Origin of the sequence: Oricola indica, from assembly GCF_019966595.1 — a bacterium.
Classification (GTDB): domain Bacteria; phylum Pseudomonadota; class Alphaproteobacteria; order Rhizobiales; family Rhizobiaceae; genus Oricola; species Oricola indica.
Map to the genome: position 1 here is coordinate 337909 of NZ_JAINFJ010000004.1, position 55345 is coordinate 393253.

General features: G+C 62.3%; 60 protein-coding genes (2 of these 60 running past the window's edge). 35 read left to right on the forward strand and 25 right to left on the reverse strand.

Annotated elements, in window-relative coordinates:
• On the forward strand, window positions 1–1331 hold the 3' portion of the coding sequence (locus LC343_RS13270) for a thioredoxin domain-containing protein (RefSeq protein WP_223477617.1). 676 nt of this gene lie to the left of the window's left edge; 1331 of the gene's 2007 nt are visible here — the last part of the coding sequence; its start codon lies off the left edge, out of view; the stop codon is at window positions 1329–1331.
• A 27-nt stretch (window positions 1332–1358) separates the two neighbouring features.
• Here LC343_RS13270 and rho read toward each other — a convergent pair whose 3' ends face one another.
• From rho to hemE, 3 genes are all read right to left on the reverse strand, one after another.
• On the reverse strand, window positions 1359–2624 hold the full coding sequence (rho, locus tag LC343_RS13275; protein ID WP_223477618.1) for a transcription termination factor Rho: 1266 nt from the start codon (window positions 2622–2624) through the stop codon (window positions 1359–1361).
• A 136-nt stretch (window positions 2625–2760) separates the two neighbouring features.
• The gene (hemJ, locus tag LC343_RS13280) at window positions 2761–3297 is read right to left on the reverse strand and encodes a protoporphyrinogen oxidase HemJ (RefSeq protein ID WP_223477619.1); all 537 of its coding nucleotides are present in this window, start codon (window positions 3295–3297) and stop codon (window positions 2761–2763) included.
• Entirely contained in the window at window positions 3294–4322 is a 1029-nt protein-coding gene (hemE, locus tag LC343_RS13285) for a uroporphyrinogen decarboxylase (protein ID WP_223477620.1), read from the reverse strand. The genes hemJ and hemE overlap by 4 nt, the downstream gene beginning before the upstream one ends.
• A 463-nt stretch (window positions 4323–4785) precedes the next feature.
• Between hemE and LC343_RS13290 the strand changes: the two genes are divergently transcribed.
• The 4 genes from LC343_RS13290 (at window position 4786) to dnaQ (ending at window position 7613) form a co-directional block, all read left to right on the forward strand.
• Window positions 4786–5379, forward strand: a complete 594-nt coding sequence (locus LC343_RS13290) for a Maf-like protein (RefSeq protein ID WP_223477621.1) — start codon at window positions 4786–4788, stop codon at window positions 5377–5379.
• Window positions 5372–6217: a shikimate dehydrogenase gene (locus LC343_RS13295; protein WP_223477622.1), complete on the forward strand. Its 846-nt coding sequence runs from the start codon at window positions 5372–5374 to the stop codon at window positions 6215–6217. The genes LC343_RS13290 and LC343_RS13295 overlap by 8 nt, the downstream gene beginning before the upstream one ends.
• Window positions 6214–6828 (forward strand): dephospho-CoA kinase, encoded by a 615-nt coding sequence (coaE, locus tag LC343_RS13300; RefSeq protein ID WP_223477623.1) that lies wholly within the window; start codon window positions 6214–6216, stop codon window positions 6826–6828. Before LC343_RS13295 ends, coaE begins: the two co-directional genes overlap by 4 nt.
• A 77-nt stretch (window positions 6829–6905) precedes the next feature.
• Window positions 6906–7613: a DNA polymerase III subunit epsilon gene (dnaQ, locus tag LC343_RS13305; RefSeq protein ID WP_223477624.1), complete on the forward strand. Its 708-nt coding sequence runs from the start codon at window positions 6906–6908 to the stop codon at window positions 7611–7613.
• A gap of 50 nt (window positions 7614–7663) precedes the next feature.
• Here dnaQ and secB read toward each other — a convergent pair whose 3' ends face one another.
• Together secB and LC343_RS13315 are read right to left on the reverse strand one after the other, a co-directional pair.
• The gene (gene secB, locus LC343_RS13310) at window positions 7664–8176 is read right to left on the reverse strand and encodes a protein-export chaperone SecB (protein WP_223477625.1); all 513 of its coding nucleotides are present in this window, start codon (window positions 8174–8176) and stop codon (window positions 7664–7666) included.
• Window positions 8177–8285: 109 nt separating this feature from the next.
• Entirely contained in the window at window positions 8286–8765 is a 480-nt protein-coding gene (locus LC343_RS13315) for an FxsA family protein (RefSeq protein ID WP_223477626.1), read from the reverse strand.
• Between the two features lie 119 nt (window positions 8766–8884).
• Here LC343_RS13315 and LC343_RS13320 point away from each other — a divergent pair, with 119 nt between their 5' ends.
• The 4 genes from LC343_RS13320 to LC343_RS13335 are packed head-to-tail and all read left to right on the forward strand — an operon-like array spanning window position 8885 to window position 11687.
• The gene (locus tag LC343_RS13320) at window positions 8885–9595 is read left to right on the forward strand and encodes a Tim44/TimA family putative adaptor protein (RefSeq protein WP_223477627.1); all 711 of its coding nucleotides are present in this window, start codon (window positions 8885–8887) and stop codon (window positions 9593–9595) included.
• Window positions 9596–9607: 12 nt separating this feature from the next.
• The gene (gene mltA / locus LC343_RS13325; protein WP_223477628.1) at window positions 9608–10705 is read left to right on the forward strand and encodes a murein transglycosylase A; all 1098 of its coding nucleotides are present in this window, start codon (window positions 9608–9610) and stop codon (window positions 10703–10705) included.
• Window positions 10702–11313 carry a Smr/MutS family protein gene (locus tag LC343_RS13330; protein WP_223477629.1) on the forward strand — a complete coding sequence of 204 codons (612 nt, stop codon included), beginning with the start codon at window positions 10702–10704 and terminating at the stop codon, window positions 11311–11313. Before mltA ends, LC343_RS13330 begins: the two co-directional genes overlap by 4 nt.
• Window positions 11310–11687 carry a helix-turn-helix domain-containing protein gene (locus LC343_RS13335; protein ID WP_223477630.1) on the forward strand — a complete coding sequence of 126 codons (378 nt, stop codon included), beginning with the start codon at window positions 11310–11312 and terminating at the stop codon, window positions 11685–11687. Before LC343_RS13330 ends, LC343_RS13335 begins: the two co-directional genes overlap by 4 nt.
• A 9-nt stretch (window positions 11688–11696) precedes the next feature.
• Here LC343_RS13335 and LC343_RS13340 read toward each other — a convergent pair whose 3' ends face one another.
• From LC343_RS13340 to hslV, 5 genes are all read right to left on the reverse strand, one after another.
• Window positions 11697–12686 (reverse strand): DUF1402 family protein, encoded by a 990-nt coding sequence (locus LC343_RS13340; RefSeq protein WP_428982552.1) that lies wholly within the window; start codon window positions 12684–12686, stop codon window positions 11697–11699.
• A 70-nt stretch (window positions 12687–12756) separates the two neighbouring features.
• Window positions 12757–14070 (reverse strand): ATP-dependent protease ATPase subunit HslU, encoded by a 1314-nt coding sequence (hslU, locus tag LC343_RS13345; protein WP_223477631.1) that lies wholly within the window; start codon window positions 14068–14070, stop codon window positions 12757–12759.
• Window positions 14071–14076: 6 nt separating this feature from the next.
• On the reverse strand, window positions 14077–15228 hold the full coding sequence (locus LC343_RS13350; protein ID WP_223477632.1) for a hypothetical protein: 1152 nt from the start codon (window positions 15226–15228) through the stop codon (window positions 14077–14079).
• On the reverse strand, window positions 15225–15770 hold the full coding sequence (locus LC343_RS13355; RefSeq protein WP_223477633.1) for a GNAT family N-acetyltransferase: 546 nt from the start codon (window positions 15768–15770) through the stop codon (window positions 15225–15227). The genes LC343_RS13350 and LC343_RS13355 overlap by 4 nt, the downstream gene beginning before the upstream one ends.
• The gene (gene hslV / locus LC343_RS13360) at window positions 15760–16323 is read right to left on the reverse strand and encodes an ATP-dependent protease subunit HslV (protein WP_274384775.1); all 564 of its coding nucleotides are present in this window, start codon (window positions 16321–16323) and stop codon (window positions 15760–15762) included. The genes LC343_RS13355 and hslV overlap by 11 nt, the downstream gene beginning before the upstream one ends.
• Before the next feature lie 210 nt (window positions 16324–16533).
• Here hslV and hisB point away from each other — a divergent pair, with 210 nt between their 5' ends.
• From hisB to coaA, 8 genes are read left to right on the forward strand one after another with little or no spacing between them, the layout of a single operon-like run.
• Window positions 16534–17133, forward strand: coding sequence for an imidazoleglycerol-phosphate dehydratase HisB (hisB, locus tag LC343_RS13365; RefSeq protein WP_223477634.1), 600 nt, complete (start codon window positions 16534–16536; stop codon window positions 17131–17133).
• Between the two features lie 9 nt (window positions 17134–17142).
• Entirely contained in the window at window positions 17143–17619 is a 477-nt protein-coding gene (locus tag LC343_RS13370) for a DUF2628 domain-containing protein (protein ID WP_223477635.1), read from the forward strand.
• A gap of 5 nt (window positions 17620–17624) precedes the next feature.
• Window positions 17625–18275, forward strand: coding sequence for an imidazole glycerol phosphate synthase subunit HisH (gene hisH, locus LC343_RS13375; RefSeq protein WP_223477636.1), 651 nt, complete (start codon window positions 17625–17627; stop codon window positions 18273–18275).
• The gene (locus tag LC343_RS13380) at window positions 18276–18602 is read left to right on the forward strand and encodes a hypothetical protein (protein ID WP_223477637.1); all 327 of its coding nucleotides are present in this window, start codon (window positions 18276–18278) and stop codon (window positions 18600–18602) included. It begins immediately after the preceding gene.
• The gene (gene hisA / locus LC343_RS13385; RefSeq protein WP_223477638.1) at window positions 18599–19345 is read left to right on the forward strand and encodes a 1-(5-phosphoribosyl)-5-[(5-phosphoribosylamino)methylideneamino]imidazole-4-carboxamide isomerase; all 747 of its coding nucleotides are present in this window, start codon (window positions 18599–18601) and stop codon (window positions 19343–19345) included. Before LC343_RS13380 ends, hisA begins: the two co-directional genes overlap by 4 nt.
• Window positions 19342–20121, forward strand: a complete 780-nt coding sequence (hisF, locus tag LC343_RS13390; RefSeq protein ID WP_223477639.1) for an imidazole glycerol phosphate synthase subunit HisF — start codon at window positions 19342–19344, stop codon at window positions 20119–20121. Before hisA ends, hisF begins: the two co-directional genes overlap by 4 nt.
• A gap of 13 nt (window positions 20122–20134) precedes the next feature.
• On the forward strand, window positions 20135–20458 hold the full coding sequence (locus LC343_RS13395; RefSeq protein WP_223477640.1) for a phosphoribosyl-ATP diphosphatase: 324 nt from the start codon (window positions 20135–20137) through the stop codon (window positions 20456–20458).
• A 14-nt stretch (window positions 20459–20472) separates the two neighbouring features.
• On the forward strand, window positions 20473–21477 hold the full coding sequence (coaA, locus tag LC343_RS13400; RefSeq protein WP_223477641.1) for a type I pantothenate kinase: 1005 nt from the start codon (window positions 20473–20475) through the stop codon (window positions 21475–21477).
• Window positions 21478–21483: 6 nt separating this feature from the next.
• Here the strand turns inward: coaA and LC343_RS13405 are convergent, their stop codons facing one another.
• The 4 genes from LC343_RS13405 to LC343_RS13420 all read right to left on the reverse strand — a co-directional run bounded on the left by LC343_RS13405 (window position 21484) and on the right by LC343_RS13420 (window position 24868).
• Complete coding sequence (locus LC343_RS13405) at window positions 21484–22101, reverse strand: alpha-ketoglutarate-dependent dioxygenase AlkB family protein (protein WP_223477642.1); 618 nt, start codon at window positions 22099–22101, stop codon at window positions 21484–21486.
• 60 nt (window positions 22102–22161) lie between these two features.
• The gene (lysM, locus tag LC343_RS13410) at window positions 22162–22605 is read right to left on the reverse strand and encodes a peptidoglycan-binding protein LysM (RefSeq protein ID WP_223477643.1); all 444 of its coding nucleotides are present in this window, start codon (window positions 22603–22605) and stop codon (window positions 22162–22164) included.
• Between the two features lie 78 nt (window positions 22606–22683).
• Window positions 22684–23121 carry an alternative ribosome rescue aminoacyl-tRNA hydrolase ArfB gene (gene arfB / locus LC343_RS13415; protein ID WP_223477644.1) on the reverse strand — a complete coding sequence of 146 codons (438 nt, stop codon included), beginning with the start codon at window positions 23119–23121 and terminating at the stop codon, window positions 22684–22686.
• 136 nt (window positions 23122–23257) lie between these two features.
• Window positions 23258–24868 carry a phosphoenolpyruvate carboxykinase gene (locus LC343_RS13420; protein WP_223477645.1) on the reverse strand — a complete coding sequence of 537 codons (1611 nt, stop codon included), beginning with the start codon at window positions 24866–24868 and terminating at the stop codon, window positions 23258–23260.
• A 377-nt stretch (window positions 24869–25245) separates the two neighbouring features.
• On the opposite strand from LC343_RS13420, the gene LC343_RS13425 reads away from it, so the two are divergent.
• The 12 genes from LC343_RS13425 to trxA all read left to right on the forward strand — a co-directional run bounded on the left by LC343_RS13425 (window position 25246) and on the right by trxA (window position 42733).
• Window positions 25246–25950 (forward strand): response regulator transcription factor, encoded by a 705-nt coding sequence (locus LC343_RS13425; protein ID WP_223477646.1) that lies wholly within the window; start codon window positions 25246–25248, stop codon window positions 25948–25950.
• A gap of 34 nt (window positions 25951–25984) precedes the next feature.
• Entirely contained in the window at window positions 25985–27793 is a 1809-nt protein-coding gene (locus LC343_RS13430) for a sensor histidine kinase (RefSeq protein WP_223477647.1), read from the forward strand.
• Window positions 27790–28281, forward strand: coding sequence for an HPr kinase/phosphorylase (locus LC343_RS13435; protein WP_223477648.1), 492 nt, complete (start codon window positions 27790–27792; stop codon window positions 28279–28281). Before LC343_RS13430 ends, LC343_RS13435 begins: the two co-directional genes overlap by 4 nt.
• Before the next feature lie 156 nt (window positions 28282–28437).
• Complete coding sequence (locus LC343_RS13440) at window positions 28438–28839, forward strand: PTS sugar transporter subunit IIA (RefSeq protein WP_223477718.1); 402 nt, start codon at window positions 28438–28440, stop codon at window positions 28837–28839.
• Window positions 28840–28855: 16 nt separating this feature from the next.
• The gene (locus tag LC343_RS13445; RefSeq protein ID WP_223477649.1) at window positions 28856–29131 is read left to right on the forward strand and encodes an HPr family phosphocarrier protein; all 276 of its coding nucleotides are present in this window, start codon (window positions 28856–28858) and stop codon (window positions 29129–29131) included.
• Between the two features lie 96 nt (window positions 29132–29227).
• Entirely contained in the window at window positions 29228–30628 is a 1401-nt protein-coding gene (gene ahcY / locus LC343_RS13450; protein WP_223477650.1) for an adenosylhomocysteinase, read from the forward strand.
• A 213-nt stretch (window positions 30629–30841) separates the two neighbouring features.
• Window positions 30842–33346, forward strand: coding sequence for a PAS domain-containing sensor histidine kinase (locus LC343_RS13455; protein ID WP_223477651.1), 2505 nt, complete (start codon window positions 30842–30844; stop codon window positions 33344–33346).
• 36 nt (window positions 33347–33382) lie between these two features.
• Window positions 33383–34897: a tRNA (adenosine(37)-N6)-threonylcarbamoyltransferase complex ATPase subunit type 1 TsaE gene (gene tsaE, locus LC343_RS13460; protein ID WP_223477652.1), complete on the forward strand. Its 1515-nt coding sequence runs from the start codon at window positions 33383–33385 to the stop codon at window positions 34895–34897.
• 2 nt (window positions 34898–34899) lie between these two features.
• A complete protein-coding gene (locus tag LC343_RS13465; RefSeq protein WP_338018590.1) occupies window positions 34900–35634 on the forward strand; it encodes a nucleotidyltransferase family protein in 735 nt (244 codons plus the stop codon).
• Between the two features lie 60 nt (window positions 35635–35694).
• The gene (addB, locus tag LC343_RS13470) at window positions 35695–38826 is read left to right on the forward strand and encodes a double-strand break repair protein AddB (protein ID WP_223477654.1); all 3132 of its coding nucleotides are present in this window, start codon (window positions 35695–35697) and stop codon (window positions 38824–38826) included.
• Window positions 38819–42325, forward strand: coding sequence for a double-strand break repair helicase AddA (gene addA / locus LC343_RS13475; RefSeq protein ID WP_223477655.1), 3507 nt, complete (start codon window positions 38819–38821; stop codon window positions 42323–42325). Before addB ends, addA begins: the two co-directional genes overlap by 8 nt.
• 84 nt (window positions 42326–42409) lie before the next feature.
• Complete coding sequence (gene trxA / locus LC343_RS13480; protein ID WP_223477656.1) at window positions 42410–42733, forward strand: thioredoxin; 324 nt, start codon at window positions 42410–42412, stop codon at window positions 42731–42733.
• Between the two features lie 52 nt (window positions 42734–42785).
• On the opposite strand, the gene LC343_RS13485 is transcribed toward trxA, so the two are convergent.
• The 10 genes from LC343_RS13485 to LC343_RS13530 form a co-directional block, all read right to left on the reverse strand.
• Window positions 42786–44165 carry a bifunctional folylpolyglutamate synthase/dihydrofolate synthase gene (locus tag LC343_RS13485; RefSeq protein ID WP_238484281.1) on the reverse strand — a complete coding sequence of 460 codons (1380 nt, stop codon included), beginning with the start codon at window positions 44163–44165 and terminating at the stop codon, window positions 42786–42788.
• Window positions 44166–44190: 25 nt separating this feature from the next.
• On the reverse strand, window positions 44191–45138 hold the full coding sequence (accD, locus tag LC343_RS13490; protein WP_223477657.1) for an acetyl-CoA carboxylase, carboxyltransferase subunit beta: 948 nt from the start codon (window positions 45136–45138) through the stop codon (window positions 44191–44193).
• Window positions 45139–45180: 42 nt separating this feature from the next.
• Complete coding sequence (gene trpA, locus LC343_RS13495) at window positions 45181–46020, reverse strand: tryptophan synthase subunit alpha (RefSeq protein ID WP_223477658.1); 840 nt, start codon at window positions 46018–46020, stop codon at window positions 45181–45183.
• Complete coding sequence (gene arsC / locus LC343_RS13500) at window positions 46017–46442, reverse strand: arsenate reductase (glutaredoxin) (RefSeq protein WP_223477659.1); 426 nt, start codon at window positions 46440–46442, stop codon at window positions 46017–46019. Before arsC ends, trpA begins: the two co-directional genes overlap by 4 nt.
• Window positions 46439–46687, reverse strand: a complete 249-nt coding sequence (locus tag LC343_RS13505) for a hypothetical protein (protein ID WP_223477660.1) — start codon at window positions 46685–46687, stop codon at window positions 46439–46441. The genes arsC and LC343_RS13505 overlap by 4 nt, the downstream gene beginning before the upstream one ends.
• Window positions 46684–47904 (reverse strand): tryptophan synthase subunit beta, encoded by a 1221-nt coding sequence (gene trpB, locus LC343_RS13510; protein ID WP_223477661.1) that lies wholly within the window; start codon window positions 47902–47904, stop codon window positions 46684–46686. Before trpB ends, LC343_RS13505 begins: the two co-directional genes overlap by 4 nt.
• A gap of 4 nt (window positions 47905–47908) precedes the next feature.
• The gene (locus LC343_RS13515) at window positions 47909–48571 is read right to left on the reverse strand and encodes a phosphoribosylanthranilate isomerase (RefSeq protein WP_223477662.1); all 663 of its coding nucleotides are present in this window, start codon (window positions 48569–48571) and stop codon (window positions 47909–47911) included.
• Between the two features lie 94 nt (window positions 48572–48665).
• A complete protein-coding gene (locus LC343_RS13520) occupies window positions 48666–49430 on the reverse strand; it encodes a M48 family metallopeptidase (RefSeq protein ID WP_428982553.1) in 765 nt (254 codons plus the stop codon).
• A 120-nt stretch (window positions 49431–49550) separates the two neighbouring features.
• The gene (locus LC343_RS13525; RefSeq protein ID WP_223477664.1) at window positions 49551–50021 is read right to left on the reverse strand and encodes a DUF2852 domain-containing protein; all 471 of its coding nucleotides are present in this window, start codon (window positions 50019–50021) and stop codon (window positions 49551–49553) included.
• Window positions 50022–50260: 239 nt separating this feature from the next.
• Window positions 50261–51040: an alpha/beta hydrolase gene (locus tag LC343_RS13530; protein WP_223477665.1), complete on the reverse strand. Its 780-nt coding sequence runs from the start codon at window positions 51038–51040 to the stop codon at window positions 50261–50263.
• A 180-nt stretch (window positions 51041–51220) separates the two neighbouring features.
• Here LC343_RS13530 and infC point away from each other — a divergent pair, with 180 nt between their 5' ends.
• The gene (gene infC, locus LC343_RS13535) at window positions 51221–51757 is read left to right on the forward strand and encodes a translation initiation factor IF-3 (RefSeq protein WP_223477720.1); all 537 of its coding nucleotides are present in this window, start codon (window positions 51221–51223) and stop codon (window positions 51755–51757) included.
• A 57-nt stretch (window positions 51758–51814) separates the two neighbouring features.
• On the opposite strand, the gene LC343_RS13540 is transcribed toward infC, so the two are convergent.
• Window positions 51815–52441, reverse strand: coding sequence for a class I SAM-dependent DNA methyltransferase (locus LC343_RS13540; RefSeq protein ID WP_223477666.1), 627 nt, complete (start codon window positions 52439–52441; stop codon window positions 51815–51817).
• A 227-nt stretch (window positions 52442–52668) separates the two neighbouring features.
• Here LC343_RS13540 and rpmI point away from each other — a divergent pair, with 227 nt between their 5' ends.
• The 5 genes from rpmI to pheT form a co-directional block, all read left to right on the forward strand.
• Window positions 52669–52869: a 50S ribosomal protein L35 gene (gene rpmI / locus LC343_RS13545; protein ID WP_223477667.1), complete on the forward strand. Its 201-nt coding sequence runs from the start codon at window positions 52669–52671 to the stop codon at window positions 52867–52869.
• Window positions 52870–52900: 31 nt separating this feature from the next.
• Window positions 52901–53302, forward strand: a complete 402-nt coding sequence (gene rplT / locus LC343_RS13550) for a 50S ribosomal protein L20 (protein ID WP_223477668.1) — start codon at window positions 52901–52903, stop codon at window positions 53300–53302.
• 124 nt (window positions 53303–53426) lie between these two features.
• Window positions 53427–54515 (forward strand): phenylalanine--tRNA ligase subunit alpha, encoded by a 1089-nt coding sequence (pheS, locus tag LC343_RS13555; RefSeq protein ID WP_223477669.1) that lies wholly within the window; start codon window positions 53427–53429, stop codon window positions 54513–54515.
• The gene (locus LC343_RS13560; RefSeq protein WP_223477670.1) at window positions 54512–54664 is read left to right on the forward strand and encodes a hypothetical protein; all 153 of its coding nucleotides are present in this window, start codon (window positions 54512–54514) and stop codon (window positions 54662–54664) included. The genes pheS and LC343_RS13560 overlap by 4 nt, the downstream gene beginning before the upstream one ends.
• 3 nt (window positions 54665–54667) lie before the next feature.
• On the forward strand, window positions 54668–55345 hold the 5' portion of the coding sequence (gene pheT, locus LC343_RS13565; RefSeq protein ID WP_223477671.1) for a phenylalanine--tRNA ligase subunit beta. It continues 1731 nt past the right edge of the window; 678 of the gene's 2409 nt are visible here — the first part of the coding sequence; the start codon lies at window positions 54668–54670; its stop codon lies off the right edge, out of view.

Here is a 55345-nt window from a genome sequence, read left to right on the forward strand (position 1 = left end):
GCGACGAAGACGCTCGGGACCGGTTCATCGAGACGGTTACCGCCATCGCACTCGGCGGGATCTACGACCACCTCGGTGGCGGGCTCGCGCGCTATTCCGTCGACGGCCAATGGCTCGTGCCGCATTTCGAGAAGATGCTCTACGACAATACACATTTCATCCGCCACTGTATCTGGGCGCATTCGCAGACGCAGTCCGATTTGTTCCGGCTGCGAATCGAGGAAACCATTGGCTGGCTGCAACGGGAAATGACCATGCCCGGCGGCGGATTTGCCGCCAGCCTCGATGCCGACTCCGAGGGCGAGGAGGGCAAGTACTATGTATGGTCTCTGCCCCAGATCGAGGAGATCCTCGCCGGCTCAACCGAGGCTTTTGCGTCGGATTACGACGTCACGCGGCGCGGTAACTGGGAAGGAACCAATATCCTCAACCTCTCGACCCTCCGCGCCGATCCGGACGAAGCGGCGAAAGTAATCAATCGTCATTCGAAAAGCCGTGAAGCCCTGCTGGCCCACCGCGTCGGTCGCATTCCACCCGGGCAGGACGGGAAAATACTGGCGGACTGGAACGGTTACGCAATCCGGGCCATCGCCGAAGCGGCACGTTATTTCGGATCCGGATCCTGGACCGCACTAGCGACCGGGCATTTTAGAAAACTGATGGAAAGGATGTTGTCCGACACCCGGCTTTCCCATGTCTTTGATGGGGAGAAAGCGAGCGGGTTCGGTTTCGCGACCGACTATGCCGCCATGATCAGCGCAGCTCTCGCTTTGTATGAAACGACATCTGACACGGAATTTCCGGAAAAGGCGCTGAAGCTGGCCGATTTGCTGAAGCAGAATCATTTCGATTTCGAATCGAGTCGTGGATTCTGGATGCAGGAGCAGAACCGCTCCGATACCCCCATGCTGACCTGGAACGATCTCGATGAAGCCAATCCATCGGCGACGGCACAAATTTTGGAAGCGCTTTCACGATTGGCGCTTGCCACAGACGACATCCAACTGACCGGTTTGACCGACAAATTGATGGCACAGGCCGCGGGACGCATCATGCAAAGCCGGTTCGGCCAGGCAGGCTTTCTCAACGCGGCGGACACTGTGCACGCCTCGCGCAAGCTGGTCGTCGTCGGAGACAGCGCCGAGACCGACCCTCTATGGTCCTGGACGACGCGCCACCCCGACCCGCGCCGATTGGATGTGTTCCTTGCTGCAGTTACCGACAACCCGAAATTTCAGGACAAAGGCGCTTATCTCTGCGCTGAAATGAAATGTTCGCCGCCGGTCAAGACCGACGGCGAACTCGAAAGGCTTCTGAAAAGCGGGTTATGAATCCGGCTAACGAGCCGGATAATCCAATCAGGCGTTCATCGAATCGAAGAACTCTGCGTTGTTCTTGGTCTGCTTGAGCTTGTCGATGAGGAACTCGATCGCGTCCGTCGTGCCCATCGGCGCGAGGATGCGGCGCAGAACGAAGATCTTCTGCAGATCCTGACGCGGAATAAGCAGGTCTTCCTTGCGGGTACCCGACTTGAGCACGTCGATCGCCGGGAAGGTGCGCTTGTCGGCAACCTTGCGGTCGAGGACGATTTCCGAGTTACCCGTACCCTTGAACTCCTCGAAGATCACTTCGTCCATGCGGCTGCCGGTATCGATGAGCGCCGTCGCGATGATCGTTAGCGACCCGCCTTCCTCGATATTACGCGCCGCACCGAAGAAACGCTTCGGACGCTGCAGGGCGTTGGCGTCGACACCGCCGGTCAGCACCTTGCCCGAAGAGGGCACAACCGTGTTGTAGGCGCGACCGAGACGGGTGATCGAATCAAGCAGGATGACAACGTCGCGGCCATGCTCGACCAGGCGCTTGGCCTTTTCGATGACCATTTCCGCGACCTGGACGTGACGTGATGCTGGCTCGTCGAAGGTGGAGGATACGACCTCTCCCTTCACCGAACGCTGCATGTCGGTCACTTCTTCCGGGCGCTCGTCGATCAGAAGCACGATCAGGTAGCATTCCGGATGGTTGGCCGTGATCGAATGGGCGATGTTCTGGAGCAGAACGGTCTTACCGGTTCGCGGCGGCGCCACGATCAGGCCACGCTGGCCCTTGCCGAGCGGCGCCACCAGATCGATGACGCGCGCCGAATTGTCCTTCGTCGGCGCACCATCGATTTCCATGTTGAACCGCTCGTCCGGATAGAGCGGCGTCAGATTGTCGAAATGGCTCTTGTGACGGATCTTTTCCGGGTCTTCGAAATTGATCGTGTTGACCTTGAGAAGCGCGAAATAGCGTTCGCCTTCCTTCGGACCCCGGATCGGACCCTGAACCGTATCGCCGGTCTTCAGCGAGAAGCGGCGGATCTGCGATGGCGAGATGTAGATATCGTCCGGGCCCGGCAAGTAGTTCGCGCTGGCCGAACGCAGGAAGCCGAAACCGTCCTGCAGGATTTCGACGACACCGTCGCCGATGATTTCGACATCGTCCGCAGCCAGTTTCTTCAGGATCGCAAACATCAATTCCTGTTTGCGCATCGTGCTGGCATTCTCGACCTCGAGGCTCTCGGCGAATTCGACGAGATCCGTGGCGGACTTGTTCTGGAGGTCCTGTAGTTTCATTTGTTGCATGAAAACGTGCTTTGTTCTTGGAAGAAAAATGGAAGAAGGGAAGTCGGCCCGTAGAAAGGGGAGGGGAATCCCGGGGCGCGTTTACCTTCACATAAGCCGTAGCCAATTCGACTTCAAGTCACTTTTGACGAAGCAGTCAGGCGAAGGGTTTGACGATAACGAGCACGACGATGGCGATCATCAGCAGCGTCGGGGCTTCGTTCATCATGCGCCAGTAGCGCGGTTTCCGATCGTTGCGATCCTCGGCGAAGAGCCGCACCGCACGCGAGAAGACGCCGTGCACGGCCGACAATGCGAGAACGCAGGCCAGTTTGGCATGGAACCACCCATCCATCAGAAAGCCACCGGACCAAGCCAGCCACAATCCCACGGCCCAGGCGATGACCATCGCCGGATTCATGATCACCCGTAACAGCCGGCCTTCCATAACCTTGAAGGTTTCGCTCTGCTGCGAGCCCGGTTTTGTATCCGCGTGATAGACGAAAAGCCGGGGCAAATAGAGCATGCCGGCCATCCAGGCGATGATCGCGATGACATGGAGTGCCTTGATCCAGAGATAGAGCCCGTCCGGATCCAGCCAGAAGATCAGTGCCGCGAGCAGGCCGAAAACAACCAGCGCGATGACCGCGCGTTTCGCCGCTTTGCGGCCGCTCTGCGCGGAAATCTCGCTCATGCGTTGCCCCGTACGCGATCGACCAGATAGCCAACATCATCCGGGTCCGCTTGCGGCGTCACCCCATGACCGAGATTGAAAATCAACGGTCCATTGCCAAGTGCATCGAGAATACGGTCCACACCCTCACGGATCGCGTCCCGGCCCGCCACAAGCCGCAGCGGATCAAGATTGCCCTGAATCGGACCTTCTTTCTGAAGCTCCGCCGCAAACGAGAAAGGCACGGTCCAGTCCAGACCCAGCGCATCAACACCGGTTTTTTCCCGATAGCCCCGATAAAGGCTTCCGGCGCCCTTCGGAAATCCGATGATCTTCGCGTCCGGCCTTACCGCACGCACCTTCCCGACAATCCGCTTCATCGGCTGGACGCAGAAAGCATCGAAACAATCCTCGTCGAGGACGCCGGCCCAGCTATCGAAAACCTGGACGGCATCCGCGCCATTCTCGAATTGCTGCAAAAGATAGTCCGCAGACATATCCGCAAGAAGGTCGAGCAATCGCATCATCGAAGCCCGGTCGCGATAACCGAAGAGACGCGCCGGCGCCTGGTCCGGTGTCCCGTGCCCCGCGATCATGTAGGTAGCGACGGTCCAGGGCGCACCACAGAACCCCAGAAGCGTCGTTTCCTCCGGCAATTCCTGCCGCAAGCGCTTCACCGTTTCATAAATCGGCGCCAGATGATCATGCATGCCCGATGGATCGAGTTTCGCGATACCCTCCGCATCGATCGGATCCATCTGCGGTCCTTCGCCCTGCACGAAACGAACATTGCGTTTCAACGCATCGGGGAGAACCAGAATGTCCGAAAACAGGATCGATGCGTCAAAGGCATAACGCCGTATCGGCTGCAGGGTCACTTCCACGGCCAGATCCGGCGTGTAACAGAGATCCAGGAAGCCTTTCGCGGTCGCTCTCGTTTCCCTGTACTCCGGCAGATAACGACCGGCTTGTCGCATGATCCAAACAGGCGGAGGACTGAGCGTCTCTCCGTTCAGGACCTTCATGATCTTCCGCTCGACAGCCATTATCCCCGTTTCCTCGCTTACTTTCTTTTCCATAAAATATGTCAGCGAAGCTGATTGATGATTCTATGAGTCTGTGAATAGCAGGTATCGCCACTTATGCAGAAGTCGGGATCGACCGCCGCGACAATTCGGCCGCGGGAAACAAGGCCATATCTGCCTGTGAATCAATGTGGATAAATTTCCAATGTAAATTCAAATAGTTAGGTTGTATTGTCCGAAGCTGGCTGTGGATAGTTTCTGCAATTCGTGGCAAGGACGTATCATCCACACAATTCCCCACAGTGGACAGAATGCCGTCTGACGGTTGTGAATTGTGCATGAGCATCACTTTCGTTTCGAGCGGGACGGTCCGGTCATGTCGGAGCGCGAATTGTCCACAGTCTCTCCCGTGTGAGGTCGCGGCGGACCAACTTGCAAAAACCGGTTCAAGCGTCTAACCGCCTGCCCAACAGAAAGAGATGAGATGTCCATCGTTCTAGCGTCCACCAGCCCGTTTCGTGCCGCGATCCTGATGAATGCCGGCATCGGGTTCAGGGCGGAGGGGTCGAACATCGATGAGCGCGCGGTCGAGGCTCCGCTGCTGGAGGCCGATGCGACGCCCGAAGATGTCGCTGCCATTCTCGCGGAAGCCAAGGCACTGGATGTTTCCGAGCGCAATGCCGGCGCGCTTGTCCTCGGTGGCGATCAGACCCTGTCGCTGGAAGGTGAGCTGTTTCACAAACCGGCGGACATGGAAGAAGCACGTCGCAACCTCCTGCGCTTTTCCGGCAAGACCCATCAATTGTGGAGCGCGCTCGCGCTTGCGCGCGACGGTGAAACGATTTGGCGGCATGTATCGGTCGCACATATGACGATGCGCCCGTTCGCGCCGGACTTTATCGGACGCTACCTCGCATCCGTCGGCGACAGCGCCCTGTCCAGCGTCGGCTGCTACCAGTATGAGGGCGAGGGCATCCAGCTGTTCGAGCGGATCGAGGGCGACTACTTCACGATCATCGGTCTGCCGCTTCTTCCGCTTCTCGCAAAACTGCGCGAGTTGGGGGAAATCGATGGCTAACGCGCCTCGTGCCTTCGTGGCCGGGCATCCGGTCGGTCACTCGCGCTCGCCGCTGATTCACGGAAGCTGGCTGATGCGCTACGGGATCGACGGCGTCTATAGCGCCGTGGATGTCGCGCCGGAGGATTTCGCTGCGCTTCTCATCGACATCCGCGCAGGGCGATGGACCGGTGGAAATGTCACGATCCCTCACAAGGAGCGCGCTTTCGAATTTGTCGATCGGCGCGATGCCGCTGCCGAGGCCATCGGCGCGGTCAACACGCTGTGGATGGACGGTGAGGAGCTGGTCGGCGGCAATACCGACGCCTATGGCTTCGCGGCCAATCTCGATCAGAGCCTCGCCGGTTGGCGTGACGGCTCGTCGGCTTTGGTGCTGGGCGCCGGCGGCGCGAGCCGCGCGGTCCTGCATGCGTTGATCGAAGCGGGTTATAAGCGGATCGACGTCGTCAACCGGACTGTCCCGCGCGCAGAACAACTCGCCGCCCGGTTTGGAGAAGCTGTTTCGGCGCATGGCTGGGACGAAGCGGACAACCGGCTCGCTGAGGCCGATCTCATCGTCAACACGACTTCGCTGGGGATGGAGGGCCAGCCGCCGCTGCCGCTCGACATTACGCGGGCGCGGACTTTCGCCATGGCGACCGACATCGTCTATGTGCCGCTGCAAACGCCCTTCCTCGAAATGGCGGCGCGCACGGGTCTGCGCACCGCAGATGGACTCGGCATGCTGCTTCACCAGGCGGCGCCCGGTTTCGAACACTGGTTCGGAACCTGGCCGGATGTGGATGACGCGCTGCGCGATCTCGTGATAGCGGATCTCGACAAGGCTGCTCAGGGATGATCGTCGTCGGATTGACCGGTTCGATTGGCATGGGAAAATCGACCACGGCAAAAATGTTCGCCGACGAAGGCGTGCCCGTCCATGACGCGGATGCAACCGTTCATGCGCTCTATTCAGGCAAGGCCGCGCCTCTGATCGAGAAAGCGTTTCCCGGAACGGTGAAGGACGGCGTCGTCGATCGGTCGGAGCTCGGCAAGCACGTCGTCGGCAATCCGGATGCGATGGCAAGGCTCGAAGCCATCGTCCATCCATTGGTCCGCGAAGCGGAAATCGAATTCCTCGACAAGGCGCGCGCCGAAAACCGGCCCTTCGTTATCCTGGACATTCCGCTGTTGTTCGAAACCGGTGGCGACAGCCGTGTCGACCGGATCGTCACGGTTACCGCGCCGGCTCAGGTGCAGCGCGAACGCGTGATGAGCCGGCCTGGCATGACGGAAGAACGGTTCGAGGCCCTGCTCGCGCGCCAGACACCCGATGCGGAAAAGAGACGCCGCGCCGACTTCATCATCGACACGTCGCTTGGCATGGACTGTGCCCGCGCCAAAGTGCGCGACCTTGTCTCCGTACTGTCCGCCGACGGCCACGAAAAACGGCGCACCGAAGCCGACTAAGCGTTGGATGACGGCTTCGCCCCATTGAGGGCTTCCGTGACGACGCCCATGATATGGCATCGAGCAGGGATGACGACATGCGGGAAATCATATTCGATACCGAGACCACCGGCCTCGACGCAAAAAACGACCGGATCATCGAGATCGGCGCGGTGGAACTGGAAAACCGGTTTCTGACCGGACGGACGTTCCATGTCTTCGTGAACCCGGACGGGCGGGAGGTCCATCCGGAGGCGCTGGCCGTTCACGGGATTTCCAACGAACAGCTCGCCGACAAGCCGAAATTCGCCGAAGTCCTTCAAGGTTGGCTCGACTTCACCGAGGGCGCGACCCTGATCGCGCACAATGCGAGCTTCGATGTGGGCTTTTTCAACGCGGAGTATGCCAGGCTCGGTTTTGGCCCGGTCGACCCGGACCGCGTCGTCGACAGCTTGCACCTCGCCCGTCGCAAACATCCGATGGGCCCCAATTCGCTCGATGCGCTCTGCAAGCGATATCGCATCGACAACTCGATGCGCGAGAAGCATGGCGCCCTGCTCGACAGCGAATTGCTGGCGGAAGTCTATATCGAACTGGTCGGCGGCAAGCAGGCCAAGCTTGGCCTGGAAGTCGAGGAATCGGCCGATCAAACGGCGCAGGAAACCGATGGCGGTTCCGCAGGCGGGGTGAAACTGCGCCCGAGGCCGGAACCGCTTCCGTCACGCCTGAGTGAACAGGAAGTCGCTGCCCATGCCGAGATGGTGGCCCGGCTCGGCGAAAGCGCGATCTGGAACGTCGGAAAATGAAAAGGGCGGCAAAGCCGCCCTTCTGACAAATCCGATTGAGCCGAAGCCGATCAGGCCTGGGCTTTCTGCTTGCTCTGTTCTTCGGCCATGCGGCGCTGGAACATCTGAGCGAAATCGACCGGATCGATCATCAGCGGCGGGAAGCCGCCATTGCGGGTGCACTCGGCGATGATCTGGCGCGCGAAGGGGAAGAGAAGCCGCGGGCATTCGACGAACAGCACCGGAAGGACGTGCTCCTGCGGGAAATTGGCCACGCGGAAAACGCCGCCATAAACCAGTTCGACGTTGAACAGGACGTTATCCCCGTCCTCGGCCTTGGCGGTCAGGGTCAGGCTGACATCGTAATCGGTGTCGGCGAGCGGATTGGCCTGCACGTTGACATTGATATTGATCGCCGGCGACTTCTCGCGTGGACGCAGTGACAGCGGCGCGCCGGGGCTTTCGAAAGACAGGTCCTTGACATACTGGGTCAGCACGGAGAGCTGAGGAGCCGCGCCGTTTCCATTGCTGGTTGCTGCACCCGCGGGCTGGTTTTCACCGCCGTTCTTGCCGTCTTCTGCCATGTGGAAAGCCTCTTGTCTGAATAATGAGAGCGCGGTTTTACTCGCGCGGATTGGAGTCGCGGCTGGCTAGCACGGCCCTTGCAGGCTGGCAAGGACAGGGTGTCCGCGCCTATCGGTCCTTCGACCATGGACTGTCGTCACTGCCTTCGCCGGAATACTCGTCTTCCGAAAGGTCGATCGTATTGGCGTCATAGCCGGGGCGCGTCTCGTAACGGGTTCCGCCAGCCGATACGACATGAACGCGAGAGCGCGCGAAACGCCACACGGCGTCGCGCACCGGCGGAACGAACAGGAGAAAACCGAGCGTGTCGGTAACGAATCCCGGCGTGAGTAGCAGAATGCCCGCGACGAGGATCGTGACGCCATGGACGAGATCGCGGCCGGGCATCCGTCCCTGGTCGAGTTCGGTGCGCATCCGCGTCATCAGGCCGAAGCCCTGAACCCGCAACAGGATGGAGCCGATGATCGCGGTCAGTACGACCATGCCGAGTGTCGGGAACACGCCGATTTGCGAGCCGACGGCAATGAACACGCCGATTTCGAGCAGCGGGATGATCAGCAGTGCGAACGGAATCAGGGAAAAGGGCATCAAACCGCCTTCTTCGTTAAGCTTTGTAGTCTCAATGTAGTTATTCGCGACGCGATTTGAATGCTCGCCATTCATGGTTATATGGGGAGCAGTGGATTTCTCTTAATGCGGGACATTTGATGGAAGGCTCCAACCTCGTCACATTGATATTCGTCGTAGCGGCGGTTTTCGTGTTCCTGCAGCTGCGCAATGTGCTCGGCAAACGCACCGGACACGAGCGCCGGCCTTTCGATCCCTATTCGAGCAAGCGCGAAGCGCCGACCGAGCAGGATGCGGAAGCAGACGGGGAGTCGGACAATGTCATCACTCTTCCCGGACGCGGCGAAATGCGCGCCGATCCGTATCGCGACATCGATCGTGTCGCCAAGCCGGGAACGGATCTCAATACAGGCATGCGCGCCATCAAGGACCGTTCGGCTGATTTCGAGCCGGCCAGCTTCCTGTCCGGGGCCAAGATGGCCTACGAGATGATCGTCATGTCGTTCGCCGACGCCGATCGCAAGACACTGAAAAATCTCCTGTCGAACGAAGTCTATGATGGATTCGCCGCCGCCCTCGATGAGCGCGAGGCCAAGGGGGAAACCGTACAGTCGAGCTTTATCGGCATCGACAATGCGGACATCATCGCGGCGGAGATGCGCGACGACGACGCGCTGGTCACCATTCGCGTGGTTAGCCAGCTCATCTCGGCGACCCGTGACAAGGACGGCAACGTGATCGACGGCGATCCGGACGCGGTCGTGGAGGTCAAGGACGTGTGGACCTTCGCGCGAGATACCCGCGACCGCGATCCGAACTGGCGGCTGGTCGCCACCGAATCCGAAGACTGACATCACCGCGTCGTGTGGACACTTCGCCCCATTTCCTTTTCCGGCGTGCCGGGATGGGGCGAGGACGATGTTTCGCAGGCATTTGCGGCGTTTGCCCGCCATGCCGGCCGACCCGCGGACGAGACGTACCGGCGAGGATCGATCGGCGTGGCACCGGAAAGCCTTCACGCGCTTTGCGAAGCCGCCGGCGAAAAATCCGCCAGGGAAAATCCTCGCGGTTTCTTCGAGGACAATTTCGACTGCTACGCACTTGCCGACGATGATGGCGGGCGCGGCTTCGTAACCGCGTTCTACGAACCTGAAATCGATGCCTCCAGCGACCGGACGGAGCGGTTTGCAACGCCGTTTTACCGGCGGCCGTCCGATCTTGTTGCGGTAACGCCGGAAAACCGGCCCTCCGACTGGGATCCCGATATTCGTTTTGCCCGTCTCATGCCTGACGGGACACTCGAAGCCTATCCGGACCGAAAGCGGATCGAGGAAGGCTTTCTGGACCATCAGGGCCTGGAAATTGCCTGGGTCGAGGATCCCGCCGACGCTTTCTTTGCGCACATACAGGGTGCGGCACGGTTGAAATTCGCCGACGGTTCCGTCATGCGCATCACCTATGACGGCAAGACCGGCCACGCCTTTACCTCAATCGGCAAACGACTCGTCGAGCGCGGCGAGATCGCGCCGGATGCGGTTTCAATGGCGGCGATCCGTTCCTGGCTCGCCGCGCATCCGGATCGGGCGCGCGCGCTGATGCAGGAGAACCGCTCCTTTATCTTTTTCCGCGAGGCCCGGGTCGCAGACGCCGATGCCGGTCCGGTTGCCGCCGCCAAGGTCCCGCTGACGGCCGGCCGGTCGCTTGCCGTAGACCGCCTGATTCACACATTCTCTACGCCGGTTTTCGTTTCGGCGGATGCGGTCAATGGCGAAGCCTGGGCCAAGTTGATGATCGCGCAGGACACCGGCAGCGCAATCGTCGGTCCGGCGCGTGGCGATCTCTTCATGGGCTCCGGGGAGGAAGCGGGTCATCGCGCGAGCGCGGTTCGGTCGCCTGCCGACTTTTTCCTGCTGGTTCCGAAATCCGCTGCGATCGAGCCCGGCAGGGTGGTCGCGCCATGAAGGACGGCAAGACGCGACGCAAACTGAGCGACGAGGAGACCATACTCTGGCACCGCGTGGAGCGGACGGTGACGCCGCTGCGGGACCGGGCTGTTGTTCGTCCCGAATTCAATCAGGACGAAATGGCACGGGAATTCCGCGAGGCGCTGTCCGGCGGGGACCAATCGCCGAAGCCTGAAAAGAGACGCGCCGCCGATATTCGATCGCCGATCCAGCATGATCACCGGCCGCCGGCGCCGAGATCGCGAAAACCCGAACCGCTGATCGATCGACCAACCACCCGCAAAATCGCCAAGGGCCGTATTTCCATCGATTCCCGTGTCGACCTTCATGCCATGACACAAGACCAGGCACATGACCGGCTCTATGCCTTTCTCGCCAGCGCCAGGTCGCGGGGCGACCGCCACGTTCTCGTCGTTACCGGCAAGGGTCGGTCTCCGGGCAGTGAGGGAGTTTTGAAACGAATGGTGCCTGTCTGGCTCAATGGCCCGCGTTTTTCGGAACTGGTGAGTGGATACTCCTCCGCCAGTCGGCATCATGGTGGCGAAGGGGCGATCTATGTCCGGCTTCGGCGGCTGTCGCGGCCGGACGGGAGTATGCGCCGATGACGCCGTTCGGGGAACGCCTGCGCCAGCTTCGTGCCGAAAAAGGCATCAGTCAGAAGGAGATGGCCGAGAAGGTCGGCGTATCGGCGGCCTATCTGTCGGCGCTCGAGCACGGCCATCGCGGCGTCCCCTCGTGGGTGTTGCTCCAGCGGATCATCGCCTGTCTCAATATCATCTGGGACGAAGCGGACGAATTGCAGCGGCTTGCGCTGCAGTCGCACCCGAAGGTCACGATCGATACGTCAGGACTCAATCCGATGGCGACCGAACTCGCCAATCTTCTGAAACAGTCGATCGGAGATTTGCGTCCGGAAGACCTCGACCACCTGATGCATCGCATCAAGGTGTTGCTCAATCGCCCGGACCGGATGTCCTGAACGCCGGTATCAGTTGTCCAGCAGCGCCCGCAATTCGTCTTCGCGGTCGTTGATCATCCAGCCATAGTAGTTTTCTTCCGGATAGACCGTCTTGCCCGAGCGCTTGTTGCGCCGCGCAAGCTCGCGTGCCCGGCCGGCGGCGTCGCCGGTATTGTAAAGCGTCGCGGTGAGGCCCGGATTGGCGGAGATGTCGAAATCCGCGATCTCGCGATAATCGTCGATCGCGCTCGCCAGCGTGGCGGCGATGTAGGGCACGGTCTCTTTCGGGTCCATGATCGCCTTGTAGACGTCCTTGCCGTCGGTGTGTGAAAGCTTGCGCGCGCCTGTCACCGCATTGACGCGGTCGGTCATCATCAGGGCGGTCAGGGGGTTGAGCTGGCCGAGACCGAATGTCTGTCCGGCATAGAACGGCTGGAAGAAGACGGCGCTGAACCGGTCGTTCGGAAACGCCTTGCCGTCGACCTTCTTGCCCCGGAACTTGGCGTTCCAGACATCCTCGCGGCAGGTCCAGATCGCTTTGCTGCCGGACAGCTCATTGCATTTGTCGAATTGCGGCCTGGCGATGAAATCGTCGATATCCTCGCCGTCATACTGGAAGTCGATCGAACCCTTCAGGTAGGAAATCGCCTTGATGTAGTAGGTCTGGGCGCGGTCATAGGCGTCCACATTGTAGGTGTGCTCGCCGACGATGGCTCCGATCATGTGAATTGGATCGATGCCGAAGTCTTCGGCGGAGTCCTTGATCCGCGCTATCAGCCGGCGGTCGCGACGCAGCAGGCCGAGGACCTTCTCGTATTTCCTGTCGAAGGTGGTCTTGAGCGCCTTGGTCCGGTTTTTCGACGCTCCGGGGATCGACGGCTGTTCCGAATTGCGATTGCCGGGCTCGACCTTCGTTACGGCACCGGCCGGTGTCGCGGCCAGCGTCAGGGCCACGAACATACCTGCCGTTAATGATCGGAATGACGACATCATTTGGTTTTCCGCCAGCGCGCCCCTCATTTGCTAGTATGAAATGCGCCGGCAGGAGTCGAGAGCCTGCCGCAACGAAAATCCGCCTATGGCCGTTCGGTCACAGTATGTAGCGCGACAGATCCGCATTGCGCGCCAGGTCACCGATCTGCTTGCGGACATAGTCGCCGTCGATGGTGAATTCCTCGCCCGACTTGTCCGGCGCCTCGTAGGAAATCTCGTCGAGCACGCGCTCCATGACCGTCTGGAGCCGGCGCGCGCCGATATTCTCGATCGTCGAATTCAGGTCGACGGCAATGTCCGCCAGCGCATCGATCGCATCGTCCGTGAAGGTGATGGTGACGTCCTCGGTCTTCATCAGAGCGACATACTGCTTGATGAGGCTGGCCTCGGTTTCTGTCAGGATACGGCGGAAGTCGTCGCGCTCCAGCGCCCTCAATTCGACGCGGATCGGAAGACGGCCCTGCAGTTCCGGAAGCAGGTCCGAGGGCTTCGAGACGTGGAAGGCGCCCGACGCGATGAACAGGATGTGGTCGGTTTTCACCGGACCGTATTTCGTGGCGACGGTCGTGCCCTCGACAAGCGGCAGCAAGTCGCGCTGGACGCCTTCGCGGCTAACGCCTGCGCCATACCGGCCTTCCGACGCGGCGATCTTGTCGATCTCATCGAGAAAGACGATGCCGTCATTCTCCGCCGAGCGCAGCGCTTCCTGGGTAATCTGCTCCTGGTCGAGCAGTTTGTCGGATTCGTCGGCTACCAGCATGTCGTGCGACTCGCGCACGGTCGTTTTGATCGTTTTCGTCTTCGCGCCGCCGAACGCCTTGCCCAGCATGTCGTTGAGATTGATCATGCTGATATTGCCGCCGGGCATGCCCGGGATTTCGAAGCCCGGCATTCCGCCCGAAGCCGTGTCGGCGACCTCGACCTCGATTTCCTTGTCGTCGAGCAGCCCGTCGCGCAGTTTCTTGCGGAAGCTTTCCTTGGTCGCCGGGCTCGCGGTCGGTCCGACGAGCGCGTCGAGCACGCGCTGTTCGGCATTGACATGCGCCTTGGCCTTGACCTCCTCGCGCTTTCTCTCGCGCACCAGCGTGATGCCGGCCTCGACGAGATCGCGGATGATCTGCTCGACGTCGCGGCCAACATAGCCGACTTCCGTGAACTTGGTCGCCTCGACCTTGACGAAGGGTGCGCCCGCCAGCTTCGCGAGGCGGCGCGAGATCTCGGTCTTGCCCACACCGGTCGGCCCGATCATCAGGATGTTCTTCGGCATGACCTCGTCGCGCAGCGTGCCTTCGAGACGCTGCCGCCGCCAGCGGTTGCGCAGCGCGATCGCGACCGCGCGCTTGGCGTCCTGCTGGCCGATGATGAAGCGGTCGAGTTCGGAAACGGTTTCCCGCGGAGAGAATTCAGACATGGGCACTCACGATTTGATGGGAGGCAGTTTCGAAAGCAGCGATGTGGGTAGCGTCGACCCGACAATCAAGCGCCGGATGCGCTGCCAGCCCGCGCCGAAGAGGATGATCAGCGCGCCGATCACCAGCAAAATCAGGGCGAATGGCGGGATTCCCGTCGTGTTCGCAGCGCTGTTCACGAGATAGTAAATTCCGAGCGATCCGAAATAGGCAAGCGTTGGGATCAGCAGCGACCGCCGGTCGATGGCGAGCGCCACATAGACGAATGCCGCGATCAGCACGCCGAGCATGATCGATGCCGATGCCCCCGGCTCGATCTCGCCGAAGACGACATCCTGGCCCGTCGCCAGGATGAAGAGGGGATGGACGAGAAGCGGCGCCGAGATGACATGCAGCCAGAAGGCGCAGTCAGACCATATCGTGAAGCGTTCGCGGTCGTGCAGATCGAGCGCCAGCCCGACCCCGAACACGAGGAACCCGCAGATGAGCGGGACATAGAGCGCTCTCGCCAGAACGTCGGGGATCTGCTCCATGGTCGGAAGCAGCATTTGGCCATCGACCACGCCGTCGTAGAAATAAAGCGTCGTCAGGAAAAAGGCCGCGCCGGTGAAGGACAACGCCAGGACCGCAGCCATGATCGGCACCCGGAAACGGGCGAAATAGATGATCGCAGCAATCGCGGTGCCGCCGAACAGGATGGCCGCGACCAACTCGGCCTGCGGACGCAGGCCGGCCAGTTGCAACGGGTTTTCGACACCTGCCAGACCAAAACGGGTCTCCAGATAGTTGCCGAGTAGAAAAAGTATCGCGGCGATAAAGCCGAGCCCCAGAACCGTGCTCGACAGACGCATCCTCCGCTGGCGGGTGACGAATTCGGCGACCAGCCACGCGAAAACGCCGAGAATGGCCGCGATCACCGGGGTGGAAAACTGCGAGACCGATTGCAGCGCGAACAACCCGCCGGCGAACAGCAGCAGGATGCCGATCGTCACGAAGAGATCGTTTCCGCCTCCGACAAGCCGCATCGGCTCGTCATTGGTTATCGTATCGTCACTGCCCCGATCGATCGGTTCGGTCGCCAGCGCAACGAGCCTGTCGCGCTGGTCCGCGGTAATGATGCCGTGCTCCACGGCGTGTGACAGCGTGTTCTGGGAAATCATCCCTCTATCTCCGCGAAGCGTTCCGTGGTGATTGTCATCAGCACTGTTACACCTGATCCGTGTGGAAAGCGGCCATACTCGCGAAACCCGACTTTCTCATAGGCGCGGATCGCGCGCGAATTGGCTTCATCAGGATCGATCACGACGGTTTCGTGCCCTTCGGCGAAAAGCCGGGCGAGGAAGGCGCGCAACACTGCGGTGCCGATGCCCCTGCCGAGAAGCTCCGGCCGGCCGAGTGACAAATCCACGCCGACCGCCGTTCTCGGCAACTCGAGCAGCCACGGCGCTTCGGCGCCATGACCGCTGTCGACCTCGTTGCCGACGGACCAATACTGGATATAGCCTGCCGGTTCGCCCTCATGGAAAAAGATGAAGGGCCGCGTCTTGTCGCGCCCTTCCACCTTGTCGCGTATTCCGGCCATTTCCTTGTCCGGATCGCCCCACCATTCGTTCATGGGCGGGTTTTCCAGCCAACGCTGCAGCATCGGATAGTCGGCGGGCGTCATCGCCGCGAATGCGATCAATGGCGTGTCAGTCGGCATCCAGGCTTTCAACGATCACGTTGCCGTTCGTGTAAACGCAGATCTCTCCGGCAATCTGCATGGCGCGTCGGGCGATGGCTTCGGCATCCATGTCCGTGTCGATCAGCGCGCGGGCCGCGGCAAGCGCGTAATTGCCACCGGAGCCAATCGCCATCACGCCTTCCTCGGGTTCCAGCACGTCGCCGTTTCCGGTGACACAAAGCGATACCGACTTGTCGGCGACCAGCATCATTGCCTCGAGATTGCGCAGATATTTATCGGTTCGCCAGTCCTTGGCGAGCTCGACCGCGGCGCGCATCAGCTGGCCGGGATACTGCTCCAGCTTTTTCTCCAGCCGGTCGAGCAGGGTGAAAGCGTCGGCGGTCGCGCCTGCGAAACCGGTGATCACTTCGCCGTCCTTGCCGATGCGGCGGACCTTGCGGGCATTGCCCTTCATCACCGTCTGACCAAGGCTGACCTGCCCGTCGCCGGCGATGATCACCTTGTCGCCCTTGCGCACGGTGACGATGGTCGTGGCATGCATCGTGCCGTAGGGATTCTCGTCCTTGCTCATGGTTCGTCCTTTGCAGGGCGTTTCCGGGCGAAGCGAAATCCGGCTCGCCGTTCGGAAACGCGATAATAAACTGGCATGGGCGCGACGGCCCTGTTTCGTCCCCGCTATGTAAGCGGGCCGTCGGCAAATGCAAACGCGCTGGCGATACGCTGGCATTTGCTCCGAACCCTTGTTATGAGGCGCAGTCGCCGAGAAAAAGGGGCATTCGCCATGACCGCGCGCACGGCTGAAATCAGCCGCAAGACAAACGAGACCGCCATTTCCGTTGCAGTCGATCTGGACGGAACTGGCAAGCATGAGATGAAGACCGGCATCGGTTTTTTCGACCACATGCTGGACCAGCTCGCGCGCCATTCGCTGATCGACATGACGGTCAATGCCGAGGGCGATCTGCACATCGACGACCACCACACCGTTGAGGATACCGGCATCGCGCTCGGACAGGCTCTGGCGAAGGCGCTTGGCGACCGGCGCGGCGTGACGCGCTATGCAAGCCTCGATCTTGCCATGGACGAAGCACTGACGCGCGCCGCCATCGACGTGTCGGGTCGGCCCTTCCTGGTGTTCAGGGTCGACTTTCCGACCCAGAAGATCGGCACGTTCGACACCGAACTGGTGCGCGAATTCTTCCAGGCATTCGCCCAGAATGCGGGGATCACATTGCATGTCGAGAATTTCTACGGCGCCAACAGCCACCACATCGCCGAGACCTGCTTCAAGGCCGTGGCGCGGGTGCTGCGCGCGGCCGTCGAGATCGATCCGCGCCAGGCGGATGCGATCCCGTCCACCAAGGGCACGTTGAACGGATAGGCCGATATCATGGCGAGCTATGTTGTCATGCAGCGTCGCTCCGGGGCACCGTCGCGCCCGGACACGACTTTCGTGCGTGATGAATTCTCTTTTCCCGCGCTGATCGTTCCGCTTGTCTGGCTGGTCTGGCACCGCCTCTGGTTCGCTGCCCTGATGTTGCTGCTCGTCTCCGCCGGGATCGGCATGGCGGGCGAATATATCGCGCCCGGCGCGGCCATGTTTTTTGCCGGTCTGGTCGTCAGCGTCTATGTCGCGCTGGAAGGGCCGGCATGGCGGCTCGCGCGTTTCCGGCGGCTCGGCTATAGCGAGGTCGGCGCAGTGATCGCGTCGAATCTCGACGACGCGGAAATTCGCTGGTTTGCCGGTCGCGGCGCACCGAAATCGGTCGACCGCCCCCGGCCGGCGGTCATGAGATCCGGCGTGCTTCCGCCGCCATTGCCGCCACAGTCCGACATGCTGTTCGGCTACGACGATACGGGACGATGAGCGCCATGCGTGTTGCGATAATCGATTATGGCTCGGGCAATCTTCGCTCGGCGGTGAAATCCTTCGAACGCTCGGCGCGCGAGGCGGGCGTTTCCGCCGAGATCGAGCTGACCTCGGACGCTGCCCGTGTCGCCTCCGCGGACCGGATCGTCCTGCCGGGCGTCGGCGCCTATGCCGATTGCCGCGCCGGCCTGGATGCGGTGCCCGGCATGGTGGATGCGCTGAACGAGGCGGTCCTCGAAAAAGCCCGCCCTTTCTTCGGCATCTGCGTCGGCATGCAGCTCATGTCGTCGCGTGGGCTGGAAAAGACAGTCACGCAGGGGTTGGGATGGATAGCCGGCGATGTTGTCGAGATGACGCCGTCCGATCCGGACCTGAAGATTCCGCAGATCGGCTGGAACACGCTGGAGCTGGTGCGCCCGCATCCGCTGTTCGACGGCATCAGGACCGGAGAAGATGGCCTGCATGCCTATTTCGTCCATTCCTATCACCTCGCCGCCGAGAACGAGGCGGAGGTGGTCGCCCGCACCGACTATGGCGGGCCTGTCACTGCCGCCGTCGCGCGCGACAACATGTTCGGCACCCAGTTCCACCCCGAAAAGAGCCAGACGCTGGGTCTCGCCCTGATCGGCAACTTCCTGAAATGGACACCGTGAATGGTCGGCATATTGGACAGTATTTCAAAGGCCATCCGCGAAGAAACTGGCGAAATAGATCCCGCCGCAATTGAAAACGCGAAGGAGCTGTTTGAGGTTGCGGATTTGCCGTTGGCAGAGCCTGTTGAGATTGGGCGCGGATATTGGCCCACGCTCCAAGTCGATTGGGACCCGGGATTTCAAATCGAAATATTTGCGGATTCCTATGAGTTTTACGATCTGAGGGATGGTGGGTTTGATGTTAAAGAGTTCAAGCACAAACCCGGCGAAACCATTCCCGCTGAACTTGTCGCATTGATGGAAAAATTCTTGCCGAAACGCCGATGACCAAGATCCTCTTTCCCGCCATCGACCTGAAGGACGGCCAGTGCGTGCGCCTCGTCAAGGGCGACATGGGCCAGGCGACCGTCTACAACCCGGACCCCGCCGCGCAGGCGAAAGCCTTCGAGGACCAGGGCTTCGAGTGGCTGCACGTCGTCGATCTGAACGGCGCTTTCGAGGGCCAGTCGGTCAATGGCGCGGCGGTCGAGGCAATCTTGGCTGCAACGACCAATCCTGTGCAGCTCGGCGGTGGCATTCGCACGCTCGAGCACATCGAGAACTGGCTGGAAAAGGGCTTGGCCCGCGTCATTCTCGGCACAATCGCCGTGCGCGATCCGGATCTCGTCATAGAGGCTTGCAGGCAGTTTCCCGGCAAGATCGCGGTCGGCATCGACGCCAAGGGCGGCAAGGTTGCCGTCGAAGGCTGGGCCGAAGCCTCCGAACTCGGCGTCATCGAGCTGGCGAAGAAATTCGAGGGCGCCGGCGTCGCCGCGATCATCTACACCGATATCGACCGTGACGGCATCCTGACGGGCATCAACTGGGAATCGACCATCGATCTGGCCGATGCCGTCTCGATCCCCGTCATTGCGTCTGGCGGATTGGCGTCGATTGCGGATGTCGTCCGCATGACGATGCCGGATGCGGTCAAGCTGGAAGGCGCGATATCCGGCCGCGCGCTCTATGACGGTCGGATCGACCCGGAACAAGCTTTGGCGGTTCTGCGCGGCGAAGGGAGGGGAAAATGACCCTGAAAGCCCGCGTCATCCCCTGCCTCGACGTCGCCGGTGGCCGAGTGGTCAAGGGCGTGAATTTCGTCGATCTGGTCGATGCCGGTGATCCGGTCGAGGCGGCAAAGGCTTATGACGCCGCCGGTGCCGATGAACTCTGCTTCCTCGACATTACGGCCTCTTCCGATGATCGCGAGACGATCTATGACGTCGTCGCCCGCACCGCCGAACAGTGCTTCATGCCGCTGACTGTTGGTGGCGGGGTGCGCGCGGTCGAGGATGTACGCAAGCTGCTGCTTGCCGGCGCTGACAAGGTCTCCATCAACACGGCTGCCGTGAAACGGCCGGAACTGGTCGCCGAAGCCGCCGACAAGTTCGGCAACCAGTGCATCGTCGTCGCCATCGACGCCAAGGCGGTCGATGAGGGGGACGCCGAGCCGCGCTGGGAAATCTTCACCCATGGCGGCCGCGTCCCGACCGGTATCGATGCGGTGGAGTTCGCGCGCAAGGTGACAGAGCTCGGCGCAGGTGAGATCCTGCTGACCTCGATGGACCGCGACGGCACCAAGATCGGCTACAACATTCCGCTGACGCGGGCCGTTGCCGATGCGGTGCGCGTACCTGTGATCGCGTCTGGCGGCGTCGGTACGCTCGATCACCTGGTCGAGGGAATCCGCGACGGTCACGCCACTGCCGTGCTTGCCGCCTCGATCTTCCATTTCGGAACCTATACGATCGGTGAGGCCAAGGATCATATGGCCGAAGCCGGCATCGCCGTGCGCCGCGACGCCTGAACGGAAAGAAACAATGACCGATTTCACGCTTGCCGACCTCGAGACAATCGTCGCCGCGCGCGCAGCCTCCGGAGACGAAAGCTCCTGGACGGCGAAACTCGTCGGCAAGGGTATCGAGAAAGCGTCCAAGAAGCTGGGCGAGGAAGCGGTCGAGACCGTGATCGCGGCGATCGGTCAGGATCGCGGACAGCTTGTGGGAGAAACGGCCGACCTGCTATACCATCTCCTTGTCGTCCTCCACATTCGCGGCGTTGCGCTGGACGAGGTTCTGGCAGAACTTGAAAGCCGCACGGGCCGGACCGGGATCGAGGAAAAGGCGTCCCGTCCCGGGGAGTAATCACAGGCAACTTCATGGACCAATCCGTCAAGCGCAGCGGGCACACGGTGCATACCGATCCACTCGACCAGTTGTCGGGCAGCGAGTTGTCGCCCTATCGGCGCTTTTCGGCGGCCAGATGGTCCGAATTCAGGGCCGATACGCCCCTGACCCTGACATCGGACGAGGTCATGCGGCTGCGCTCGCTGAACGACCCGGTCGACCTCGAGGAGGTCCGGCGCATTTACCTGTCGATGTCGCGCCTGCTCTATTCCCATGTCGAGGCGTCGCAGAGCCTGTTCGAGCAGCGCAAGACCTTTCTCAATGTCGACGAGGCGATCAAGACGCCCTTCATCATCGGCATCGCCGGATCGGTCGCCGTCGGCAAGTCGACCACGGCGCGTATCCTGAAGGAACTGCTGGCGCGATGGTCGTCCAACCCGAAGGTCGACCTCGTGACGACGGACGGGTTTCTCCTGCCCAATGCCGTTTTGCGCGAACAGGGCCTGATGGAACGAAAGGGTTTTCCGGAGAGCTACGACGTCCCCGCCGTCCTGCGGTTCCTGTCGGCCATCAAGGCGGGCGAGCATTCTGTGCGCGCGCCGCTTTATTCGCATCTCGTCTATGACGTGCTGCCGGACGAATACATAACCATCGACCGGCCGGATATCCTGATCTTCGAAGGGATCAACGTTCTGCAGGTTCGCGACCTGCCGGAGGACGGCAAGATGGTGCCCTTCGTGTCGGACTATTTCGATTTCTCGATCTATATCGACGCCGACGAGGAGCAGATCCACGACTGGTACGTGACCCGCTTCATGCGGTTGCGCGAGACGGCGTTCCGCGATCCGAAGAGTTTCTTTCACCGCTACTCGGAACTGTCGAAGGATTCCGCGCTCGGTATCGCGGAGGGATTGTGGACCAATATCAACCTGAAAAACCTCAGGGAAAACATCCAGCCGACGCGCCCGCGCGCCGATCTGATCCTCAAGAAGGGGTCCGACCACCTCGTTGAGGAAGTCCTGCTCAGGAAGCTCTGATCGCGATTACGCGGGCTTCGTCACCCGGCGCAGCGTCAGGTTGATGCGTCCGCCGTTCTTCAGGAGCGCCGAGGTCGCCGGATAGATCCGGTCGACGCCGTGATAGCAGAGCCGTCCCGGTCCGCCGAGCAGGATGACGTCGCCGCTGTCCAGCTTGAGAGAGACGGTCCGACCGGATCGCGTGGTCTCGCCGATCCGGAACAGGCAGGTATCGCCGAGCGAGACCGAGAGAACCGGCGCGTCGAAATCCTCCTCGTCGCGGTCCTGATGCAGACCCATCTTCGCCGTATCCTCGTAGAAATTGACGAGGCATGCCTCCGGCGGATGCGGATAGCCGCTATAGTCTTCCCAGAGTTTCATCAGGGACGCCGGAAAATCCGGCCAGGGTGCGCCGGAAACCGGGTGCGTCGCCTGATAGCGATAGCCGCGCTCCTTGTCGGTGACCCAGCCGAGCGACCCGCAATTGGTCATGCGAACGCTCATTTCCTTGCCGGTGCGCGGCATGCGCGGCGTAAACAGCGGCGCCTTCGTGACGACCGCCCGAATGTCCTCGACCAGTCCGCGCTGCTCATCCAGCGACAGACAGCCGGGTATGTGGCGGACGCCCTTTGGAAGTACCAGCATGGTCAGGATATGGGTTTCCGGCGGCGAAACGCCATGCGCCGCCGCCGGATTTTTCGAGTATCAGTCGGCGTCCGGGATGCGCAGGACCTGCCCGGGATAGATCTTGTCGGGATGGGTCAGCATCGGCGTGTTCGCCTCGAAGATGAGATTGTACTTCGATCCGTTTCCATAGGCCTTCTCGGCAATCGCCCAGAGCGTGTCGCCCTTTTCCACCGTGTGGAATTTGGGGTCTCCGGCCGGCGCGTCGGCGACCTTGAGCTCGCTGGCCTCGACCTTGGAAATCCCGAGGGTGTTGCCGACCGCGACGACCGCCTTCTCGAAAATCGACTGGTCTTCGACGGCTCCCTTGATGATCGCGGTATCGCCCTTCACCTCGATTTCCACGCCTTCCGTGCCGAGGGCGTGCGAATCGAGTTCTTTCTTCAGTTCTTTCGCATTTTCCTCTTCATCGTCGCCGAAGCCGAGTTTTTTGCCTGCCGATTTCACGAAATCGAAAAATCCCATCGCAACATCCTTCCCGATAAACTTTACAACGCCGCGCCTCGCGACCGGATCGACCTTAATGCGCGCAATTGCGGCGGGCTAGTCCTCGGTATCGACGCTGCCGCGCATTTTCTTGATCTGCGCCCGGCCGGCCTTGGCCTTCAGCCGACGTTCGACCGAGCCGCGCGTCGGCCTCGTCTTCTTGCGCGGAGGGGGCGGCGGCTCGAGCGCCTTGAGGACGAGGCCCTTCAGGCGTTCCCGCGCGTCCTCCCGGTTGCGCTCCTGCGCCCGGTGCCGGCTCGCATGGATGAGGATCGACCCGTCCTTTGCGGCGCGTTTGCCGGCGATCTGGACGAGTCGCTTCAATTGCTGATCGTTGAACACACCGGCGGAGCCGGGAAAGAAGCGCAGCTGCACGGCGCTCGACGTCTTGTTGACGTTCTGCCCGCCGGGCCCGGAGGCGAGCACGAAATCCTCCGTCATCGACCAGCCGGGCAGGATCATCCCGTGACGGATCGGCAGGTCATCGACGCTCATTGTTTTCGCTCGGGTTCGAATGCCTCATCATGGCACGAGACGTTAAGCGTTGCGCCGGCTCGAAAAAAGCCGTGGCAAAAGAAAAACGGCGCCTGCCGCGAAGCAGACGCCGTGGACTCACCCTTGCGGGCTGCTGTTATTCAGCGGCCTGGAGAAATCGAGGCGCCGCGTCCATCACGTCGAGATCGACATGGTTGGCGAATTTTTCGAAGTTCTCCGTGAACATGCCGGCGAGCTTCTCGGCCTGCAGGTCGTAGGCACGCGGATCGGCCCAGGTCGAGCGCGGATCGAGGATGGCGCTGTCCACGCCTTCGACCGCGACCGGAACGGCAAAGCCGAAATTGGGATCGGTCCGGTATTCGACGTCGTTCAGTTCGCCCGACAAGGCGGCCTTGAGCAGCGCGCGGGTCGCCTTGATCGGCATGCGGTTGCCAACGCCATAGGCGCCGCCCGTCCATCCGGTATTGACCAGCCAGCAATCGACGCCGTGTTTGGCGATCAGGTCGCGCAGCAGATTGCCGTATTCGCTCGGATGGCGCGGCATGAACGGTGCGCCGAAGCAGGTCGAGAATGTCGCTTCCGGCTCGGTTACGCCCTTCTCGGTACCGGCGACTTTCGCCGTGTAGCCGGAAAGGAAGTGATACATCGCCTGCGCCGGCGTGAGCTTGGCGATCGGCGGCATCACGCCGAACGCGTCGGCGGTCAGCATGATGATGTTGTTCGGCTGGCCGGCCTTGCCGGTCGCGCTTGCATTCGGGATGAAGTGCAGCGGATAGGCGCAACGCGTGTTCTCGGTCAGCGTGGCGTCGTGGAAATCCGGCATCTTGTTGTCGTCGAGCACGACATTTTCCAGCACGGTGCCGAAGCGCTCCGTTGTCGAGTAGATTTCCGGCTCAGCCTCGCGCGACAGGCGGATTGTCTTGGCGTAGCAGCCGCCCTCGAAGTTGAAGACGCCGTTCTCGCTCCAGCCATGCTCGTCGTCGCCGATCAGCGTACGCGCCGGATCGGCGGAAAGCGTGGTCTTGCCGGTGCCTGACAGGCCGAAGAACACCGCGACGTCGCCGTCCGGTCCTTCATTCGCCGAGCAATGCATGGGCATGACGCCCTTTTTCGGCAGGATGTAGTTGAGCGCGGTGAAGACCGATTTCTTCATCTCGCCGGCATAGGAGGTTCCGCCGATCAGCACGATCATGCGGGTCAGGTCGACCGCGATCACTGTGCCCGAGCGGCAGCCATGCCGTTCCGGATCCGCCTCGAAGGAGGGAAGATCGATGATCGTCATTTCCGGCACGAAGGCGGAAAGCGCGTCGCGGTCCGGCCGGATCAGCAGATTGCGGATGAACAGTGAATGCCAGGCATTTTCGGTGATGACGCGCACCGGAAGGCTGTAATCCGCGTCCGCGCCGCCGATCAGGTCCTGGACGAACAACTCCATGCCCTGTGCCTGTTCGAGGAAGTCCTCGAGAAGACGGTCGAAGTCCTCCGGCGTCATCGCCTTGTTGTTGTCCCACCAGATGTGGTCATCGACGGTTCCGTCCTTGACGACGAACTTGTCCTTGGCGGAGCGACCGGTGTGCACGCCGGTCTTTGCGACGAGGGCGCCATGTGCGCTGAGCTGCGCTTCGCGGCGGTCGATCGCCTCCTCGTAGAGTTCCGCCTCGGTGAGGTTGTAATAGACGGAGGACGGTGCCCGAAAGCCGTGTTTCTCGAGTCCGTGCGCCGTATTGTACAATCCGTTTGTCTTCATTGTCCTCACCAGTCGGGTCTCTTTTTGGTTGCTCCTGTCGCCGCCAGCAGCCGCGAAAATTTTAAATCTGTTTAAGTCTGCGTTTAAACAGGGTTAGAGCGTGAAACAGAAATAACCATGGATTTCAAATGATTAATCGATTTAATCTTTAAAAAAATAATTTAATCGGTTCAAGTTGTGCGTAAAAGACGTAGTTGGGAGCCTTGTCGTACGGCAATTTGTCGGAGCGCACCGGTTTCATCGTCCGCCCATGGAAAGGGGCGCTCCATGACACCAGTTGCGTTCTGTGCCACATTTTGCGCCAAGTTTCGGCGTCAACCGCTCACCTTCTGGAGGCGAGCAAGGGACAAGGCGTTATGGCTGGGGAGAATTTCAGCATGCAGACAGTTGCGCTGGTCGATGACGACCGGAACATCCTGACTTCGGTATCGATCGCCCTCGAGGCGGAAGGATATCGGGTCGAGACCTTTACCGATGGCGCCTCCGCGCTCGAGGGATTGGTCACGCGTCCACCCAATCTCGCGATCCTCGATATCAAGATGCCGCGGATGGACGGCATGGAGCTCCTGCGCCGGCTGCGTCAGAAGACCGACCTGCCGGTAATCTTCCTGACCTCCAAGGACGATGAGATCGACGAGTTGTTCGGCCTGAAGATGGGCGCCGACGATTTCATCACCAAGCCGTTTTCCCAGCGCCTGCTGGTCGAACGCGTCCGGGCCGTGCTGCGCCGGACCGCCGCCCGCGAAATCGCGGTCAAGGGCGATGCCGCCAGCCAGGCCCAGTCGATCGTGCGCGGCAACCTCGTTCTGGACCAGGAACGCCACACCTGCACCTGGAAGGACCAGCCCGTCACGCTGACGGTGACGGAATTCCTGATCCTGCACGCGCTGGCGCAGCGCCCCGGCGTCGTGAAAAGCCGTGATTCCCTGATGGATGCGGCCTATGATGACCAGGTTTATGTGGATGACCGGACGATCGACAGCCACATCAAGCGCCTGCGCAAGAAGTTCAAGGTCGTCGACGACAGTTTCGACATGATCGAAACGCTTTATGGCGTCGGTTACCGGTTCCGGGAAAGCTGAACCGACGCCGATCCAAGGCTGAAGACGAGGCGCAATGACGCTGGAAGCCGATCACATCGCTTACAGGACCGGGACCGAAAAACCCGAAACGCGCCGCGGCCGTGAAAAGGCCGCGCCGCGCGCTCCGGGCGCGTCGCGGGGCGGCTTCCTTCGGCCGCTGCGCAGACTGTTCGGCGGATACATCTTCTCCTCGCTGACGCATCGTATCCTCTTCCTGAACCTCGCCGCGCTGGGCGTGTTGATGTCGGGCATCCTCTACATCAACCAGTTCCGAGACGGGCTGATCGATGCGCGCGTCGAAAGCCTGATGATCCAGGGCGAGATCATTGCCGGGGCGATCGCGGCCTCGGCCAATGTCGAGACCAATGCGATCCTGATCGATCCCGACAAGCTGCTCGAACTGCAGGCCGGCGAGTCGATCGTTCCGAATGCCGACCGGTTCGACAATCTGGATTTCCCGATTAATCCGGAGCGCGTCGCCCCGGTCCTTCAACGATTGATTTCGCCGACCCGCACACGTGCGCGCATCTATGACCGCGAGGCGATCCTGCTGCTCGACTCGCGCCGGCTCTACGCTGGCGGACAGGTTCTGCGCTACGATCTTCCGGAGATCGATGACAACGATCAGGGCCTGATGGACCGGATCGACCGGCTGATCTCGCGCATCTTCCGCCGCCGCGACCTGAGCGTCTACACAGAGCAGCCGGGCGGCAGCGGGACGGCCTATTCGGAGGTCATGGCGGCACTCGCCGGCGGGCGCTCGCAGATCGTTCGCATCAGCCCGCAGGGTGAGCTTATCGTCTCGGTCGCTGTGCCGATCCAGCGTTTTCGCGCGGTTCTCGGCGTGTTGCAGCTATCGACGCAGGGCGGTGATATCGACAAGATCGTCAAGGCCGAACGTTTCGCGATGATGCGCGTGTTCGGGGTCGCCGTCATCGTCAACATCATCCTGTCGATCGCCCTGGCAGGCACCATCGCCAATCCGCTGCGCCGCCTTGCCGCCGCCGCGGTGCGGGTGCGGCGCTCGATCAAACTGCGCGAGGAAATTCCCGACTTCTCGTCCCGGCAGGACGAGATCGGCAATCTGTCGGTCGCGCTGCGCGACATGACGAATTCGCTCTATGCGCGTATCGACGCCATCGAGAGTTTCGCCGCCGATGTTAGTCACGAACTGAAGAATCCGCTGACATCGCTTCGCAGCGCCGTTGAGACCTTGCCGCTTGCGAAGAACGATGACATGCGCAAGCGCCTGACCGATGTGATCGAGCACGATGTCCGCCGCCTCGACCGGTTGATCTCTGATATCTCGGATGCGTCGCGCCTCGATGCCGAACTGGTTCGCGAAGACGCCTCGACGGTCGATCTGTCCCGGTTGCTTTCCGAATTGGTCGGCATCCTCGATCAGAGCGTCGCCGCGGGAAATGCGAAGCTCAAGCTGCATGTCGGCAAGCTGCCGGCCGGCGCGAAAGGCTTCCATGTCAACGGTCACGAACTGCGAATTGGCCAGGTCATCACGAATCTCGTTCAGAATGCGTTTTCCTTCATTCCGAAAAAGAACGGCCGCGTGGATGTCCATCTGTCCATGACGCCGACCCACGTCGTCGTTGCGGTGGAGGATAACGGTCCGGGCATTCGGGCCGAAAACATCGAGAACATCTTCCAGCGCTTTTACACGGACCGGCCGGGGCCCGATCAATTTGGTAAAAACTCAGGTCTCGGCCTGTCGATCTCGCGCCAGATCGTCGAAGCGCATGGCGGCAAGCTGACGGCGGAGAATATTCCCGGAGGCCCCGACGGTCAGCCGGCCGGTGCACGCTTCATCATGCGGTTGCCGCGCGAATGACGAATGCGGGAACCGGCGATATTGGCCAATCGCTGGAACATGCCACAGTCGTCGAGATCGACGGACGCGGCGTGCTGATTCGTGGCGCTTCCGGATCGGGCAAGACAGCGCTCGCCATCGAGCTTCTCTTCCGGTGCCGCCTCTGCGGCATATCATCCGCCCTGATCGCCGACGATTATGCGTTTTTGAGATCCGATGCTGAACCAGCGGGTCTGGTCGCGGCGGCTCCGGAGAAGACTGCCGGCCAGATCGAGTTCAGGGGCTTCGGCATAGTGAATGTCGCGCCCGACCGGCATCGTCCGCAAACGCGCCTTGCCTTGTCCGCTCTGCTGTGTCCGCAGGAAGAAACGGAGCGGGTCGCCGACCCGGACCGGGTCTTTTCCTCCAACGGCATCGATCTTCCGGAACTGGCACTTCCCATGCGCCAGCACGCCGTGTCGGCCTGCGCCATCCTCGGATGGCTCGGTTTGTCGGATCGTATCCTCTGATCGCACATCTCGAACAAAGCGAAAGCGATTGCCGGGAATTGACCGGAAACACCTTGTCATGCGGGAAAATTGCTGATCATGATGCGGGCGCCCGGAGGGGAGGTGGCCGTCGTCGAACGGCCGGACACCGTTGGGCAGGACGGGAGAAACAACGTAATGATTGGCGTCGTGCTCGTAACGCACGGAAACCTCGCGGAAGAATTCAAGAATGCGGTCGAGCATGTCGTGGGCGCCCAGGTGCAGTTCGCCACGGTCTGCATAGGCGCTGATGATGACATGGAGCAGCGCCGCCGGGACATTCTCGCGCGCGTGGCCGATGTCGATGGCGGAGAGGGCGTTATCATTGTCACCGACATGTTCGGCGGCACGCCGTCCAACCTCTCGATTTCCGTCATGGAAACCGGCCGCATCGAGATCCTTGCCGGCATGAACCTGCCGATGCTGATTAAGCTGGCGCGTGCGCGCGAGGACCAGCCCATGAGCGAAGCGCTTTCCCAAGCCTGCGAGGCAGGTCGCAAATACATCAATGTCGCAAGCCAGATCCTTGCAGGGAAATGACGCGTTGGGCGGTGTGATGAAGACTGCGACGCGCAGCCTGAAAATCACCAACAAACGGGGCCTTCACGCCCGTGCATCGTCGAAATTCGTCAAGCTGGTCGAACAGTTCGACGCCGTCATCACCGTCGCCCGTGACGGGCTTTCGGTTCATGGAACGTCGATCATGGGGTTGATGCTGCTCGCCGCCGGTCCCGGGTGTCATATCGAGGTGACCGCGGAGGGGCCCGATGCCGACGCCGCGCTGGACGCGGTCGCCGCCCTTCTGGACGACAAGTTCGGCGAGGGCGAGTAACAATCGCGGATCAGCATATAAGGATTTCCTTATATTATGATTGTCAGTTCGGTCGCGCTCTGCTAGTCAGCGCGCCAAACCGAACGGAGTAATCCCATGTCCAATTCGAACGACTATGTGGTCGCGGATCTTTCGCTTGCCGATTTCGGCCGCAAGGAACTCGACATTGCTGAAACAGAAATGCCGGGCCTGATGGCCTGCCGCGAGGAATTCGGCGAAGCGCGTCCGCTTGCCGGTGCGCGCATCTCCGGATCGCTTCACATGACGATCCAGACCGGCGTGCTGATCGAGACGCTGAAGGCGCTCGGCGCCGACGTCCGCTGGGCGTCCTGCAACATCTTCTCCACCCAGGATCACGCTGCCGCAGCGATCGCCGCGACCGGCACGCCTGTCTTCGCCGTCAAGGGCGAGACGCTGGAGGAATATTGGTCCTACACGGACAGCATCTTCCAGTGGGCCGATGGCGGCTTGTCGAACATGATCCTCGATGATGGCGGCGACGCCACCATGTACATCCTGATCGGCGCCCGCGCCGAGGAGGGCGAGGATGTCCTGTCGAACCCCGGTTCGGAAGAAGAAGAGGTCCTGTTCGCGCAGATCAAGAAGCGCATGGCGGCCTCTCCCGGCTGGTTCGTCAAGCAGCGCCACGCCATCCTGGGCGTCACCGAGGAAACGACGACCGGCGTGAACCGCCTGTACCAGTTGCAGAAGAAGGGCCTGCTGCCCTTCCCGGCGATCAACGTCAATGACAGCGTCACGAAGTCGAAATTCGACAACAAGTATGGCTGCAAGGAATCGCTGGTCGACGGCATACGCCGTGCCACCGACGTGATGATGGCCGGTAAGGTCGCCGTGGTCTGCGGCTATGGCGATGTCGGCAAGGGTTCGGCGCAGTCGCTGCGTGGCGCCGGCGCGCGCGTCAAAGTCACCGAGATCGACCCGATCTGCGCTCTGCAGGCGGCGATGGACGGCTATGAGGTCGTCGAACTCGAGGATGTCGTCTCCTCGGCGGACATCTTCATCACCACCACCGGCAACAAGGATGTCATCCGTCTCGAGCATATGCGCGCGATGAAGGACATGGCGATCGTCGGCAATATCGGCCACTTCGACAACGAGATCCAGGTCGCGGCGCTGAAGAACCTGAAATGGACCAACATCAAGCCGCAGGTCGACATGGTGGAGTTTCCGGGCGGCAACCGCATGATCCTGCTGTCCGAAGGCCGCTTGCTGAACCTCGGCAACGCCACCGGGCATCCGAGCTTCGTCATGAGCGCGTCCTTCACCAACCAGGTGCTGGCCCAGATCGAGCTCTTCACCAAGGGCGATGACTACGGCCACGAGGTCTATGTCCTGCCCAAGCATCTCGACGAAAAGGTGGCCCGGCTTCATCTCGACAAGCTCGGCGCACGGCTCAGCGAGCTGTCGGACGAGCAGGCCGCCTATATCGGCGTTACGCCGTCGGGGCCCTACAAGCCGGAACACTACAGGTATTGATAAGCAATACCTGAGCATACCAGATATTGTGGCCGGAGAACGCATTCTGTTCTTCGGCCTTTTTTTACGACCTTGACGCTTCACGCCGATTCGTCGTGCGGGTATTTTGGGGTGATTCGCGAATGCGCGCGGGCGGCGCAGAAATCGCGAAGTGTCCGCGCGGACTTCACATGAAAGTGGCCGTTTCGCGTGCCTGCGGCGAGGGGACGAAGAATGCCGGAATCGCAAAGTGCAAGAAGACCGGGCGGAAGCGTCTTTCGCTCCGGACGCCTTGCGCTGCTTGGCGCATCGACGGCGCTTTTCGCTGTACCGGCCCCTGCTTCCGCGCAGGATCAGATCTCCTTTCTCGACGCGGTCCTGTCCTATCATCTCGGCACCCCGGAAGTCGTCCAGTTCGCGCTTTTCACCGGAGCGATGACCGCCGCGCTCGCCTCCGCGCTGTGGTTGATCCGCGAGCGCGGCCGCACTGCGCGCCAGAACACGACTTTGCGCGCCAGGGTCTCCGCACTCAACGCCCAGGTCGCCAAGCTCGAAGCGCTGGCGACCACCGAAGGCCAGCGCGCCATCATCTGGGAAGACCGCGAACAGAAACCCGTCATCATCGGCACGCTTGACCCCGCCAGCGGCGCGCCCGCCGAGCGGAGTGCTTTCCTCGCTTTCGGACGGTGGCTGGAACCGCGTTCGGCGGCGCGCATCGATCATCTTGTCGCCGAGCTGCGTGACGAGGCGAGGCCTTTCAACGATACGGTCGAGACCCGGCATGGCGTTCCAATCGAGGTGACCGGCCGGACCAATGGATCGAGCGCAGTCGTCCGTTTCGAGAGCCTGACCGGCGAACGCGCGGAGCATGCCCGTCTTGCGCTCGAACACAATCGCGTCGTCGATACGCTGGAAACCCTTCAGGCGCTTCTCGATTCACTGGACGCGCCGTTCTGGCTGCGCAACGCCGATGGCGCGCTGGCCTGGGTCAACCGGGCCTTTGCGGAAGCGACCGGTCACGCCAACTCGGCGGACACGATCGCGGCCAATGTGGAGCTGTTCGGCAATCAGGCGCTGAAGACGATTTCAACGGGACTAGAGGCCGATGGCGAATACAGGGCTTCCGTCTCGACCGTCGTCGGCGGAGACCGGTTGGTTTACGACGTCGCCGATGCGAAGGGGCCTTACGGCTCGGCCGGGCTCGCTGTCGACAAGACCGACTACGACGCCATGCGAAGCGAGCTCAACAGGACCATTCGCAGCCACGAGGAGACGCTCGACCGGTTGACCACCGCCGTTGCGATGTTCGACGAGAATGCGCGTCTGCGCTTCCACAACCAGGCATTCCAGAAAATGTGGGACCTAGACCAGGGGTTCCTCGATTCCAAGCCCGACAACGCGATGTTCCTGGATCGGCTACGCGCCGACGGCCGGCTCGAGGAAAAGCCGGAGTGGCGGCGCTGGAAGGAAGGTATCCTTGCCGCTTATCGCGCCGTCGAGCCGCAGGAAGACGTTTGGTACCTGCCCGACGGCCAGACGATCCGCGTCGTCGCCAATCCGCATCCCAAGGGCGGCCTGACCTGGGTGTTCGAGAATCTGACCGAACAGATCGATCTGGAAAGCCGCTACAAGACGCTCATGCGCGTGCAGGGTGAAACGCTGGATCACTTGGCAGAAGGCGTGGCCGTGTTCGGGCAAGATGGTAAGCTTAGGCTTTCCAATCCTGCATTCGCCAGGTTCTGGGGCATCGAAGATCTGCTCGAAAAGGAATCGGTCCATATCCGCGAGATCGCCGAATCCTGCCGGCAGCGATTGGGTGATGCAGAACCATGGCGGCAGTTTGCCGGGATGGTCACCGGCTTCAGCGACGACCGGGCCGACGAAACGGGTCGCTGGGCCGTCGGTGACACGATCCTGTCCTGGATGGTCGTGCCGCTGCCCAACGGTCAGACGATGATTACCTTTGTGGACGTCACCGCGACGGAGGAGGTCGAAAGGGCGCTTCGCGAACGCAATGAAGCGCTGGTTTCCACGGCGCTCCTTCGCACACGCTTCATCCGCCACGTCTCCTATGAACTGCGCACGCCGCTGACCAATATTTCAGGCTTCACGACGCTGTTGCAAAATCCGTCGACCGGCCCGCTCAACGAGAAACAGCAGGACTATCTGGGCTATATCGCCTCGTCCTCCGAGGCGCTGAAGCTCATCGTTGACGACATACTCGACCTGGCCACGATCGATGCCGGGATCATGGAACTCGATTTCGCCGAGGTGGAGATCGAGCCCATGATGCGCGAGGTCGCTGCCGGGCTCGCGTCGCGCTTCGGAGAGCACAACCTCGACCTCGTGGTTCGCGTCGCGCCTGACACGGGTGCCATTTTCGCCGATGCCGACCGGCTTCGCCAGATCATGTTCAACGTGCTCGCCAACGCGGCGGATTTCGCGCCGGAAGGCTCGACCGTCACCTTCACCTGCGAGCGTTTGCAGGACGGCGTCGTGTTCAAGGTCCGCGATCGCGGACCGGGCATTCCGGCCGAGGCGCTCAAGGAGATCTTCGATCCGTTCGAAACCGGCAAGCCGGGGCGCAAGCGCGGTGCGGGTCTTGGTCTTTCGCTGGTCAAGAGCTTCGTATCGCTGCATCAGGGGGAGGTCTCCATCAATTCCTCGCCGGAGCGCGGCACGGAAGTGATCTTGCAGTTCCCCCAGGTCCCGCCCGGCGCGCGCGTCGCGGCCGAATAGAAGCCCGGCATCGAGCGTGGCATCGGAAACAGCCCCGTGAAACAGTCCTTTTCGTCCGAAGCAGCCCTGACGCGTTTCGCGCAGGATGTCGCCATGGCCCTCAAGCCGGGCGACTGTTTGCTTCTCCGTGGCGATCTCGGCGCCGGCAAGTCCACCTTCGCGCGCGCTGCCATCCGGACGCTCGCGGGCGATCCGGCAGGCAAGCTCGAAGTGCCAAGTCCGACATTCACGCTGGTTCAGACCTACGATCTCCGTCTGCCCGTCTCGCATTTCGATCTCTATCGCCTCGGTGATCCCGACGAACTCGACGAACTCGGTCTGACGGATGCGCTGGCCGAAGGCATTGCGCTTGTCGAATGGCCGGAACGCGCCGAATCCCGCCTGCCCGCAAACAGCATCCTGTTCGAAATCGAGGAAACCGGCGAAAGCGCGGATGGCCGCGAAGTGACGATCGCCGGTCCGGCAGAATTCATGGCGCGGCTGGAGCGCAGCCTTGCCATGCGCGCATTTCTTCAAGCGCATGGGCGCGGCGACTGGTTTCGCCGTTTTCTCCTCGGTGATGCGTCAACGCGCGCTTATGAAACTGTGGAGCGTGGAAGCGATCTCCTGATCCTGATGAACGCGCCGCGCCGCCCGGACGGACCCCCGGTACGCGACGGCAAGCCCTATTCGCAGATCGCGCATCTCGCCGAGGACATCCTGCCCTTTGTCGCGATAGGCCGACACCTTGCCGAGGCGGGGTTTCGGGCGCCGCAAATCCATGCCTTCGACCTGGATCAGGGTTTCGTCCTTCTGGAGCACCTTGGGTCTGACGGCGTGCTGGACGAGAACCGCACGCCTCTACCGGACCGCTACGCGGCGGCAGTCGATTGTCTCGCCGCGATGCATGCGCGGGATTGGCCGCATCGACTTGAAGTCGATGGAAGGGCGTATGCCATCGCGGATTTCGATCGTGACGCCTTTCTGATCGAGACAGAGCTTCTGACGGACTGGTTTCTGCCCCGCATATCCGGAAGGAAATCGTCTGCCGACGCGGTGTCGGTGTTCCGCGACCTCTGGATGGAACTGTTCGCCATCGTGGATGCGGGCGAGAAGACCCTGCTCATGCGCGATTTCCACTCGCCCAACATCATCTGGGATGGCTCGGCCGAGGGTGTGGCGCGGATCGGGCTGATCGATTTCCAGGACGCGATGATCGGTTCGACCGCCTATGACGTCGCGTCTGTCATCCAGGATGCACGCGTCGATATCCCGTCCTCCCTGCAGAACACGCTGCTCGACCGGTATTGCGCGGCGCGAACCGCGCAGGGCGGTTTCGACGAGGCGGCGTTCCGCCTCGCCTTCGCGATCCTCGCCGCCCAGCGCGCGACCAAGATCCTCGGCATCTTCGTGCGTCTCGACGAGCGGGACGGCAAGCCCGCTTATCTCGGCCACATTCCGCGCCTGCAGGCCTATCTGCGCGAAAGCCTCGCCCACCCCGCTCTTGCCGGGCTCGCGGCCTGGTACGACAAGTACGGCATCCTCGACGCCGGGATCGGACCGCGGCAATGAGCATGCGCATCAAGACAGCGATGATTCTGGCGGCAGGCTTCGGCAAGCGGCTGCGTCCGATCACGGAGACGATCCCGAAACCTCTCGTTCCCGTTGGCGGGCGCACCATGCTCGACCGCAGTCTCGATCTCGCTGAAGCGGCGGGTGTGAACAATGCCGTGGTCAATGTTCACTACCTCGCGGATCAAATCGTCAGGCGTTGCCGCGCCCGTGCCCATCCGCCTGTGACGATCAGTGACGAGACGGACCGGATCCTCGAAACCGGCGGCGGGGTCGTCAAGGCGCTGCCGCTTCTGGGAAACGATCCCTTCCTGCTGCTCAATGCCGATACGTTCTGGATCGAATGGGGAGCGCCCAACCTTGCTGCCATGATGGCGGGTTTCGATCCGGCGCGGATGGATATCCTCCTGATGCTTTGCCGGCTGAAAGACACGACCGGTCATGCGGGTGGCGCGGATTTCGAGATGGATGAAGATGGCCGCCTGACGCGGCTTGCCGACAAGACTGATCCGGCTGGTCTGCTCTATGCCGGCGCGACGATTTACAATCCCGCGATCTTTGACGGCGCGACCGCCGAACCGCATTCGCTCAACCTCTATTACGATCGCGCAATCGCCAAAGGCCGTCTGTTTGGCCACGTGATGGCCGATGGTCACTGGTTTACGGTGGGCACGCCCGAGGCTCTTCCGGCGGCGGAACGCAAACTGGAACAATTGCAGGCACAGCGCGCCGATTGACCGGTCCTGCCCGGCCATGGAAACTGTGACCGGATTCGCTTCCTGATCGAAAGAACTGTCTTGGCCGGATATGTCCATCCCCGCGTCTATTCCGTTGCGCCCGGCATTGCCTTCCTGCCGGCGGTGACACGCGCGCTCTGTGACGGGGATCTGGTGCCGGGCTTCAGCCATGGTGGCGATCCGTTGCGATTGTCCACCGTATCGATCTATGTGCCGACGCGCCGCGCCGCCCGCGAGATGCGCTCGGCCTTTCTCGACCATCTCGGCGGCGAGACGATCCTGCTGCCGCATATCCGCCCGCTCGGCGAATTCGAAGAGGATGTCGATTTCTTCGAAAGTGGCGAGACGGGCTTTATCGACATACCGCCCGCCATCGACAGTACCGAGCGGCTTCTGTTGCTCGGCACGTTGGTTCGGCAATGGACGAAGCATTTGAAGGTCGATGTCGAGAGGCTTTATGGCGGCGAAGCTATCGAGACGCCGGTCTCGACCGCCGACGCATTTTGGCTGGCGCGGGATCTCGCCGCGCTGATGGACCAGTTCTCCACAGGTCAGGTGCCTGTTTCCGAGATTGCCGGCCTCGAAACGGCGGAACTGTCGGAGTGGTGGAAAGTCACTCTCGCCTTTCTGGAGATCATGCGCCGTGAATGGCCGGACATTCTGGCCGGGCGGGGAGCGCTCGATCCGGGCGAGCACCGCAATCGCCGGCTTCTCGCCGAGGCGGCGCGCCTGGCCCGCAATCCGCCGAAAGGGCCGGTTATCGTCGCCGGCTCGACGGGCACGATACCCGCAACGGCCGAATTGATTGCAACTGTTGCCCGGCTGCCGTCGGGCGCGGTCGTCCTGCCGGGCTTCGACGGTGCCATGGACGACTTGTCGCGGGCGCTACTCACCGGCGACGAGGATATCGCCTCCGTCATCGGCCATCCGCAATATGGGCTCTACAAGCTCGTCGGACGGATCGGGATCGCGCCGGAGCAGGTCGAAACGCTGGGCCGCCCCGAATCCGCTTCGCTGGCCGCACGGCGACTGTGGGTGTCGGAAAGCTTGCGCCCATCGCCGGTCACCGACCGCTGGACCGAAACGCGTCGGGAAGTTGCTGATATCGCCTTTGAAGATGTCGCCTTGCTGCAGGCGCCGAACGAGCATCTGGAGGCGGCGTCGATCGCTGCGGCGCTGCGCGAGGCGGTCGCCGATCCGCAGGCGACAGCGGCGCTCGTGACTCCGGACCGCGAACTGGCGCGTCGCGTCGCCGCCGAACTGGCGCGATACGGCATCGCTGCCGCCGATACGGGCGGCACGCCGCTGGCATCGACCGCGCAGGGCCGCCTGCTCGAACTCGCATTGGATACCGTGTTCAATCCCGGTGACCCAGCCGCGCTTCTCGCGCTCCTCAAGCATCCGCTCGTGGCGCTTGGCGCGACGCCGGACGATCATGCGGCGTTGGCCAACCTGTTCGAGATGGCGATCCTGCGTGGCGGAACGGGACGCATCGGGCCGGACAGCCTTGTCACGCTCATTGAGAAGCGGAAGAAGGAGCACGGCCGCAAGGATGAGGATGGTGTCTATCTTCCGCCGTGGCTGGCGTCCCTCACGTCAGACGATCTCGACCGCCTGACGCAATTCGCCGCGCGCATCGAAGCCGGGCTGGCGCCGCTTGCAGACCTCGTCGCACGGAATGGTTCCGTCCCGCTCGATGCGCTTGTCGCCGCGACGGTGCGCGTTCTGGAGACATTGGCAGGCGACGAGACCGGCTTTCACGACTCGCTCTATGATGGCGAATCCGGTGCGATGCTGCGCAATTTCCTGTCCGGGCTCGTCGCCTGCGATGTACCGCTTTTTCTCGAGCCTGACGACTGGCCGCAGGCGGTGCGTGCTTTGATCGCCGATCTCGCGGTCAAGCCCGCGCCGGGCGGTCATCCGCGCATTTCCATCTGGGGCACGCTGGAGGCGCGCCTGCAAACCGTCGATCTGATGATCCTCGGTGGCCTCAATGAGGGCGTCTGGCCGCGCCAGACCCAGAACGACCAGTTTCTGACGCGCGGCATGAAGGAAGGTCTCGGCCTCGAACCGCCGGAACGCCGGATCGGCCTCGCTGCGCATGATTTCCAGATGGCGATGGGCCAGAAACGGGTGATTCTGTCGCGGTCGGAACGCGCCGACGGCGCGCCCTCCATTGCTTCGCGCTGGCTGCAAAGGCTCATGACCTTTGCCGGCGAAGAAACCGTCAAGTCGATGAAGTCTGCCGGCGACCGCTATCTGGAATTCGCACGCGCCATGGAAGCCGGGGTAACGTCCAGTCCGGCGCCGCGCCCCTGTTTTGCCCCGCCATTGCCGGCGCGTCCGAAATCCCTCTCCGTTACGGAAGTCGAGACCCTCATCCGCGATCCTTATGCGATCTATGCGAAGAAGGTTCTGAAACTGCGCCCGGTCGAGGAACTGGTGCGCGATCCGGGTGCGGCGGAACGTGGTTCGCTGTTTCACGCGATCTTCGAAACCGCGGTCACCGAAAAGATCGATCCGCTCGCGCCCGACGCGCAGGAACGCACGCTTGCCGTGGCGCGCCGGCTCTTCGATGCGGAGGAACTGCCGCCGGACATCCGTGCGACATGGTGGCCGCGCGTCGAGACGGCAGTCGCCGGACTGGTCGAGTGGGAAGCGGAGCGCTTCGTTTCGGCTGGAGACCGCCACGCCGAGGTCAAGGCGGTTCCGACGGAAGTCGGACCGACCGGTATCCGCCTGACGGGTCGCGCCGACCGCATGGATGTCAGGCCCGGAGGAGGCGTCGACATCATCGATTTCAAGACCGGATCGCCGCCGAGCGCCCGCATGGTTGCCGCGCTCCTCGCGCCGCAATTGCCCTTGGAGGGAGCGCTACTGAAACGCGGCGCCTTTCCGGACCTTGGCGAAGCGAACCCTGCCGCCATGGCTTATGTGCAGGTCGGTGCGAAAGGCGCGGTGACGGAAAAAGACGTCCTGAAGGGCGACCGGGAAAACGGGCCGATCGATCCGGTCGACATCAGCGAACGCGCCTGGGAGAAGCTCCTGGCGATGCTGGCGTATTACGGAGCCGAAACGACCGGTTACCTGTCGCAGCGCATGCCGCAGAAAAGCTTCGACCGCACGGGCGACTACGATCATCTCGCCCGTGTGCAGGAATGGCGCACATCCGAAGGAACCGGCGATGAGTGAGGCGCCGCGCAAGGTTCTTCCGGACACCGATACGCTGTCGCGCCAGAAGATCGCCGCCGGTCCGGAACGGTCGGTCTGGGTGTCGGCCAATGCCGGCTCCGGCAAGACCTATGTGCTGGCGACGCGCGTGATCCGGCTTCTGTTGTCGGGAACGGACCCCTCCCGCATCCTCTGCCTGACCTACACCAAGACCGCGGCCGCCGAGATGAAGGACCGCGTCTTCAAGCGCTTGGGCGAATGGGTCACCATGCCGGAAGCAAAGCTGCGTGACGCGCTGGCGGAGCTTGAGGACCGCACGCCGGATCGCGACAGGATCGCTTTCGCCCGCTGCCTGTTTGCCCGGGCGCTCGAGACCCCCGGCGGGCTGAAGATCCAGACCATCCACGCCTTCTGCGACGCGTTGCTGCATCGCTTCCCGCTTGAAGCCAACGTGCCCGGTCATTTCGAACAGCTCGACGAGGACATGATCGCGGCATTGATCGGCGAGGCCCGCGCCGAGATGCTGTCGCGCATCGATCGCGGCGATGGCGCGGAGACCGCGGAGGCGTTCCGAACCGTCATCGACCTTGCCGGGGAAAGCGGCCTCGACAGGCTTCTCGACGAGGCGGTCGGCAATCGCTCGAAGCTGACCAATTTCCTGCGTGGCCTTGGAGTACACGGCGAGCGCGCGGTTTTCTACCGAGAGATCTTCGGATTCCGGCCGGATGACACGCCGGACCGCTTCGCTGCAGATGCGGTCGAAAAATTGCGCGCCCTTGCGCCCGTCATGCGTGACGTCCTCGATGCGGCCGCCGGTGTGTCCACGAAGACCGGGCGCAATTTTGCGCAGGGCTTTCTCGATGCGCTCGGCGCGACGGACCCCTTTGACCAACTGGAATCGCTGTTTCTCAAGAAGGATGGCGAGCCGCGTTCGACGGGCAATCTGAGCAAGGACAAGGCGGTACAGGCCGTGCCGGGTTTCGAGCCGGCCCACGCTGAAGCCTTGGCGGCCGTCATGTCGGCGCGCGACCGGTCCGCGCTGCTCGCCCAGATCGAAAACACGCTCGCCGCGTTGACGGTGATCGACAGGCTGTTAGCCGGCTATGAAGGGCTCAAGCGGTCGCGAGGCTATCTCGATTTCGACGACCTGATCGGCCGTACGGCCAGCCTGCTTGCTCGGCCGGATGTCGGCGCGTGGGTGCGCTACAAGCTCGACCAGGGCATCGACCACATTCTCGTCGACGAAGCGCAGGATACGAGCCCGGAACAGTGGGCAGTCATTCGCGCGCTGTCCGACGAGTTCTTTTCCGGCGAGGCTGCGCGCGAGGTGACGCGGACCCTGTTCGCGGTCGGCGACGAAAAGCAGTCGATCTATTCCTTCCAGGGGGCCAACCCGAAGCTGTTCGGCGAGACCGGCGATGCGGTGCGGGACCTCGCCAAAGCGGCCCATGGCGAGGACGCGTTTCGCGACGTGCCGCTGGAAACCTCATTCCGCTCGACGGAGGATGTGCTTGCCGCCGTCGATATCGTGTTCGAATCGGACACGAACAAGCGCGGCGTCGCCTATGGCCGCAGCGAGATCCGGCATAAATCCTTGCGAAGCGGCCAGCCGGGACGGGTCGAGGTCTGGCCGCTGGTGCGCGACGAGGATGGCGGCGAACAGGAGGACTGGACCGCGCCTGTGGATATGCCGCGCCCCGCCGCCGTGACGGTCGCCGAGCGCGTCGCCGCAACGATCGCCGGATGGATCGAATCGGGCGAAAGGCTGGAAGGGACCGGCAATCCGATTACCGCTGGCGACATCCTGATCCTTGTCAGGAGCCGCGACGGGTTCATCGCCACCCTTTCGCGCGCGCTCAAGGAAAAGGGCGTCGATGTCGCCGGTGCCGACCGGCTCAAGATGACCGACCATATCGCGGTCCTCGACCTGCTTGCCGTCGCCAAATTCGTGCTCCAGCCTGCCGACGATCTGTCGCTTGCCGCGCTGCTCCGCTCGCCTCTGTTCGACCTCTCCGAGGAAGCCCTGTTCCGCCTGGCCCACGATCGGGGTGATGCGACGCTGTTCGAGGCACTCGCGGATAAGGCGGAAGGTGATGCGGCGCTGCGTGATGTTCACACCACGCTTGCGCGCTGGCGGGAGCGCGCGCGGCATCTGCCGGTCTATGAGTTCTATGCGGAGATCCTCGCGGGCGAGCGTGGCCGTGAAAGGCTGGTCGGTCGCCTCGGACCGGAAACGCCCGACATTCTCGATGAATTCATGCGCTTCGCGCTCGCGCAGGAGCGAGCCGGTCTCCCGTCGTTGCAGAACTTCGTCTCTGTTCTGGAGTCGGCGAGCCCGGTCATCAAGCGCGAGATGGACCCGTCGCAGAAACAGGTGCGTATCATGACGGTGCACGGCGCCAAGGGTCTCGAAGCGCCCGTCGTCTTCCTGGTGGATCGCGGTGCGCCGCCACACAGTTCGCGCAATACGGGGGCATTTCTTGACGTCGAATCGGAAAGCGGCGTCGAAGCCGCCCTGTGGAACGGCGCAAGCAACGTGAAATCGGGAGTGGGCGAAGCGGCGAAGGCGACGGTCGCGCTTGCCGCCGAAGAGGAATATCGCCGCCTGCTTTATGTCGGCATGACGCGAGCCGCCGACCGCCTGATCGTTGCCGGTTATGCCGGTCCGCGCGGTGGTGGCGACGAAACGTGGCGCGCCGTCGTGGAGCGGGCCCTGGAGCCGCGGTCTCAACCGGTCTCCTATCCGGACTTCGAGGCGCTGCGCTTCCAGGTCACCGAAGCGACGCCGGTGGCGCCGCCATCCGGCGATGAACCGGAAAGGACCGCTTCGACTGCGCTTCCCGACTGGTTTCGAGACAAGGTTTCCCCGGAACCGCCCCTGCCGCGCCCGCTTTCGCCCTCCGGCGCGTCAGGCATCGCCATCGAGCGCGAACGCGATACGGCCGAAGCGGCCGGTGCGCCGTCGCTTCTGGCGCCGGGAGGCGGCGAACCGCCCGCGCTCGCGGTGCGCCGGGGCATCGCCATGCACCGGCTTCTGCAGATGCTGCCATCCGTGCCGCCGACGGAGCGACGCGACAAGGCTGCCGAATATTGCCGCCGCTTCGAGAGCCGCTGGACGTCGGAGGATATCGGCAAGATTCTCGACCAGGCTTTCGCCATTATCGACGATCCGGCCCATGCCGTCCTGTTCGGCGAGAATACGGCCGCCGAAGCACCGGTGATGGGAACATTGCGGCTGGGTGGCGAAGACCGCGCGATCTCCGGCGTGATCGACCGAATCGCGGTGGAGCCGGGCCGCGTCCTGCTGGTCGATTACAAGACGAATGTGTCTCCGCCGACCGACGCGTCGGATGTACCCGATGTCTATCTGCGCCAGATGGCGCTCTACCGTGCGCTCGTCGCGCCGCTCTACCCGGACTGCGCCATCGAGGCGAAACTGCTTTATACGGCGGGCCCTCGAATGATCGCATTGCCGCCCGCGATCCTCGACGCCGCGCTCGCCTCGTTCACGCAGCTTTGACCCTGCGGCAAATGTTGCGCTGGTCTTGAATCAGCGTCGATGATACCCAGATGCAGACGGACTTTTGAGACAAGGAGTGCCGACATGGCGACCGTTAATATCGACAACAGCAATTTTCAGAGCGACGTTCTCGGGTCTTCCGAGCCGGTCGTGGTGGATTTCTGGGCCGAATGGTGCGGCCCGTGCAAGATGATTTCGCCTGCACTTGAGGAAATCTCTGCGGAGATGGAAGGCAAGGTGAAGATCGCCAAGGTCAATGTGGACGAGAACCAGGATCTCGCCGTGCAGTATGGCGTGCGCTCGATCCCGATGCTGCTCATGTTCAAGGACGGCGAGATCGCCGACCAGATGATCGGCGCCGCGCCGAAGGCGCGCCTGATGGACTGGATCAAGAACGCCACCGCCTGAAGGGCGATCGTTTCCGAGAATCGAAATCAGCCCGGCTTCGGCCGGGCTTTTTTCATTCCGGCGGCATCCCGTTGTCGCGCAGCACCTCGCCAGCGAGATAAAGCGACCCGCCGATCAGGACGCGCGGCGGCGGCTCAAGCCTGTTCCAGCCCTCGCCGAGCAATCTCAACACTTCCTCGACATCCTTCATCGGCTGGGCCGTCAGCCCGGCTTCCTCCGCGCTTCGCGCTAGCGTTTCGGGATCGAGTCCTGCATCGTTGAAATGGACCGGTACGGTGAAGACGTGCCGCGCCATGCCCTCGAAAGCGCGAAAATAGCCGCGCGCATCCTTGCCGTCGATCATGCCGGTGATCAGGAAAAGCGGACGCTCGATACGGTCCTGCATTCCGGCCAGCGTCTCGGCGATCATCATCGCGGCATGCGGATTGTGGCCGCCATCGAGCCACAGTTCCGAGCCGCCGGGCAAGAGGGCGGGAAGGGGACCTTCGGTCAGGCGCTGCATGCGTCCGGGCCATTTGATGTCGGTCAGGGCGCGCTCGGCGGTCTCGAAATGAATGTCGAAACCCGCCGTTGCGACCGCGGCCAGCGCAGTCGCCGCGTTGGCGATCTGGTGACGGCCCGGCAGTTTGGGCAGGGGCAGGTCCATCAGCCCGGCCTGGCTCTGGAAAACCATGCGCCCATGTTCCTCGAAAGCAAGGAAATCCTGGCCGTAGACCGCGAGCGGACAGCCTCTGCGTTCCGCCGTGTCGATCAGCACTTCTCGGGCGACGTCGTTGTCCTGTGCGCCGATCACCACCGGCACACCCGGTTTCATGATGCCGGCCTTTTCCATGGCGATCAGTTCGATCCTGTCGCCGAGATAGGCCTCGTGGTCGAGCCCGATCGGCATGATCACGCTGACGGCGGGATTGCTGATCGTGTTGGTCGCGTCGAAACGGCCGCCCAGACCGACCTCGACGATCGCGGCATCGGCCGGATGTTCGGAAAACAGCACGAACATGACGACTGTCATGATCTCGAAGACGGTGGTCGGTTCGTCGCCATTGACCTCGGCGACGCGGCGGATGGTGTCAGCGAGAACCTCGTCGTCGACGAACTGTCCCGGACCGTCCGTACGGCCCATACGGAAACGTTCGTGCCAGCGCACGAGATGCGGCGAGGTGTGGACATGCACCGACTTGCCGTCCGCTTCCAGAAGGGCGCGACACATCGTGGCGCATGATCCCTTGCCGTTGGTGCCGGCGATATGGATCACCGGCGGCAGCTTGTCCTGCGGATTGCCGAGCCGGTCGAGCAGGCGATGGAGACGATCCAGAGAGAGGTCGAATCCCTGCGGGTGGACGGTTTCCAGTCGCTCGATTTCGCGTTTTGCCGCGCCACCGGCGCCGTTTCCGGCAATCGGGTCGGATCGGCGCTGTGCCGGTATCGTCAAGTCGGTGTCCGATCGTTTGCGCGGGTCAGGATGCGTCCGCTGTTTCGGGCGCGGTCTCGGCTTCCTGTAGCGGCTCCTCGGCCTTGGCCTCCGGCTCCGGCGCGGGCAAGCTTGGGGTGGCCGCGGGCTGTTTCATCAGGATGCGAAGCAGCCGGGCGATGGTCGGCCGCAATTCGTGGCGGTGCACGACCATGTCGACCATGCCGTGTTCGAGCAGGTATTCGGACCGCTGGAAACCTTCCGGCAGTTTCTCGCGGATCGTCTGCTCGATCACGCGCGCGCCCGCGAAACCAATCACCGCGCCCGGTTCGGCGATGTGGATGTCGCCGAGCATGGCGTAGGACGCCGAGACGCCGCCGGTCGTCGGATTGGTCAGCACGACGATATAGGGAAGCCCGGCTTCCTTGAGCATTTCGACCGCGACGGTGGTGCGCGGCAGCTGCATCAGCGAAAGGATGCCTTCCTGCATGCGCGCGCCGCCGGAAGCCGCGAACAGCACCATGGGCCGTTTCTTCTCGATCGCGGTCATGAAGCCTTTGACGATCGCCTCGCCCGCCGCGATGCCAAGCGATCCGCCCATGAAGTTGAAATCATGCAGGCAGGTGGCGATCGGCATGCCTTCGAGCGACCCGAGCGCATTGACGATCGAATCGTCGAGCCCGGTCTTCGCCTTGTTCTCACGCAGCCGGTCCGTGTATTTCTTCTGGTCGCGGAAGCGCAGCGGATCGACCGGCACTTCGGGGTTGTCGAGGACCTCGTAAACGCCATTGTCGAAGAAATGTTGCAACCGGTCGCGCGCCGAGATCTTCATGTGATAGCCGGATGACGGCACCACCCACTGGTTTGCCTCGAGATCGCGGTGGAACACCATTTCCCCGGTCTCGGGACATTTGATCCAGAGGTTTTCCGGCATTTCGCGCCGGCCGAGCATAGAGTTCAGCCGTGGGCGGACGTAATTGGTGATCCAGTTCATGGGATTTGTCCCGTTTTATCCAGTCAGGCCAATGTGGCGCGTCTATCCGGCGGCTTCAAGGCGCGAGGCGCGAACGCCCGCCGCGAGCCCGCCAACCAGCGTTGCGACCGCTTCCACCGTATCGGTGGTGGCGCGATTGTCCTTGTCGAGCGTATTGGCCACCGCCTGGACGATCGCGGTGCCGACAACGACGCCGTCGGCATCGCGGCCGATGACCTTTGCCTGCTCCGCGGTCTTGACCCCGAAACCGACACAGACCGGCAGGTCCGTATGGTTCTTGATGCGGGTGACCGCGTCGGCGATCTTCGAGGTGGAGGCGATCGCGCCGCCGGTGATCCCGGTCATGGAGACGTAATAGACGAAGCCCGACGTGTTCTTGAGAACCGCCGGCAGGCGCTTGTCGTCGGTTGTCGGCGTCGCGAGCCGGATGAAGTTGATATCGGCCGAAAGCGCCGGAATGCACAATTCGTCGTCCATTTCCGGCGGCAGGTCGACGATGATCAGACCGTCCACGCCGGCTTTCTTCGCATCCGCCAGGAAGGTATCGACGCCGTAGATATAGATCGGATTGTAGTAGCCCATCAGGACGATCGGCGTGTCGTCGTCGGTCTCGCGGAACGTCGCGACCATCTGGAGCGTCTTTTTCAAAGTCTGCCCGGCTTTCAGCGCGCGCAGGCCCGCGGCCTGGATCGCCGGACCGTCGGCCATCGGGTCGGAAAACGGCATGCCCAGCTCGACCACATCCGCGCCGGCGGCCGGCAGTTTCTTCAGGATGGCGAGCGAGGTGTCGTAATCCGGGTCGCCGCTCATCACGAAGGTGACGAGGGCCGGGCGGCCTTCTTCCTTCAGCTTCGCGAAACGGGCATCCATGCGTGCAGTCATGTTCTGTCGTCCTTTGTCCGGGCCGCGACGCGCTCCCCGTCTTCTTTCTCAAATTCGCCGACGCCCTCTGCATTCGGCAAAATGTCGAGTACCTTTTCCGACGGCCGGCAAAGGGCCGCGCCCAGCGGTGTGACCACGATGGGCCGGTTCATCAGGATCGGGTGTTCGACCATGAAATCGATCAGTTCGTCGTCGCTCCATTTCGGGTCGTCGAGCCCGAGCTCGTCATGGGGCGTGCCCTTGCGGCGCAGGATCTCGCGGACCGGAAGTCCCGTCGCACCGATCAGTTCGACGAGCTTTTCGCGTCCGGGCGGGGTCTTCAGATACTCGACCACCTCCGGCTCCTCGCCGGATGCGCGGATCATCGCCAGCACATTGCGCGACGTACCGCATTTCGGATTGTGGTAGATCGTCACGCTCATCCGTCGGCGGACTCCCGGATCGTGATCGTCACATTGAAAGCGTAGAAACCGTTCTTTGCGATACGCGAGACGGCTTCCTTGGGATCGAAGGCGATGCGCGGCTCGCCGTCGTCGGGAACGCGCGTCAGGAACTGCAGGTTCTGGCTCGTACGCACGCCCTCGGCGTTTTCGCGCGTGTCGCCTTCCTCGATCGCCACGTAGTGAAGCGGGTTCTGCTTCGATTGGTAGATCTCGAACGCGGTCAAAGGTCGTGCCCCAGGATCTTGCCGACCGTGAAGACGTCCTTGTCGCCACGTCCGCACAGGTTCATCACGATGATCTGGTCCTTGCCCATGGACGGTGCGCGCTTGATGACCTCGGCAAGTGCATGAGAGGGTTCGAGCGCGGGGATGATGCCCTCGATGCGGCAGAGAAGCTGGAAGGCATCCAGAGCCTCATCGTCCATGATCGGCACATAGTCGCAGCGGCCCGAATCCTTGAGCCAGCTATGTTCCGGCCCGATGCCCGGATAGTCCAGACCGGCGGAGATCGAGTGTCCGTCCTTGATCTGGCCGTCGCCATCCTGCAGCAGATAGGTGCGATTGCCATGCAGCACGCCCGGCGATCCCGCAGTCAGCGAGGCGCAATGCTCCTCGCCGGAAAGCCCCTTGCCGCCCGCTTCGACGCCGACGATCTGGACATCCTTGTCGTCGAGGAACGGGTGGAACAGGCCGATCGCGTTGGAGCCGCCACCGACCGCGGCAACGAGCATGTCGGGCAGCCGTCCCTCGGCCTGCATCAATTGCTCTTTGGTTTCCTGACCGATGACCGACTGGAAATCGCGCACCATCTCCGGATAGGGATGCGGGCCGGCGGCCGTGCCGATCAGGTAATAAGTGTCCTCGACATTCGTCACCCAGTCGCGCAGCGCCTCGTTCATCGCGTCTTTGAGCGTGCCGTGGCCGGAGGTCACCGGGGTTACTTCGGCGCCGAGCAATTTCATGCGGAAGACATTCGGCGCCTGCCGCTCGACATCGGTTGCGCCCATATAGACATGACACGGCAGGCCGAAGCGGGCCGAGACCGTTGCAGAGGCCACGCCGTGCTGTCCGGCGCCGGTCTCCGCGATGATCCGCGTCTTGCCCATGCGGCGTGCTAGGAGAATCTGCCCTAGGCAGTTGTTGATCTTGTGCGATCCGGTGTGGTTCAGCTCGTCGCGCTTGAAATAGATTTTCGCGCCGCCGAGATGCTCGGTCAGCCGCTCCGCGAAATAGAGCGGTGACGGCCGGCCGGTATAATGCGTGTTGAGCGACTGCAATTCGGCCTGGAATTCCGGATCGTCCTTGGCTTTCGCCCAGTGATCCTGAAGGTCCAGGATAAGCGGCATCAGCGTCTCGGCGACGAAACGGCCGCCGAAAATCCCGAACATGCCCTGATCGTCGGGTCCGGTGCGGAACGAGTTGGGTGAAGGCGGCTTGTTCATGGCGTCACTCCCGATTGCGGGTCTCGCCCGCTTGCGCCGCTTTCAGGAAGGCGGCGATCCTGTTGATGTCCTTCACGCCCGGCGCGCTTTCCACGCCCGACGAAACGTCGAGGGCCCTGGCGCCCGAAACCGCCAGTGCTTCCGCTACGTTTTCGGGATCGAGACCCCCGGAAAGCATGTAATTCACCTTACCGTCAAGCGCCGCCAGCAGGGACCAGTCGAAGGAGACGCCGTTTCCACCCGGAAGCGCCGAATTCGCCGGCGGCTTCGCGTCGAACAGAAAGCGGTCGGCGATGCCGTAATAGGGCTCGATCGCGTCCAGATCCCCGGCCTCGCGGATGGAAAACGCCTTCATCACCGGCAGGCCGAATTTTGCGCGCACATCGGCCACGCGTGTCGGGCTTTCCTTGCCGTGAAGCTGCAGCATGCCGGGCTTCACCGTGGCGACGATGTCGGCCAGCGTCGCGTCGTCGGCATCGACGGTGACGGCCACGGGTATCGCCAGACGCTGCCGCGCTCGCACGGACAGATCGCGTGCGACTTCGGCCTCCACGTGGCGCGGGCTTTTTTCGAAGAAGATGAAACCGATATGGTTCGCGCCACCGTCAAGCGCCGCGTCAACCGCCTCTTCCGTCTTCAGCCCGCAGATTTTGATGTCCAGTGCCATGCGGGGGAAATAAGGGGGCAGCGGCCAAGAGTCGAGACGCCAGTCGGGGAATATGATCCGTCTTGATGCGAAACATTGCGCCGCGCGAGCGCCCTCAGTCCTTTTCGAATCCGATCGCCTGCAGCGCCGAGCCGTTCTTCTTCAGCCATGCCTTGCAGCGTTTGGTGTCCGGGCAGAGTTCCTCGCACAACGCCCAGAACTTCGGTCCGTGGTTCATGTGCCTGAGATGCGCCACCTCGTGGGCGACGAGATAGTCGATGACCGGGCGGGGCGCCATCATGATGCGCCATGAAAACGAGAGGTTGCCTTCCGACGAGCAGGAGCCCCAGCGGCTGACCGTGTCCTTGTAGCGAATGGATTTCGCATTCCTGCCGATGGTCTTCGTGTGTTTTTCGACCAGGGCGCCGATTTCGGCTTTGGCTTCCTTCTTCAGATGGTCGGCAACGCGGCGGGGCAGATGGATGCGCTCGCCGCGCACGATCAGTTTCGCGCCGTCCGCATCGCGCACCGCCTGTGTGACGCCGCGCCCCGGCTCGTGCACGATCTCGTGGTTGACGCCCCGGATCGGCACCTTGATGCCCGGACGCACCTGCGGCCGGTCGGGGATCGTGCCGATCTTTTCCTCCAGCCAGTCGCGGTTGCGGAACAGGAAGCGCTCGACCTCGAGCATCGGGACGCCGACGGGCGTCGTGACCGTGAGCCCCTGTGCGCCGGGCCTTATGCGCAGCGTCAGGCGCCGGGCGCGCGGGTTTTCGGTAATTCGAAGCGGCAAGGCCCGCCCGGCCACCTCATGCGTGAGGTGCTGCACGGCCTTGCCGTCCGCTCCGACGGATTTCTTGCGCATGAACCCGAATCCCATGCTTGGGATTTAGCCGATTCTCGTGTCGGGAGGATAAAGAAAAAAGCCCGCGGTTTGGAAAACCGCGGGCTGGAGCCATGGAGGTCAGTTTGGAGGTCAGACCGAGTTTAGGCTCGAAAGTCAGCCGTGATCTGTGACATTCGGCACAGAGGGACCATGATTGTTGCCATTGTCGCCATTGTTGTGGCGGCTCGGACGTTCGCGCATGAAGCGGTCGAACTCTTCCTGGTCCTTTGCACGACGCAGTTCGCGCATGTAGGAGTCGAACTCCTCGCGCATCGTGTCGAGCTTGCGGCGTTCTTCTTCCAGGCGCTTCAGTTCCCCTTCGCGCCAGTCGTCGAAGGCCACGTTGCCCGTACGGGCATGGTAGTGGGCATGCCGGCCGCGGCGTTTGCGGCCGATGCCGCTGCAGCCCCGGAATACTTCGTCGGTTTTCATGTTCACGTCCCTCTTGAAGTCGTCGAGCCTGTCGCCCCACAGGATATAGGCCAGCATCGCCAGGCCGAGCGGCCAGAAGATGATGAAACCCAGAACCATCAGCGCGATCGTCGCGGGTGTCCAAGCCGGGCGGATCAGAGCGGTTTGTGTCATTCGCTACCCCTTTTCGAGTTCAAGGCGGCGGTGGTCGCTGCCTGCAAACGAGGTGGGTACGCTCAAGATGTTTTGCAAGTTGAAAAGCCCGGAGTTCCGGGCTTCCGAGGGCGACTCACTGGAGTTTTCTCCACACGGGACGTGATGAAAAATTTTGTCCTTGAGCCGCCGAAAAGCTGTTTTGACCGTCGAAAACAGGTCGTGAACAGGTCGCGCGGCATGCCTGGGCGGCTGGCGGATCAGCGCGCCGCGCGGATCGGTTCGACCATCGCCGTCACGGTGCGGGCGAGAAGGTCGAGGTCCTGCGGCCGTGAAAGCCGGTGATCGCCGTCCTTGATCATGGTCAGCGCCGCGTCGTCCCTGGACAGGAATTCCATCAATTTTTGCGCATGCGTGTAAGGTACGTCCGGGTCGGCCATGCCCTGCAGGATGTGCACCGGGCAATGCGTGTCGAGGGGCTCGACCAGGACGCGGTTGCGCCGCCCGTCCTCGAACAACGTCTTCGTGAAGATGTTCGGATCTGGCGAATATTCGCTGAATTCCTCGAAATAGCCCTTCGTTTCCATGTCGGCGCGCTCCTTTTCCGTCAGTTCCGGCTCCATCAGCTCGTGCGTGAAGTCCGGCGCGGGCGCGAGCAGCACCATCCCGGCGATCCGGTCGTCCGGACCGCCCCTGTTGAGCTCCTGCACCATTCGGAGCGCGATCCACCCGCCCATCGACGAACCGATGAGGATCTGCGGACCTTTCGTGTAGTGTTCGAAGACGGCGATGCTCTCGGCCAGCCATTTCGAGATCGTGCCGTCGGTGAACGCGCCGCCCGATTCTCCGTGGCCCGAATAGTCGTGGCGGGTATAGGCGAGGCCGAGGTCTCCGGCCAGCTGGTCGAGCCGCTCGGCTTTCGTGCCGAGCATGTCGGAGCGATAGCCGCCGAGCCAGACGAGGCCGGGAGCGCCGCCGGAACGGTGCCGTACCGCGATATCGACACCGGAAACGTCGAGTTTTTCGGGCTGTTCGGTCATCGCGGTCCTCTCCTTTGGCTTTGAGCCGTGTTTTGCGCGGCTCGGCACCCTATGTGAAGCCCCATGCCGTGCGATGATGATTTTTCTCGTGGGTCGTGCTATTGACTCGGCGCCGGGAATCCCGACATTGCGCGGACTTCCCATTGAACTCGTACCGAAACAGTACAGGAGACAACGACCATTCGCCGTCCATTCCGAGCCCCTCCGGCTCAAAAAACAGGCCCGACCGCCAATCGCGACATTCGCGACCCACAGATTCAGTTGATTGACGCCGAAGGCGAGAACCAGGGCGTCACGGATACAGCCGAAGCCCTCCGGGTCGCGGAAGAGGCGGGGCTGGATCTCGTCCTGATCGTCCCGAACGCCAATCCGCCCGTTGCCAAGATCGTCGATCTGGGCAAGCTCAAATACGAACAACAGAAAAAAGCCGCCGCCGCGCGCAAGAAGCAGAAGACCGTCGAGATCAAGGAGATCAAGATGCGTCCCAATATCGACACCCATGATTACGAGGTGAAGATGAAGGCGATGCGCCGCTTCTTCGACGAGGGCGACAAGGTCAAGGTGACGCTGCGCTTCCGCGGCCGCGAAATGGCGCACCAGTATCTCGGCATGGAACTCTTGCAGAAGGTCAAGGGAGACACAGACGAGATCGCCAAGGTGGAGGCCGAGCCGAAGCTCGAAGGCCGCCAGATGATGATGGTGCTCGCGCCTCGCTGAGGCCGCGACCATTTGCTGACATTGTGAAAGCGGGCTTCGGCCCGCTTTTTTGTGTGGTCAGGCGATTTTGTAGGCGCTGATCACCCAGCCGGTCAGACCTGTCCCCGGAATGTGTTCGCCGTGCTCTTGCGCGCGGATGGTGATTCGGCCGAGCGTTGCCAGCGCATCGAGTTTCGCGATGAGCGACCCCTCCCGGTAGAAATTGTCGTTCAGTCCGATCACCAGCGCGCCGCCGGGCCGGACAACCCGCAAGATGTCGTCAAGCGCATCGGCCCGGACATGACCGAAGGAGAACACGCCGACACAGGCCGCGGCCCCGTAGGTGTCGTCCGGCACGTCCATCGGCGGTTCGTTCAGATTGGTCTCGAACAGTTGGCGGTAGGTGCCGGTCTTTGCCGCCTTGGCGAGCATGCCGGAAGAGAAATCGCAACCATCCACGGTCTCGAAACCCACGCTGCACAGCGCCAGCCCGGACATGCCCGACCCGCAGCCGACATCGAGAACGGCGCAGCCGTCGGGATCGGCCATCAGGCGCAGAGTTTCGGCGCAACGCGCCGGCTGGCGATAGCTGTTCTCCGTCAGCTCATCGTCATAGATCTCGGCCCAACTGTCGTAGAATGCCCTGGTTTCGGCATCGCTCTTGACGGTATAGGCCGTCGAAAGAAACCGTCTCTTCTCAGCCATTGTGACATTGCCCTCTCACAACGGTCTCCAATGCTTGCATTCCGGGCGCTCCGAGTCTATAGAGCCGCGTCCCGAACGGTCCGGCAGGGCATGCCGTGGCCGTTCCGAATGCAAGAACAGCGCACATCGTTCGACGGCCGGGCCCGCTTCGCATGAGTTTCATGCGGCAGGCGGAATTTGCGGCAAGTCTCGTGAAGCAGCGATGGCGCACAATAACGGAGAGCAAAATGCCCAAGATGAAGACGAAGTCTTCCTGCAAGAAGCGCTTCAAGATCACGGCTACTGGCAAGGTCAAGGTCGCTGCCGCCGGCAAGCGCCATGGCATGATCAAACGGTCCAACAAGTTCATCCGCGACGCGCGCGGCACCATGGTGCTCGCCGATCAGGATGCGAAGATCGTCAAGAAGATGATGCCCTACGGCGACTGAGCCGTCACGACCCGAACCAGGAGATTAGATCATGGCACGTGTAAAACGCGGCGTGACAGCCCACGCCAAGCACAAGAAAGTCCTCAAGCAGGCGGAAGGCTTCTACGGCCGCCGCAAGAACACCATTCGCACCGCGAAGGCCGCTGTCGACAAGTCGAAGCAATACGCCTACCGCGACCGCAAGACTCGCAAGCGGAATTTCCGCTCGCTGTGGATCCAACGCATCAACGCCGCCGTGCGCGAGCATGGCCTGACCTATGGCCGTTTCATCGACGGCCTGAACAAGGCCGGCATCGAGATGGACCGCAAGGTCATGTCCGACATGGCGATCCACGAGCCGCAGGCGTTCGAAGTACTGGTCGGCAAGGCCAAGGAAGCCCTTGCCTATCTCAAGGACACTACGCCGAACGCGTTTGAAAGCGCTGTCCGTTAAGTCAGCGCTTTCTCGACCGAGACCCTGAGAAACCCGCGCTGGCTGGTCCAGACGCGGGTTTTTCTTTGACCTTTCACATCGCGCGGCTAAACAAATCCGCGCAACCGCAAACCGGAAATTCGACATGCTTCAGGAACTCGAAAGCCTCGAACGAAAACTGATGGACGAGATCGCCGCCGCGGCCGACGAACCGGCCATCGAGGCGGTGCGCGTCGGTGCCATCGGCAAGAAGGGCTCCGTGTCGGAACGGCTGAAGACGCTCGGCAAGATGACGCCGGAGGAGCGTCAGGTCATGGGCCCGGCGATCAACGGGCTGCGAGACCGGATCACCCAGGCGATCGCCGCGCGCAAGACCGAGCTGCGCGATGCCGCCATCGAGGCACGGCTGGCGACCGAGACCGTCGATGTCACTTTGCCGGTACGACCCGCGCCCGCGGAAACCGGTCGGATCCACCCGATCACCCAGGTCACCGACGAACTGACCGCAATCTTCGCCGACATGGGTTTCTCGATCGCCGAGGGGCCGGATATCGAGACCGACTACTACAATTTCACCGCGCTGAACTTCCCCGAGGGCCATCCGGCCCGCGAGATGCACGACACTTTCTTCTTCAACGCGAACGAGGAGGGCGAGCGCAAGCTCCTGCGCACGCACACCTCACCGGTGCAGATCCGCACCATGGAAACGCAGAAACCGCCGATCCGCATCATCATTCCGGGCAAGACCTACCGGCAGGATTCGGACGCCACCCACTCGCCCATGTTCCATCAGGTCGAGGGGCTGGTGATCGACCGCCACGCCAATGTGGCCAATCTGAAATGGGTGCTGACCGAATTCTGCAAGACCTTCTTCGAGGTCGAGCACATCGCCATGCGTTTCCGGCCGTCCTTCTTCCCCTTCACCGAGCCGTCCATGGAGGTTGACATCCAGTGCGACCGCTCCAAGCCGGGCGAAGTGCGCTTCGGCGAGGGCAAGGACTGGATGGAGATTCTCGGCTGCGGCATGGTTCACCCGAATGTGCTGCGCATGAGCGGGCTCGATCCCGACGAATTCCAGGGCTTTGCCTGGGGCATCGGCATCGACCGCCTCGCCATGCTGAAATACGGCATGCCGGACCTGCGCGCCTTCTTCGACGCCGATGTGCGCTGGCTCAGCCATTACGGCTTCCGCCCGCTCGACATGCCAACGCTGTTCGGGGGGCTGAGCGCGTGACGTCTTTGCCGCAGACCTCGCACGGCACGGAGACCTTCTCTTTCGGCGACAGCCCGGAATGGCGCGATGGCGGCTATGCGCCGGACATGGAACTTGTTTGCGAGCGTTTTCGCCTCGTCGAAACGCTCGAAACCGACACGGATGACTGAACGATGAAATTCACCCTTTCCTGGCTGAAGGAACATTTGGATACCGACGCCTCGCTCGACCAGATCGTCGAGCGGCTGACGAATATCGGCCTTGAGGTCGAAGCAGTTGACGACAAGGCTCAGTTCAAGCCGTTCGTGATCGCGAAGGTTCTCACCGCCGAACAGCATCCCGACGCCGACCGCCTGCGGGTCCTGTCGGTGGACACAGGCGACGGCAAGCCGGTCCAGGTCGTCTGCGGCGCACCCAACGCGCGTGCGGGCCTTGTGGGCGCTTTCGCGGCGCCCGGCGCATACGTACCCGGTATCGACGTCACGCTTTCCGTCGGCAAGATCCGTGGTGTCGAGAGCCACGGCATGATGTGTTCCGAGCGCGAATTGCAGATGTCGGATGCCCATACCGGCATTATCGACCTGCCCGAGGATGCGCCGGTCGGCACATCGTTCGCCGCTTACGCGGGCCTCGACGATCCGGTGATCGAAATCGGCCTGACGCCGGACCGCGCCGATTGCACCGGCGTTGCGGGCATCGCGCGCGATCTCGCGGCCGCCGGTCTCGGAACGCTGATGACGCCGGGGGTCGAGCCGGCCGCCGGCGACGGCGCTTGCCCGGTCAAGGTGACCATCGAAGACGCAGACCTTTGCCCCGGCTTTGCGCTGCGCATGGTTCGCGGCGTCAAGAAC

Bases quoted from the DNA above. Each gene is read 5' to 3' on its own strand.
- rho (WP_223477618.1), bottom strand. From the start codon at position 2,624: ATGCAACAAATGAAACTACAGGACCTCCAGAACAAGTCCGCCACGGAT.
- hemJ (WP_223477619.1), bottom strand. From the start codon at position 3,297: ATGAGCGAGATTTCCGCGCAGAGCGGCCGCAAAGCGGCGAAACGCGCG.
- hemE (WP_223477620.1), bottom strand. From the start codon at position 4,322: ATGGCTGTCGAGCGGAAGATCATGAAGGTCCTGAACGGAGAGACGCTC.
- LC343_RS13290 (WP_223477621.1), top strand. From the start codon at position 4,786: ATGTCCATCGTTCTAGCGTCCACCAGCCCGTTTCGTGCCGCGATCCTG.
- LC343_RS13295 (WP_223477622.1), top strand. From the start codon at position 5,372: ATGGCTAACGCGCCTCGTGCCTTCGTGGCCGGGCATCCGGTCGGTCAC.
- coaE (WP_223477623.1), top strand. From the start codon at position 6,214: ATGATCGTCGTCGGATTGACCGGTTCGATTGGCATGGGAAAATCGACC.
- dnaQ (WP_223477624.1), top strand. From the start codon at position 6,906: ATGCGGGAAATCATATTCGATACCGAGACCACCGGCCTCGACGCAAAA.
- secB (WP_223477625.1), bottom strand. From the start codon at position 8,176: ATGGCAGAAGACGGCAAGAACGGCGGTGAAAACCAGCCCGCGGGTGCA.
- LC343_RS13315 (WP_223477626.1), bottom strand. From the start codon at position 8,765: ATGCCCTTTTCCCTGATTCCGTTCGCACTGCTGATCATCCCGCTGCTC.
- LC343_RS13320 (WP_223477627.1), top strand. From the start codon at position 8,885: ATGGAAGGCTCCAACCTCGTCACATTGATATTCGTCGTAGCGGCGGTT.
- LC343_RS13330 (WP_223477629.1), top strand. From the start codon at position 10,702: ATGAAGGACGGCAAGACGCGACGCAAACTGAGCGACGAGGAGACCATA.
- LC343_RS13335 (WP_223477630.1), top strand. From the start codon at position 11,310: ATGACGCCGTTCGGGGAACGCCTGCGCCAGCTTCGTGCCGAAAAAGGC.
- LC343_RS13340 (WP_428982552.1), bottom strand. From the start codon at position 12,686: ATGAGGGGCGCGCTGGCGGAAAACCAAATGATGTCGTCATTCCGATCA.
- hslU (WP_223477631.1), bottom strand. From the start codon at position 14,070: ATGTCTGAATTCTCTCCGCGGGAAACCGTTTCCGAACTCGACCGCTTC.
- LC343_RS13350 (WP_223477632.1), bottom strand. From the start codon at position 15,228: ATGATTTCCCAGAACACGCTGTCACACGCCGTGGAGCACGGCATCATT.
- LC343_RS13355 (WP_223477633.1), bottom strand. From the start codon at position 15,770: ATGCCGACTGACACGCCATTGATCGCATTCGCGGCGATGACGCCCGCC.
- hslV (WP_274384775.1), bottom strand. From the start codon at position 16,323: ATGAGCAAGGACGAGAATCCCTACGGCACGATGCATGCCACGACCATC.
- hisB (WP_223477634.1), top strand. From the start codon at position 16,534: ATGACCGCGCGCACGGCTGAAATCAGCCGCAAGACAAACGAGACCGCC.
- LC343_RS13370 (WP_223477635.1), top strand. From the start codon at position 17,143: ATGGCGAGCTATGTTGTCATGCAGCGTCGCTCCGGGGCACCGTCGCGC.
- hisH (WP_223477636.1), top strand. From the start codon at position 17,625: ATGCGTGTTGCGATAATCGATTATGGCTCGGGCAATCTTCGCTCGGCG.
- LC343_RS13380 (WP_223477637.1), top strand. From the start codon at position 18,276: ATGGTCGGCATATTGGACAGTATTTCAAAGGCCATCCGCGAAGAAACT.
- hisA (WP_223477638.1), top strand. From the start codon at position 18,599: ATGACCAAGATCCTCTTTCCCGCCATCGACCTGAAGGACGGCCAGTGC.
- hisF (WP_223477639.1), top strand. From the start codon at position 19,342: ATGACCCTGAAAGCCCGCGTCATCCCCTGCCTCGACGTCGCCGGTGGC.
- LC343_RS13395 (WP_223477640.1), top strand. From the start codon at position 20,135: ATGACCGATTTCACGCTTGCCGACCTCGAGACAATCGTCGCCGCGCGC.
- coaA (WP_223477641.1), top strand. From the start codon at position 20,473: ATGGACCAATCCGTCAAGCGCAGCGGGCACACGGTGCATACCGATCCA.
- LC343_RS13405 (WP_223477642.1), bottom strand. From the start codon at position 22,101: ATGCTGGTACTTCCAAAGGGCGTCCGCCACATACCCGGCTGTCTGTCG.
- lysM (WP_223477643.1), bottom strand. From the start codon at position 22,605: ATGGGATTTTTCGATTTCGTGAAATCGGCAGGCAAAAAACTCGGCTTC.
- arfB (WP_223477644.1), bottom strand. From the start codon at position 23,121: ATGAGCGTCGATGACCTGCCGATCCGTCACGGGATGATCCTGCCCGGC.
- LC343_RS13420 (WP_223477645.1), bottom strand. From the start codon at position 24,868: ATGAAGACAAACGGATTGTACAATACGGCGCACGGACTCGAGAAACAC.
- LC343_RS13425 (WP_223477646.1), top strand. From the start codon at position 25,246: ATGCAGACAGTTGCGCTGGTCGATGACGACCGGAACATCCTGACTTCG.
- LC343_RS13430 (WP_223477647.1), top strand. From the start codon at position 25,985: ATGACGCTGGAAGCCGATCACATCGCTTACAGGACCGGGACCGAAAAA.
- LC343_RS13435 (WP_223477648.1), top strand. From the start codon at position 27,790: ATGACGAATGCGGGAACCGGCGATATTGGCCAATCGCTGGAACATGCC.
- LC343_RS13440 (WP_223477718.1), top strand. From the start codon at position 28,438: ATGATTGGCGTCGTGCTCGTAACGCACGGAAACCTCGCGGAAGAATTC.
- LC343_RS13445 (WP_223477649.1), top strand. From the start codon at position 28,856: ATGAAGACTGCGACGCGCAGCCTGAAAATCACCAACAAACGGGGCCTT.
- ahcY (WP_223477650.1), top strand. From the start codon at position 29,228: ATGTCCAATTCGAACGACTATGTGGTCGCGGATCTTTCGCTTGCCGAT.
- LC343_RS13455 (WP_223477651.1), top strand. From the start codon at position 30,842: ATGCCGGAATCGCAAAGTGCAAGAAGACCGGGCGGAAGCGTCTTTCGC.
- LC343_RS13465 (WP_338018590.1), top strand. From the start codon at position 34,900: ATGCGCATCAAGACAGCGATGATTCTGGCGGCAGGCTTCGGCAAGCGG.
- addA (WP_223477655.1), top strand. From the start codon at position 38,819: ATGAGTGAGGCGCCGCGCAAGGTTCTTCCGGACACCGATACGCTGTCG.
- trxA (WP_223477656.1), top strand. From the start codon at position 42,410: ATGGCGACCGTTAATATCGACAACAGCAATTTTCAGAGCGACGTTCTC.
- accD (WP_223477657.1), bottom strand. From the start codon at position 45,138: ATGAACTGGATCACCAATTACGTCCGCCCACGGCTGAACTCTATGCTC.
- trpA (WP_223477658.1), bottom strand. From the start codon at position 46,020: ATGACTGCACGCATGGATGCCCGTTTCGCGAAGCTGAAGGAAGAAGGC.
- arsC (WP_223477659.1), bottom strand. From the start codon at position 46,442: ATGAGCGTGACGATCTACCACAATCCGAAATGCGGTACGTCGCGCAAT.
- trpB (WP_223477661.1), bottom strand. From the start codon at position 47,904: ATGAACAAGCCGCCTTCACCCAACTCGTTCCGCACCGGACCCGACGAT.
- LC343_RS13515 (WP_223477662.1), bottom strand. From the start codon at position 48,571: ATGGCACTGGACATCAAAATCTGCGGGCTGAAGACGGAAGAGGCGGTT.
- LC343_RS13520 (WP_428982553.1), bottom strand. From the start codon at position 49,430: ATGGGATTCGGGTTCATGCGCAAGAAATCCGTCGGAGCGGACGGCAAG.
- LC343_RS13525 (WP_223477664.1), bottom strand. From the start codon at position 50,021: ATGACACAAACCGCTCTGATCCGCCCGGCTTGGACACCCGCGACGATC.
- LC343_RS13530 (WP_223477665.1), bottom strand. From the start codon at position 51,040: ATGACCGAACAGCCCGAAAAACTCGACGTTTCCGGTGTCGATATCGCG.
- LC343_RS13540 (WP_223477666.1), bottom strand. From the start codon at position 52,441: ATGGCTGAGAAGAGACGGTTTCTTTCGACGGCCTATACCGTCAAGAGC.
- rpmI (WP_223477667.1), top strand. From the start codon at position 52,669: ATGCCCAAGATGAAGACGAAGTCTTCCTGCAAGAAGCGCTTCAAGATC.
- rplT (WP_223477668.1), top strand. From the start codon at position 52,901: ATGGCACGTGTAAAACGCGGCGTGACAGCCCACGCCAAGCACAAGAAA.
- pheS (WP_223477669.1), top strand. From the start codon at position 53,427: ATGCTTCAGGAACTCGAAAGCCTCGAACGAAAACTGATGGACGAGATC.